Source organism: Streptomyces alanosinicus (assembly GCF_014650595.1).
GTDB classification, from domain to species: domain Bacteria; phylum Actinomycetota; class Actinomycetes; order Streptomycetales; family Streptomycetaceae; genus Streptomyces; species Streptomyces alanosinicus.
In genome coordinates this window covers 1-57,437 of sequence record NZ_BMVG01000021.1, presented here as the reverse complement: position 1 = coordinate 57,437, position 57,437 = coordinate 1, and the positions used below count along the sequence as shown (strand labels likewise).

The 57,437-nt window shown below is 70.1% G+C and carries 49 protein-coding genes and 1 pseudogene (1 of these 50 running past the window's edge); 24 read left to right on the top strand and 26 right to left on the bottom strand.

All coding sequences use genetic code 11. From position 1 onward, the window contains the following. The 3 genes from IE277_RS31265 to mce all read right to left on the bottom strand — a co-directional run. Positions 1 to 924, bottom strand: the 5' portion of a protein-coding gene (locus tag IE277_RS31265; RefSeq protein ID WP_189957068.1) for a coiled-coil domain-containing protein. The gene continues 12 nt to the left of window position 1, outside the view; 924 of the gene's 936 nt are visible here — the first part of the coding sequence; the start codon lies at positions 922 to 924; the stop codon falls past the left edge of the window. A 185-nt stretch (positions 925 to 1,109) separates the two neighbouring features. Further along, the gene (scy, locus tag IE277_RS31260) at positions 1,110 to 4,991 is read right to left on the bottom strand and encodes a polarized growth protein Scy (protein WP_189957067.1); all 3,882 of its coding nucleotides are present in this window, start codon (positions 4,989 to 4,991) and stop codon (positions 1,110 to 1,112) included. Between the two features lie 207 nt (positions 4,992 to 5,198). Continuing rightward, entirely contained in the window at positions 5,199 to 5,639 is a 441-nt protein-coding gene (mce, locus tag IE277_RS31255) for a methylmalonyl-CoA epimerase (RefSeq protein ID WP_189957066.1), read from the bottom strand. 148 nt (positions 5,640 to 5,787) lie between these two features. Between mce and IE277_RS31250 the strand changes: the two genes are divergently transcribed. The 3 genes from IE277_RS31250 to IE277_RS31240 all read left to right on the top strand — a co-directional run bounded on the left by IE277_RS31250 (position 5,788) and on the right by IE277_RS31240 (position 9,436). Beyond that, positions 5,788 to 6,987, top strand: coding sequence for an acetyl-CoA C-acetyltransferase (locus IE277_RS31250; RefSeq protein ID WP_189957065.1), 1,200 nt, complete (start codon positions 5,788 to 5,790; stop codon positions 6,985 to 6,987). 96 nt (positions 6,988 to 7,083) lie between these two features. Continuing rightward, entirely contained in the window at positions 7,084 to 8,040 is a 957-nt protein-coding gene (meaB, locus tag IE277_RS31245; RefSeq protein ID WP_189957064.1) for a methylmalonyl Co-A mutase-associated GTPase MeaB, read from the top strand. Positions 8,041 to 8,188: 148 nt separating this feature from the next. Next, the gene (locus tag IE277_RS31240; RefSeq protein WP_229882107.1) at positions 8,189 to 9,436 is read left to right on the top strand and encodes an MFS transporter; all 1,248 of its coding nucleotides are present in this window, start codon (positions 8,189 to 8,191) and stop codon (positions 9,434 to 9,436) included. A gap of 64 nt (positions 9,437 to 9,500) precedes the next feature. Here the strand turns inward: IE277_RS31240 and IE277_RS31235 are convergent, their stop codons facing one another. The 4 genes from IE277_RS31235 to IE277_RS31220 form a co-directional block, all read right to left on the bottom strand. Continuing rightward, a complete protein-coding gene (locus tag IE277_RS31235) occupies positions 9,501 to 9,977 on the bottom strand; it encodes a MarR family winged helix-turn-helix transcriptional regulator (RefSeq protein ID WP_189957063.1) in 477 nt (158 codons plus the stop codon). A gap of 92 nt (positions 9,978 to 10,069) precedes the next feature. Next, the gene (locus tag IE277_RS31230) at positions 10,070 to 10,885 is read right to left on the bottom strand and encodes an AIM24 family protein (protein WP_189957062.1); all 816 of its coding nucleotides are present in this window, start codon (positions 10,883 to 10,885) and stop codon (positions 10,070 to 10,072) included. Beyond that, the gene (locus IE277_RS31225; protein ID WP_189957061.1) at positions 10,882 to 11,532 is read right to left on the bottom strand and encodes an AIM24 family protein; all 651 of its coding nucleotides are present in this window, start codon (positions 11,530 to 11,532) and stop codon (positions 10,882 to 10,884) included. Before IE277_RS31225 ends, IE277_RS31230 begins: the two co-directional genes overlap by 4 nt. Positions 11,533 to 11,534: 2 nt before the next feature. Continuing rightward, entirely contained in the window at positions 11,535 to 12,167 is a 633-nt protein-coding gene (locus IE277_RS31220; protein WP_189957134.1) for an AIM24 family protein, read from the bottom strand. Between the two features lie 153 nt (positions 12,168 to 12,320). Between IE277_RS31220 and IE277_RS31215 the strand changes: the two genes are divergently transcribed. The 4 genes from IE277_RS31215 to IE277_RS31200 all read left to right on the top strand — a co-directional run bounded on the left by IE277_RS31215 (position 12,321) and on the right by IE277_RS31200 (position 14,215). Beyond that, on the top strand, positions 12,321 to 12,665 hold the full coding sequence (locus tag IE277_RS31215; protein WP_189957060.1) for a DUF3817 domain-containing protein: 345 nt from the start codon (positions 12,321 to 12,323) through the stop codon (positions 12,663 to 12,665). Next, a complete protein-coding gene (locus IE277_RS31210; RefSeq protein ID WP_189957059.1) occupies positions 12,662 to 12,955 on the top strand; it encodes an MTH1187 family thiamine-binding protein in 294 nt (97 codons plus the stop codon). The genes IE277_RS31215 and IE277_RS31210 overlap by 4 nt, the downstream gene beginning before the upstream one ends. 107 nt (positions 12,956 to 13,062) lie before the next feature. Next, positions 13,063 to 13,572: a MarR family winged helix-turn-helix transcriptional regulator gene (locus IE277_RS31205; protein WP_189957058.1), complete on the top strand. Its 510-nt coding sequence runs from the start codon at positions 13,063 to 13,065 to the stop codon at positions 13,570 to 13,572. Positions 13,573 to 13,738: 166 nt separating this feature from the next. After that, positions 13,739 to 14,215: a hypothetical protein gene (locus IE277_RS31200; protein WP_229882106.1), complete on the top strand. Its 477-nt coding sequence runs from the start codon at positions 13,739 to 13,741 to the stop codon at positions 14,213 to 14,215. A 33-nt stretch (positions 14,216 to 14,248) separates the two neighbouring features. Here the strand turns inward: IE277_RS31200 and IE277_RS31195 are convergent, their stop codons facing one another. After that, a complete protein-coding gene (locus tag IE277_RS31195; RefSeq protein ID WP_189957057.1) occupies positions 14,249 to 14,590 on the bottom strand; it encodes a DUF3817 domain-containing protein in 342 nt (113 codons plus the stop codon). A gap of 122 nt (positions 14,591 to 14,712) precedes the next feature. Here IE277_RS31195 and icmA point away from each other — a divergent pair, with 122 nt between their 5' ends. Next, positions 14,713 to 16,413 (top strand): coenzyme B12-dependent isobutyryl-CoA mutase large subunit, encoded by a 1,701-nt coding sequence (gene icmA, locus IE277_RS31190; RefSeq protein WP_189957056.1) that lies wholly within the window; start codon positions 14,713 to 14,715, stop codon positions 16,411 to 16,413. Positions 16,414 to 16,523: 110 nt separating this feature from the next. Here icmA and IE277_RS31185 read toward each other — a convergent pair whose 3' ends face one another. Continuing rightward, complete coding sequence (locus IE277_RS31185; protein WP_189957055.1) at positions 16,524 to 17,150, bottom strand: TetR/AcrR family transcriptional regulator; 627 nt, start codon at positions 17,148 to 17,150, stop codon at positions 16,524 to 16,526. Positions 17,151 to 17,370: 220 nt separating this feature from the next. Between IE277_RS31185 and IE277_RS31180 the strand changes: the two genes are divergently transcribed. The 4 genes from IE277_RS31180 to IE277_RS31165 all read left to right on the top strand — a co-directional run bounded on the left by IE277_RS31180 (position 17,371) and on the right by IE277_RS31165 (position 21,666). After that, the gene (locus IE277_RS31180; protein ID WP_189957054.1) at positions 17,371 to 18,339 is read left to right on the top strand and encodes a tetratricopeptide repeat protein; all 969 of its coding nucleotides are present in this window, start codon (positions 17,371 to 17,373) and stop codon (positions 18,337 to 18,339) included. Positions 18,340 to 18,963: 624 nt separating this feature from the next. Beyond that, entirely contained in the window at positions 18,964 to 19,599 is a 636-nt protein-coding gene (locus IE277_RS31175; protein WP_189957053.1) for a DUF6230 family protein, read from the top strand. A gap of 116 nt (positions 19,600 to 19,715) precedes the next feature. Continuing rightward, entirely contained in the window at positions 19,716 to 20,270 is a 555-nt protein-coding gene (locus IE277_RS31170) for a DUF6114 domain-containing protein (protein ID WP_189957052.1), read from the top strand. Continuing rightward, entirely contained in the window at positions 20,260 to 21,666 is a 1,407-nt protein-coding gene (locus IE277_RS31165) for a hypothetical protein (protein ID WP_189957051.1), read from the top strand. Before IE277_RS31170 ends, IE277_RS31165 begins: the two co-directional genes overlap by 11 nt. 97 nt (positions 21,667 to 21,763) lie before the next feature. On the opposite strand, the gene pyk is transcribed toward IE277_RS31165, so the two are convergent. From pyk to pta, 3 genes are all read right to left on the bottom strand, one after another. Next, the gene (gene pyk, locus IE277_RS31160) at positions 21,764 to 23,191 is read right to left on the bottom strand and encodes a pyruvate kinase (protein ID WP_189957050.1); all 1,428 of its coding nucleotides are present in this window, start codon (positions 23,189 to 23,191) and stop codon (positions 21,764 to 21,766) included. A gap of 84 nt (positions 23,192 to 23,275) precedes the next feature. Next, positions 23,276 to 24,496 carry an acetate kinase gene (locus tag IE277_RS31155; RefSeq protein WP_189957049.1) on the bottom strand — a complete coding sequence of 407 codons (1,221 nt, stop codon included), beginning with the start codon at positions 24,494 to 24,496 and terminating at the stop codon, positions 23,276 to 23,278. 26 nt (positions 24,497 to 24,522) lie between these two features. Then, positions 24,523 to 26,598: a phosphate acetyltransferase gene (gene pta, locus IE277_RS31150; RefSeq protein WP_189957048.1), complete on the bottom strand. Its 2,076-nt coding sequence runs from the start codon at positions 26,596 to 26,598 to the stop codon at positions 24,523 to 24,525. Between the two features lie 200 nt (positions 26,599 to 26,798). Between pta and IE277_RS31145 the strand changes: the two genes are divergently transcribed. Beyond that, entirely contained in the window at positions 26,799 to 27,824 is a 1,026-nt protein-coding gene (locus IE277_RS31145) for an ATP-dependent 6-phosphofructokinase (RefSeq protein ID WP_189957047.1), read from the top strand. A 31-nt stretch (positions 27,825 to 27,855) separates the two neighbouring features. Here IE277_RS31145 and IE277_RS31140 read toward each other — a convergent pair whose 3' ends face one another. The 6 genes and pseudogenes from IE277_RS31140 to IE277_RS31115 all read right to left on the bottom strand — a co-directional run bounded on the left by IE277_RS31140 (position 27,856) and on the right by IE277_RS31115 (position 34,651). Next, the gene (locus tag IE277_RS31140) at positions 27,856 to 28,554 is read right to left on the bottom strand and encodes a helix-turn-helix domain-containing protein (RefSeq protein WP_189957046.1); all 699 of its coding nucleotides are present in this window, start codon (positions 28,552 to 28,554) and stop codon (positions 27,856 to 27,858) included. 110 nt (positions 28,555 to 28,664) lie between these two features. Beyond that, positions 28,665 to 29,492, bottom strand: coding sequence for a carbohydrate ABC transporter permease (locus IE277_RS31135; protein WP_189957045.1), 828 nt, complete (start codon positions 29,490 to 29,492; stop codon positions 28,665 to 28,667). After that, positions 29,492 to 30,355, bottom strand: coding sequence for a carbohydrate ABC transporter permease (locus tag IE277_RS31130; RefSeq protein ID WP_189957044.1), 864 nt, complete (start codon positions 30,353 to 30,355; stop codon positions 29,492 to 29,494). The genes IE277_RS31135 and IE277_RS31130 overlap by 1 nt, the downstream gene beginning before the upstream one ends. Then, complete coding sequence (locus IE277_RS31125) at positions 30,352 to 31,725, bottom strand: extracellular solute-binding protein (protein ID WP_189957043.1); 1,374 nt, start codon at positions 31,723 to 31,725, stop codon at positions 30,352 to 30,354. Before IE277_RS31125 ends, IE277_RS31130 begins: the two co-directional genes overlap by 4 nt. A 67-nt stretch (positions 31,726 to 31,792) precedes the next feature. Further along, a pseudogene (locus tag IE277_RS31120) lies at positions 31,793 to 33,645 on the bottom strand (tetratricopeptide repeat protein). A gap of 163 nt (positions 33,646 to 33,808) precedes the next feature. After that, on the bottom strand, positions 33,809 to 34,651 hold the full coding sequence (locus IE277_RS31115) for a 5'-methylthioadenosine/S-adenosylhomocysteine nucleosidase family protein (protein WP_189957042.1): 843 nt from the start codon (positions 34,649 to 34,651) through the stop codon (positions 33,809 to 33,811). 33 nt (positions 34,652 to 34,684) lie between these two features. On the opposite strand from IE277_RS31115, the gene IE277_RS31110 reads away from it, so the two are divergent. Together IE277_RS31110 and IE277_RS31105 are read left to right on the top strand one after the other, a co-directional pair. Next, a complete protein-coding gene (locus tag IE277_RS31110) occupies positions 34,685 to 35,242 on the top strand; it encodes a hypothetical protein (protein ID WP_229882104.1) in 558 nt (185 codons plus the stop codon). Then, positions 35,239 to 37,356 (top strand): ATP-binding protein, encoded by a 2,118-nt coding sequence (locus IE277_RS31105; protein ID WP_229882103.1) that lies wholly within the window; start codon positions 35,239 to 35,241, stop codon positions 37,354 to 37,356. Before IE277_RS31110 ends, IE277_RS31105 begins: the two co-directional genes overlap by 4 nt. On the opposite strand, the gene IE277_RS31100 is transcribed toward IE277_RS31105, so the two are convergent. Beyond that, the gene (locus IE277_RS31100; RefSeq protein WP_189957041.1) at positions 37,353 to 38,042 is read right to left on the bottom strand and encodes a response regulator; all 690 of its coding nucleotides are present in this window, start codon (positions 38,040 to 38,042) and stop codon (positions 37,353 to 37,355) included. The two genes, IE277_RS31105 and IE277_RS31100, sit on opposite strands and share 4 nt — an antisense overlap. Further along, a complete protein-coding gene (locus IE277_RS31095) occupies positions 38,039 to 39,667 on the bottom strand; it encodes an ATP-binding protein (RefSeq protein ID WP_189957040.1) in 1,629 nt (542 codons plus the stop codon). The genes IE277_RS31100 and IE277_RS31095 overlap by 4 nt, the downstream gene beginning before the upstream one ends. Positions 39,668 to 39,800: 133 nt before the next feature. Here IE277_RS31095 and IE277_RS31090 point away from each other — a divergent pair, with 133 nt between their 5' ends. After that, entirely contained in the window at positions 39,801 to 41,210 is a 1,410-nt protein-coding gene (locus IE277_RS31090; protein ID WP_189957132.1) for a cation:dicarboxylate symporter family transporter, read from the top strand. 116 nt (positions 41,211 to 41,326) lie between these two features. On the opposite strand, the gene IE277_RS31085 is transcribed toward IE277_RS31090, so the two are convergent. Then, complete coding sequence (locus tag IE277_RS31085; RefSeq protein ID WP_189957039.1) at positions 41,327 to 41,989, bottom strand: TetR/AcrR family transcriptional regulator; 663 nt, start codon at positions 41,987 to 41,989, stop codon at positions 41,327 to 41,329. 118 nt (positions 41,990 to 42,107) lie between these two features. On the opposite strand from IE277_RS31085, the gene IE277_RS31080 reads away from it, so the two are divergent. Both IE277_RS31080 and IE277_RS31075 read left to right on the top strand, forming a co-directional pair. Continuing rightward, entirely contained in the window at positions 42,108 to 43,781 is a 1,674-nt protein-coding gene (locus IE277_RS31080) for an MFS transporter (protein WP_189957038.1), read from the top strand. Between the two features lie 108 nt (positions 43,782 to 43,889). Continuing rightward, positions 43,890 to 44,654 (top strand): DUF2127 domain-containing protein, encoded by a 765-nt coding sequence (locus IE277_RS31075; RefSeq protein WP_189957037.1) that lies wholly within the window; start codon positions 43,890 to 43,892, stop codon positions 44,652 to 44,654. A 75-nt stretch (positions 44,655 to 44,729) separates the two neighbouring features. Here IE277_RS31075 and IE277_RS31070 read toward each other — a convergent pair whose 3' ends face one another. Both IE277_RS31070 and IE277_RS31065 read right to left on the bottom strand, forming a co-directional pair. Next, complete coding sequence (locus IE277_RS31070) at positions 44,730 to 44,897, bottom strand: hypothetical protein (RefSeq protein ID WP_189957036.1); 168 nt, start codon at positions 44,895 to 44,897, stop codon at positions 44,730 to 44,732. A gap of 248 nt (positions 44,898 to 45,145) precedes the next feature. Further along, positions 45,146 to 46,486 carry an NsdA family TPR-like regulatory protein gene (locus IE277_RS31065; RefSeq protein WP_189957035.1) on the bottom strand — a complete coding sequence of 447 codons (1,341 nt, stop codon included), beginning with the start codon at positions 46,484 to 46,486 and terminating at the stop codon, positions 45,146 to 45,148. Positions 46,487 to 46,636: 150 nt separating this feature from the next. Here IE277_RS31065 and IE277_RS31060 point away from each other — a divergent pair, with 150 nt between their 5' ends. The 6 genes from IE277_RS31060 to IE277_RS31035 all read left to right on the top strand — a co-directional run bounded on the left by IE277_RS31060 (position 46,637) and on the right by IE277_RS31035 (position 53,361). Further along, a complete protein-coding gene (locus IE277_RS31060; RefSeq protein WP_229882102.1) occupies positions 46,637 to 46,861 on the top strand; it encodes a hypothetical protein in 225 nt (74 codons plus the stop codon). A 472-nt stretch (positions 46,862 to 47,333) separates the two neighbouring features. After that, positions 47,334 to 48,806 carry an asparagine synthase-related protein gene (locus IE277_RS31055; protein WP_189957034.1) on the top strand — a complete coding sequence of 491 codons (1,473 nt, stop codon included), beginning with the start codon at positions 47,334 to 47,336 and terminating at the stop codon, positions 48,804 to 48,806. After that, positions 48,803 to 49,594 carry a class I SAM-dependent methyltransferase gene (locus tag IE277_RS31050; RefSeq protein WP_189957033.1) on the top strand — a complete coding sequence of 264 codons (792 nt, stop codon included), beginning with the start codon at positions 48,803 to 48,805 and terminating at the stop codon, positions 49,592 to 49,594. The genes IE277_RS31055 and IE277_RS31050 overlap by 4 nt, the downstream gene beginning before the upstream one ends. 589 nt (positions 49,595 to 50,183) lie before the next feature. Further along, positions 50,184 to 50,609 (top strand): MerR family transcriptional regulator, encoded by a 426-nt coding sequence (locus IE277_RS31045; protein WP_189957032.1) that lies wholly within the window; start codon positions 50,184 to 50,186, stop codon positions 50,607 to 50,609. A gap of 26 nt (positions 50,610 to 50,635) precedes the next feature. Beyond that, on the top strand, positions 50,636 to 50,956 hold the full coding sequence (locus tag IE277_RS31040) for a thioredoxin family protein (protein WP_189957130.1): 321 nt from the start codon (positions 50,636 to 50,638) through the stop codon (positions 50,954 to 50,956). Between the two features lie 182 nt (positions 50,957 to 51,138). Then, the gene (locus IE277_RS31035; RefSeq protein ID WP_189957129.1) at positions 51,139 to 53,361 is read left to right on the top strand and encodes a HelD family protein; all 2,223 of its coding nucleotides are present in this window, start codon (positions 51,139 to 51,141) and stop codon (positions 53,359 to 53,361) included. Between the two features lie 31 nt (positions 53,362 to 53,392). Here the strand turns inward: IE277_RS31035 and glgB are convergent, their stop codons facing one another. The 3 genes from glgB to IE277_RS31020 all read right to left on the bottom strand — a co-directional run. After that, on the bottom strand, positions 53,393 to 55,615 hold the full coding sequence (gene glgB, locus IE277_RS31030) for a 1,4-alpha-glucan branching enzyme (protein ID WP_229882101.1): 2,223 nt from the start codon (positions 55,613 to 55,615) through the stop codon (positions 53,393 to 53,395). A gap of 19 nt (positions 55,616 to 55,634) precedes the next feature. Continuing rightward, a complete protein-coding gene (locus tag IE277_RS31025; protein WP_189957031.1) occupies positions 55,635 to 57,017 on the bottom strand; it encodes a maltokinase N-terminal cap-like domain-containing protein in 1,383 nt (460 codons plus the stop codon). Positions 57,018 to 57,103: 86 nt separating this feature from the next. Continuing rightward, the coding region (locus tag IE277_RS31020; RefSeq protein ID WP_189957030.1) for an alpha-glucosidase C-terminal domain-containing protein at positions 57,104 to 57,437 on the bottom strand (334 nt) is incomplete at its 5' end.

The window sequence follows — 57,437 nt, the reverse complement described above, 5'->3', positions numbered from 1 at the left end:
CTGCGCCGGGACACCCCGGGAGATGGGCTCGTCGTCGCCCGGCGTGCCCGCGGCGGCGACCGCCGCACCGGTCAGCGTCGCCAGCATCTCGCGGACGTTCGTCAGCTGGGCGTTGATCGAGTCGCGGCGGTTGGTCAGCGCGGCGAGTTCGCGCTCGGATTCCGAACGGATGCGGTCCGCCTTGGCGTTGGCGTCGGCCACGATGTCCTCGGCCTGGCGCTGGGCCGTCTCCACCGTCTGGCGGGCGCGGCGCTCGGCGTCCGTGCGCAGCTTCTCCGCCTCCAGGCGGAGCTGCTCGGCGCGGTGCTCGATCTCCGCGAGCCGCTTCTCGGCCTTCTGCTGACGCGAGGCCAGGTCGCGCTCGGACTGCTCGCGGCGCTTGGCCAGATTCGTCTCGAAATCGGCGGCGGCCTGCGCGGCCTTGGCGCGGGTCTCCTCGAAGAGGGCGTCCGCCTCCTCGCGCTTGGACTGCGCGTCCTTCTGCGCCTCGGAACGCAGCCCGGAGGCGTCGGCCTTCGCCTTCTCGACGATCCGGACGCCCTCGTCCTCGGCCTTGGCCTTGCGCTCCGCGGCGTACGACTCGGCGTCGTTGCGGACCTGCTGGGCCGCCGACTCGGCGAGGTCACGGTGCTGTTCGGCCGCCCGCCGGGCCTCCTCACGCAGCTCCTTGGCCTCTTCTTCGGCCAGGCGCAGGATCTTCTCGACCCGCGCGCCGAGACCCGCGTACGACGGCTCGGCGTCGGCGACCTGGGCCTGGGCGTTCTGCGTTTCGAGGTGCAGCTCCTCGATGCGCTTTTCCAGGGCGGTGATGCGGGCGAGAGCGCTGTCACGGTCGGAGACGAGCTTGGAGATACGTTCGTCCACCTGAGCGCGGTCGTACCCACGCCGCACAAGCTCGAAGCCGTAGGGGGAAGTGTCGCTCATGGGGTTCCTGTCGAATGAGACCGGTGAGGTGATAGGGGGAATCCTAGGGGCCGAAGCGGTGTGTCATCGAGCGGATACGTGTTTGATCTGGAGAATGAGACTTCTTTCGGGTGGCTGACTGTCAGAGAGCTTGCCAAAAGAACTGGGGCAAAGCCCCCAGAAGACACCGGAACGTGCCTCTTACGCTAGCTCTCTGACGACTTGCCACCCGAACGGGGGGCACCCACCGTCGCACCGGCCTTGACTCCGCCGTCCTTGCCGGACGCCGGGGCCTCGAAGGACTCCAACGCCTCCAGGACGTCCTGGACACGGGAGATCTCGGCATTGATGTCCTCGCGCCGGCGCACCAGGATCTCCAGCTCGCGCTTGCCCTCCTCGACCGTGCGCCGGGCCTCGCGGATCGCCTCGGCCTTCAGCTCCTCGGCCTCCTTGACCAGGCTGGCCTTCTTCTGCTCGGCCTCCTTGAGCAGCCCCTCCGCCTTCTTGACGGCGGCGATACGCACCTTGCCCGCCTCGGAGTTGGCGTCCGACACCAGCTCCTTGGCCTTCGCCTCCGCCTTCTCCAGCTGCTCCTCGGCGGCCGTGATGAGCGCGTCACAGCGGTCGCCGGTGGACTTCATGGTCTCGGCGGCCTCGCGACGGGCCCGCTCGTGCAGTTCCTCGATCTCGGCGGTGATGCGCTCGCGCAGCTCCTCCGCGCGCTCCCTGATCGCGGTCGCGTCCCGGCGGGCACCGACCAGCAGCTCGTCGGCGTCCGTACGCGCCTTCTCCACCAGGGAGTTGCCCTCGATCGTCGACTCGGACACGATCCGGTCGGCCTCGCTGCGGGCCGCGCCCACCATCGTGTCCGCCTGCGACTCGGCGTCCGCGGTGGTCTTCAGCGCCTGCTGCTGCGCCTCGCCGAGCAGCTTGTCCGCCTCGGCCGTGGTCTCGGTGATGAGCGTGTCGACCTGCTCGGCCGCCTCCGAACGCCGCTTGTTGGCGTCCTTGCGGGCCTCGTCCAGGGTCCGCTCGGACTCCTCGCGCGCGGAGCTGACGAGCCGTTCGGCCGCCGCCTCCGCGTCCGCCTTGAGCCGCTCGGCCTCCGCCCGCACCCGCTCGGCGTGCGCCTGCGCCGAGCCGACGGTCTCGGCGGCCTCCGCGCGCAGCCGCTCGGCCTCGCCGGTGGCCTCACCGACGAGCCGCTCGGCGGCCGCCAGCGCCTCCGCGCGCACACGCTCGGCCTCGGCGGCGGTCTCCGACTGCAGCCGCTCGGCCTCGGCGACCGTCTCGGTCTGCAGCCGCTCGGCTTCGTTACGGGCCTCGGTGATGAGGGTGTCGGCCTGGGTCGCCGCGTCCGAACGGATCCGGTTGGCGTCCTCGCGGGCGTCCGCCCGGGTACGGGCCGCCGCCTGGTCGGCCTCGGCGAGTGCGTCCGAGGCCTCCGTGCGCACCCGCTGGGCGTACTCGGAGGTGTCCGCGCGCAGCCGCTCGGCCTCCGTGATCGCCTCCGCGACCGTACGCTCGGCCAGCGCCTTGGCGGCCTCCGTCTCCTCGGTCACCTCGCGCCTGATCCGTGAGGCGTCCTCGCTCGCCCGCTCCCGCTCGGCGTAGGCGTCGGCGCGGACCCGGTCCGCCTCCTCCTCGGCCTCCCGCCGCGTACGGTCCGCCGCGTGCTCGGCGGCCGAGCGCAGCCCGGTGATCTCCTCCTGCGCCTGCTCGTGCAGCCCGGCGACGGAGTCCCGTACCTGCTGGGCGTGGAGCTCGGCGGCGGAGACCATCTCGGTGGCGCGCCGGTCGGCCTCCTCCACCAGCCGGACCGCCTCGGCCTGCGCCTCCTCGACCCGCTTGCGGGCGGAGGCCAGCAGCTCCTCGCTCTGCTCGCGGGCCCGCTCGCGCTCCTGGTCGGCCTCGGCGCGCGCGGCACCGAGCGTCTCCTCGGCCTCGCGGCGGCGCCGGGCGGCCTCCTCCTGGGCGGCGGCCAGCGTCTCGGAGGCCTCCGCGCCGAGCCGCTCGGCGGCGGCCTGGGCCTCCGCGCGCACCCGGTCGGCGGTCTCCTGCGCCTCCGCCTTCAGCCGCTCGGCCTCGGCGGCGGCCTCGGAGCGCAGTCGTACGGCGATGGTCTCGCCCTCGGCGCGGGAGGCGGACGCGTCGGCCGCGGCCTCGGTGCGCAGCCGTTCGGCCTCGGCCTCGGCCTGCTCCTGGAGCGTGCGGATCCGGTCCGCCGACTCCGTGCGCAGCCGCTCGCTCTCCTCGCCGGCCTCGCGGCGGATCCGGGCGGCGTCCTCGCGGCCTTCGGTCAGCGCCTGCTCGGCCGAGGCCAGCCGCTCCTGCGCCTCGGCGTGCAGCCGGGCCAGCTCCTCGGCGGCCTCGGTGCGGCGGGCCTCGACGGCGCGCTCGGTCTCCTCGCGCAGCTCACGGGCGGCACTCTCGGCGTCCGTACGGACCGTCTCGCCCTGCTCGTCGGCCTCGGCGCGCAGCCGCTCGGCCTCCTTGCGGGCGCGGTCCAGGGTCTCCTCGGCCTGCCTGCGCAGTGCCGTGGCCCGCTCGATGGCCTCGGTGCGGACCTTCTCGCTGTCGGTGGTCGCGCCCTGCCGCAGTTCGTCGGCGTCCGCCCTGGCCTTGGCCAGCAGCTCCTCGGCGGACCTGGCCGCCTCCTCGATCTGCCCGACCGCCTCCCGGCGGGCCTCCGCGCGGATCGACTCGCCCTCGGCGACCGCGTCGGCGCGCAGCTGCTCGGCCTCGCCGCGCAGCCGGCGGGCCTCCTCCTGCAGCTCGACCGTCTTGGCGCGGTACTCCTTGGTGTCGTCCTTCGCCGCGCCCTTGAGCTGCTCGGCGATGTCGTGCGCCTCGGCGCGCAGCCGGTCCGCCTCGGCCTCGGCCTCGGTGCGGATCCGCTCGGCCTCCTCGGTGGCGGCCTTGGTGGTCCGCTGGGCGTCCTCGGACGCCTTGTTGAGGACGTCCTCGGCGGTCTTCGCCGCCCTGCCCAGCTGGGACGCGGTCTCCTCGGCGGTGACCGTACGGGCCTTCTCGGCGGCCTCGGCGACGATCTTCTCGGCCTCGGCGCGGGCGTCCGCGACCAGCTGCTCGGCGTCGGACCGGGTGGTCTCGGCCTCCTTGGTGGCCTCCTCGACCAGCCGGGCGACCTGCTCCTTGGCCGTGCGTGTGCGGGCCTCGCCGGCGGCCTCGGCGCTCGCGAGCGTCTTGGCGGCGGCCTGCTCGGCTTCGGTGACCGCCTTCTCGGCCTCGGCCTGCGCCTTGCGCAGCGCCTCCTCGGCCGCGGCCATCCGCTCCTCGGCGGCCCGGCTCAGCTCGGTGGCCCGGCGGCGGGCGGTGTCCGACTCGCCGGCCGCGTCGGTGCGCAGCCGCTCGGCGTGGTCGGTGGCCTCCTGGGCCTGGGTGGACGCCGCGTTCAGCAGGCGCTCGGCGTCCGTGCGGGCGCGGCGCAGCAGCTGCTCGGCCTCCGCGCGGGCCGCCTCGGCGTCGCTCTGCAGCCGCTCGCGGGCCTCCCGGGCGATCCGCTCGGCCTCCGCGCGGGCGGTGGCCATCGCCTGGTCGGCCTCGGTGCGGGACTCGTCCAGGAGCCGGCGGGCCTGCTGCTCGGTGCGGGCACGCAGCTGCTCCGCCCAGGCCACGTTCTCGTTGACGTGCGACTCGACGGTGGCGCGGCGCTCGGCCAGCTCCTGGTCGAGCTGCTGGCGCCGGGTCACCGCCTCCTGGTGCAGTTCGGCCTGGAGCCGGGCGGCCTGCTCGGCGTGCTCCTGCAGGATCCGCTGCGTCTGCGCACGGGCCTCCGTCGCCATCCGCTCGGCGTCCTGGCGCAGCTGGTCGGCCTGCATCTGGGCATTGCGGAGCAACTGCTCGGCCTGATAGCCGATGTCACCGCCGTCGAAGGCGGGCCGGGTCATGAGGGTGCGGCGCGCCTCGTGCAGCTTGGCGCGCAGCACCTCGACCTGGTAGCCGAGGTCCTCGGCGTGCTGGATCGCCTTCTCCCGCTCGGTCCTCAGCCGCTTCATCTCGGCCTCGAACCGAGAGAGGTGGTCGACGTCAGCCGCCGGCTCTCGCTCCTGGCTCTCGTAGCCCCGCACTGCGCGGTCCCATCCGTCCCCTGGTCAGCTTCTCCAACGAGCTCCGTCCATCCGCCGAACGGGGCCCCCGGGGAAATGGTGTCAGATCAACGGCGGAGCACGGGCTGCTGCCCCGACGCTCGTCCCCCGAAACCCGGACCCCGGCATGCGGTCGCCCCGTGGTGAGGGACGACCGCCCCCAACCCTACCGGCCCTTATGTACGGGGGTCAGTGCTCGGGCGACTCAACCGGGGCCGAAGTGACCAGTTCTGTGAGGACGCCATGGCAGTCCTTGGGGTGCAGGAAGGTGATCCGCGACCCCATGGAGCCCCGGCGCGGCTCGTCGTAGAGCACGCGTACGCCCTTGCCCCGGATCGCCTCGGAGTCGGCGTCCACATCCGCCGTGCCGAAGGCGATGTGATGCACGCCCTCGCCGTTCTTGGCCAGCCACTTGCCGACCGCGGAGTCCTCGCGGGTCGGCTCCAGCAGCTGGAGGTAGGAGGCCCCGCCGTCCGAGGTCTCGTTGATCTTGAGCATGGCCTCGCGTACGCCCTGCTCCTCGTTGACCTCGGTGTGGAACACCTCGAAGCCGTACGTTTCCTTGTAGAACTCGACGGTCGCGTCGAGGTCGTGGCAGGCGATCCCGATGTGGTCGATTCGCGTCAGCATGGATTCAGTGCAGCGCGCCGAGGATGGTTACGCAACGTGCGCGCGATCACACCGACGGCCCGATGACGGCACGGAGTGCCATCAGTACATTCGAAGTAAACCCTCGTTCACTCCTCGGCTGTGCAGGCCGGTAAGGGGATCGCAGCTCATGCCTTCTGGAACGACCAGCTCGGTGATCGTCGCGGGTGCGCGTACGCCCATGGGACGACTTCTTGGCTCCCTCAAGTCCTTCTCCGGCGCCGACCTCGGCGGCTTCGCGATCAAGGCCGCCCTCGACCGTGCGGGGATCGGCGGCGACCAGGTGCAGTACGTGATCATGGGCCAGGTGCTCCAGGCCGGCGCCGGCCAGATCCCGGCCCGCCAGGCGGCGGTCAAGGCCGGCATCCCGATGAACGTCCCGGCGCTCACCGTCAACAAGGTGTGTCTCTCCGGCCTCGACGCCATCGCCCTGGCCGACCAGCTGATCCGCGCCGGTGAGTTCGACATCGTCGTGGCGGGCGGCCAGGAGTCCATGACCAACGCCCCGCACCTGCTGCCGAAGTCCCGCGAGGGCTTCAAGTACGGCGCGATCGAGATGCTCGACGCGATGGCCCACGACGGCCTGACCGACTCCTTCGAGGGCATCGCCATGGGCGAGTCGACGGAGAAGCACAACACCCGCCTCGGGATCCGGCGCCCCGAGCAGGACGAGATCGCCGCCCTGTCGCACCAGCGGGCCGCCGCCGCGCAGAAGAACGGCCTGTTCGAGGCCGAGATCACCCCGGTGGAGATCCCGCAGCGCAAGGGCGACCCGGTGCTGTTCAGCAAGGACGAGGGCATCCGCGGCGACACCACCGCCGAGTCTCTCGGCAAGCTGCGCCCGGCCTTCGCCAAGGACGGCACGATCACCGCCGGGTCGGCCTCGCAGATCTCCGACGGCGCCGCCGCCGTGGTCGTGATGAGCAAGGCCAAGGCCGAGGAGCTGGGCCTGACCTGGCTCGCCGAGATCGGCGCGCACGGCAATGTGGCCGGCCCGGACAACTCGCTGCAGTCCCAGCCGTCCAACGCCATACTGCACGCCCTGAAGAAGGACGGCCTGGAGGTCTCCGACCTCGACCTCATCGAGATCAACGAGGCCTTCGCCGCGGTCGCCGTGCAGTCAATGAAGGACCTCGGCGTGTCCACGGAAAAGGTGAACGTCAACGGCGGCGCCATCGCGCTGGGTCACCCGATCGGCATGTCCGGTGCGCGTCTCGTGCTCCACCTGGCGCTCGAACTCAAGCGCCGCGGCGGCGGGGTCGGCGCGGCCGCGCTGTGCGGTGGCGGCGGCCAGGGCGACGCGCTCATCGTGCGCGTGCCGAAGGCCTGAGTCCCCCCCCAAGGCCTGAGTTCCCGCTGTATCCAAGGCCTGAGTTCTCGCTGTATGTCGCTGAAGGTTCGTCGCTGAAGTGAACGGAGCTGTTTGATGCAGGACGTCTCCTCTCTGGTGGCCGGGGCCAGGGACGGCCGGCCGCGCGCCGTGGCCCGGCTGATCTCCCTGGTGGAGGGGGCGTCCCCGCAGCTCAGGGAGGTCATGGCGGCGCTGGCGCCACTGACCGGCAAGGCGTATGTGGTGGGCCTGACCGGGTCCCCGGGAGTCGGCAAGTCGACATCGACCTCGGCGCTGGTGAGTGCCTATCGCAAACAGGGAAAGCGGGTCGGCGTCCTGGCCGTCGACCCGTCCTCCCCGTTCTCCGGCGGCGCCCTGCTCGGCGACCGCGTCCGGATGTCCGAGCACGCCTCCGACCCCGGTGTCTACATCCGCTCCATGGCCACCCGCGGCCATCTCGGCGGCCTCGCCTGGTCGGCGCCCCAGGCGATCCGCGTCCTGGACGCGGCCGGCTGCGACGTGATCCTGGTCGAGACGGTCGGCGTCGGCCAGTCGGAGGTCGAGATCGCCTCGCAGGCGGACACCAGCGTGGTGCTGCTCGCCCCGGGCATGGGCGACGGCATCCAGGCGGCGAAGGCGGGCATCCTGGAGATCGGCGATGTGTACGTCGTCAACAAGGCCGACCGGGACGGTGCCGACGCCACGGCCCGCGAGCTGAACCACATGCTGGGCCTCGGCGAGTCCCGCGGTCCCGGCGACTGGCGTCCGCCGATCGTGAAGACGGTCGCGGCCCGTGCCGAGGGCATCGACGAGGTCGTGGAGGCCCTGGAGAAGCATCGCGCGTGGATGGAAGAGCACGGTGTGCTCGCCGAGCGCCGCAGGGCCCGCGCGGCCCGAGAGACGGAGGCCATCGCCGTGACCTCGCTGCGCGAGCGCATCGGCGACCTGCACGGCGACCGCCGCCTCGGCGCGCTCGCCGAACGCATCGTCGCGGGCGAACTGGACCCCTACCGCGCGGCGGACGAACTGGTGGCGGGCCTGACGCAGAGCTGAGTTCCCCCAACCGGCCTGCCCGGCTGCTAGATTGACACACATGTTCCTCACCTTGGCGTAGAGCGCACACCGGACCGCGGGGCCGCCGACCAGGCCCTCGCGGACCTTCGGTGTCCCTGTCTCCCGCCTCCCGCAGAGGAACATCAGCATGTCCACGCATGCCCCCGCGCGGCCCTCGTACGCCGCCGTGCTGCGCGTCCCGCACGCGCGCCGCGCCTTCGCCTCCGCCCTGACGGCCCGCCTGTCCTACGGCACGGTGTCGCTCTCGGCGCTGCTGTCCGTCACCCGGGCCACCGGGTCCTACGCCGTCTCCGGTGCGATCATGGCGCTGTTCGGCGCGGCGACGGTCTTCCTGATGCCGTTCCGGGCCGCCCTGATCGACCGCCACGGCCCGCGCCGCGCCCTGCTGCCCATGGCGGGCCTCTACGGCGCCCTGCTCTGCCTGCTGGCCGCCCTGACCTGGCGCCCCGGGGCGTCACCGGTGGCCATGGGTGCCGCGGCTGCCCTCGCGGGCGCCTGTGCGCCTCCACTGGGTCCGACGATGCGTGCCCTGTGGTCCGAACTCGTCGCCGACCGCGGTCTGCTGCAGCGTGCCTACAGCCTGGACGGTGTTGCCGAGGAACTGCTGTATGTCTCCGGCCCGGCCCTGGTCGGCGCGCTGATGGGCTTCGCCCCGCCGGCGTCCGGGATCCTGCTGAGCGCGCTGCTGGTCACCGGCGGTACGAGCGTCTTCGTCTCGTCCCCGGCGCTGCCCGGCCCGCGTCCCCCGCAGTCGCGGCAGAAGCCCGGCGGACTGTCCGGCCTGATGCCCGCCGTCGCCGTGGCCGTCGGCGTCGGACTGGCCCTCAGCGGGGTGGACCTGCTGGCGATGGCCTTCGTCACCCGGCACTCCTACGACCCCGGCCTCGTCCCCTGGGTCCTGGGCGCGCTCTCGGCGGGCAGCGCGGTGGGCGGACTGGTCAACGGGGCGGTGCGGTGGCGTGCGCCGGCCCGCGTACGGCTGTCCGGGTTCGCCGTGGGCTTGGGGCTGGTGATCGCGGTGGCCGGCCTGGCTCCCGGCATATGGACCCTCACGGCGGCGATGGCCTGCGCCGGAGCGTTCATCGCGCCCGCTCTGACGACGGCGTATCTGCTGGCCGCGGAGACGGCGGCCGAAGGCTCGGGCACGCAGGCCGGGGCCTGGGTGAACACGGGGGTCAACGCCGGGAGCTCGGCCGGCGTGATGGTGACCGGGGTGCTCATCGGGCGGATGCCGCTGGGGGTGTGCTTCCTGTTGGCGGGCGCGGCGGCCGCGCTGCCCGCGGTGGCGTCGTGCCGCCGCCGCGACAGGCGGACCGAACCGGCCGGTCGCACCCACACGGCGGAGCCTGCCGTGAGCACAGTCGCACACCGCTAGGGCATCGCGGCTGCCGTCGGTCGGGTGGCCCCCGACGGCAGCCGCAGCGCAGACCGCTGCGAGCCTAGGGGCGGCCCCGCTGTCCCCTGAGGTGCTCGGCGATCGGCTTGAGGGCCTTGTCCAGCTCCGTCAGCGCCTCCGGCGACAGCAGATCGATGAAGTGCCGTCGCACGGAGGCGACATGATGTGGCGCCACCTTCTTCATCGTGTCCATGCCGTGCTCGGTCAGTACGGCGAACAGCCCCCGCCGGTCGGACTCGCAGTTCTCGCGGCGCACCAGATTCGCGTTCTCCATCCGGGTGATCTGGTGCGACAGCCGGCTCTTGGACTGGAGGGTCGCGGAGGCGAGATCACTCATCCGCATGCGTACGTCGTCCGACTCGGACAAGTTAACGAGGATCTCGTAGTCGTTCATAGTCAGGCCGAACGGCTGCAGATCCTTCTCCAGCTGGTACGTCAACAGCCTGTTGACCTCCAGGTGGGTGCGCCAGGCGCACTGTTCCGCATCGGTCAGCCAGTGCGTGGCCGTCTCGGTCTCCATGAATGAAGTCTACCTAAGAAGTTGAATGACGAACTACTCTGGATGGTGTGACAGTGCGCACGCGTTCGACGTCACACTCCGCAGACTACCGCTCACAGCCCGAAGCGACGCTGGAGGTCTCCCAGCTGTCCGGGAAGGCGCGGTCCTGCCGGTGATTGCGGACCGTGTCCACCCGGTGCCGCTCCGCCACCTCCGGGCACCCCCGGTTCGGACGGCACGGCCCCCGTCGCCGTCTCGCCCATGAGGGTCTCCGAGGACTGCAGCAGGACCGTCCCGGCGCCCACGAACTCGAACTGGTGCTCCTCGCCGGAGGCCCCGCCGAGGCCCGTCATCGCACGTAGACCGCCCAGTACACCCGTCAGATAACCATGGTCGTAGTGATGGCACGGCGACGGGCAGTCGGCCCACCCGACGAGCGCCTGCGGGTCGACCCGGATCGGAGGTTCCATGAACACCACCGGACCGTTAGATGCGGCCACAAACTTTCCGGTTCCGATAAGGGTCAGAAAACCCGGCACGATCGACTGCTTGAGCGCGAGACTTGGCTGAAAAGCGAGCAGGTTGCCCGCGCGAATGGTCAAGTTCCCGTCGTCCAGGTCGTAGGAGTTGACGTCGAAGGCCCGGTCGGCGAGGAGCATCCGGCCCGAGCCCGTCGCCACGACCCAGTCGCTCGCGTGCAGTGGCGAATGGAATGCCGTGCGGACAATTCGGTCGAGTTGGCCGTGCCCGATGCCGTTGAACTCGATCGCCCCGTAGTAGGCGATCATCTTCCCCTTCTGCAGGAACCACTGCCCGCTCTTGAGCTCGACGCAGAACGTGTACTTGTTGACGTTGTCGTCGACGGGCAGGGTCATCGGGTCGTACACGACCGGTCCCGGTCCGCCGCCCGGAGTTCCGTAGGTGCTCACAGCTTCTCCTCCGATGCCTGGACGTACACCGTGCCGCTGCCGCTCAGCTCCAGCTGGAAGGCCTCGCCGGAGCCGCGTCCCACCATCTCGCGCCAGCCGAGCGCGGCGGAGAGTTTGTTGCGGACATCGCCGTGATGGGCGACGTACGCCTGGGGGTCGACGTGGACCGGGCGCTGGGGGGTGATCGGGATCTCGAAGACGCCGCCGTGCGCCATCACGGCGACCGAGCCCTGCCCCTGGAGGGTGGTGGTGAACAGGCCCTGGCCGGTGACCTGCCCGCGGACCATGCCCATCACCCCGCCCTGCGAGCCCATGAACATCGTGCCCTGGCGCAGCGTGCCCTCGAAGGCGAGCAGCCGGTCGGCCTCGACGTAGAGGGTGTCGCCGGTGAGGTTGATGACGTGGACGTGGTGGCCGCCGTGCCCGAAGAAGACCGTGCCGCTGCCCTCGACGGTCATCAGCGGCGTCGCCTCACCGGTCACCCGGCGCCCGAGCATGGACATCAGCCCGCCCTGGCCGCCCTGGATGTTCGGCGTGAAGGACACGTCCCCCTTGTACGCGAGCATCGCCCCGCGCTGGCTGTACAGCAGCTGGCCGGGGAACACCGTCGCCTCGACCATCTTGGAGTTGATCTCCCGGAACGCCATGTCTACAGATCCCCCGCGATCGTGTTCCGCTCGCTCGGCTGGACGTAGACCAGGCCGTCGCCCTCGAAGCGGATCTGGAAGGCCTCGCCGCCGCCCTCGCCGAAGAACGTGCGGTACGTCACTCCGGACTGGAAGGTCTGGCGGACACTGCCCTGGTGGGCGATGTAGGCGCCCGGGTCGACGATCAGCGGGTACTGCGGGCTGACCCGGAGCGCGACCGCCGGCCCGTCGGACATGATCGCCGCCTGTCCGTGTCCCTCGACGGTCGTCGTGAACAGTCCGTTGCCCTGCGAGGCGCCGCGCAGCCCGGTGAACGTGGTGCCCGTCCGCAGCCCCGCGTCGGTCGCGAGCAGATTGCTGGACTCCACGAAGAGCTTGTCGCCCTGGAGGCCGACCAGGTTGATCTCCGATGCCCGGTCGGCGAACCAGCATGTGCCGTGGCCCTTCACCTCCATCACTGTCATCTGCTCACCGGTGAGCCGCCGGGTCACCATCCCGCGCAGCCCTTCACCCCCACCGGTGAGCTTCTTGAAGCTCATCTGCCCGTCGTACGCGACCATCGAGCCGTTCTTCGCTTTCACGGCATCACCGGTCATGTCGACGGCGAGCACCTTGCTGCCTTGCAGTCGGAACATCGCCACGCAGCGAAAGTTAGCCGTGCCACGGGTGCACGGAACAGGCCCCCCGGGTGGATACCGACCCTGAGCGCACCCCTACGGGCGTCGTTTGCCACAATGGGTGAACGCTTGTGCGTTGGTTCACAAATAAGACTCCCCCTAAGGTGACCCGTGGACATCAAGACCGCCACCGCCCTCCGCCGCCTCCGCCTGGTCTCGGCCCCGGAGGCCGTGTCCTTCCTGATCCTGCTCGTCTGCTCGGTGCTGAAGCGGACCTCGGACTTCAACGCGGTCCCCGTCATGGGCGCGGTCCATGGCGTCCTGTTCGTCCTGTACGTGATCTTCTGGGCGGATGCCTGGAACCGCACCAAGTGGCCGCTGAAGACCGCCGCCCTCTACTTCGTCCTCTCGGTGCTGCCCACCGGCGGTTTCTTCGCGGAGCGCAAGCTGCGCCGTGAGGCCGAGAACGCGGTCATCGCGGCCCGCGCCCGCAAGGAAGGAGTCGTCAACGCATGATCGTCGCCTTCTCCGTGACGCCGCTCGGCGTCGGCGAGGACGTGGGGGAGTACGTCGCCGACGCCGTCCGCGTGGTGCGCGAGTCGGGCCTGCCCAACCGGACCGACGCGATGTTCACGTCCGTCGAGGGTGAGTGGGACGAGGTCATGGACGCCGTCAGGCGTGCCGTCGCCGCGGTGGAGGAGCGGGCGCCGCGGGTCTCCCTCGTCCTCAAGGCCGACATCCGCCCCAGCGTGACCGACGGGCTGACGTCGAAGGTCGAGACGGTGGAGCGGCATCTCGCGCAGTAGGCTCCGCCGGTCACGGCCGACGCGCCTGCCGCTTGTCAGGTCCGCGCTGGACCGAAAGCCGAGACGGGGGCTGCCCGGAATATGACCGGCCGGTAGGGTCTCATGACGTGCCGAAGCCACTCAGTCTCCCCTTCGACCCCATCGCCCGTGCCGACGAGCACTGGAAGCAGCGCTGGGGAAACGTGCCGTCCATGGCCGCGATCACCTCGATCATGCGGGCCCAGCAGATCCTGCTCGCCGAGGTGGACGCGGTGGTCAAGCCGTACGGACTGACGTTCGCACGCTACGAGGCACTGGTGCTGCTCACCTTCTCCAAGGCCGGCGAGCTGCCCATGTCCAAGATCGGTGAGCGGCTCATGGTGCATCCCACGTCCGTGACGAACACCGTGGACCGCCTGGTGACGTCGGGGCTGGTCGCCAAACGCCCCAACCCCAACGACGGGCGCGGCACGCTCGCCGTCATCACCGACAGGGGCCGCGAGGTGGTCGACGCCGCCACCCGCGACCTCATGGCCATGGATTTCGGACTCGGTGTGTACGACGCGGAGGAATGCGCCGAGATCTTCGCCATGCTCCGCCCCCTACGGGTCGCGGCACATGATTTCGACGAGGACTGACGAACGTCAGCCGTCGCGTGGCCTGTACTCCTCAACAGTGGATTTCACCTCGCTGAGCTGCAGAAACGCTCACCCTGGAGGATGACCTTGAGATCCTTTGGGGGACGAATCGGATGATCGGAAACCGGTTCGTCCTCGGGTCTCATCCTCAGGACAGGGAGCAGTAGTGGGCGTCGCAACAGTGGTTCGCAAGGCACTGACCGTCGCGAGCGTGCTGGCACTTGGTGCCGCTGGCTCGCTTGTGTCGTCGGGTCCGGCCTACGCGGGCGCGACGGGGACGGCGGTCATCGGGAGTTTCAGCTACGACCTGCACGGCGCGGGCGTGAAGGTGCCCGTGGGCTGCTTCCTCACGCACAGCATCGAAGGCTCGGGCAAACGCATCAGCTCCGAGCTTGCGGGTGTCGACTGCTTCGGGCTTGCCGTCACCTTTTCCAAGTTCTGCAACTGGAGGATCGACTTCGGCTACGCGGACACCGAGAACAGGATCTACAAGACCTCGCGCGGCGTGACCCACACGGAGTGCAAGGGTGACCCGCTGCGCAGGGCCGGTGCGCGGACGCTGCCCCACTACGGCAAGGCGTGTGCGAGGTTCTATGTGAATGGCAGGCTTCGCGCGACGCAGTGCCACTTCATCACGAAGTGAGTTCCCGTCGGCGCGGCTGTGGCCGCGCCGGTATCAGACCGCGGCCGGCTTGGGTGCGGGTTCCTCGGCGATGAGCGGCTGGACCTCGCGCGTCACCCGGCGCTCGACGAAGAAGGCGGCGGTGGGGATGGTGCCGGCGAGCAGCATCCACAGAAGGCGGCCCAGCGGCATCTTCGCCTTGTTGCCCAGGTCGAAGGCGAAGACCAGATAGATGACGTACAGCCAGCCGTGGGCGATACCGACACCTGTCACGAAACTGTCGAATCCATCCATGTGCAGCAGGCGCTTCCCGATCACGCCGATGGTCAGTGCGATCAGCAGCACGGCCGTGACATAGGCCATCACCCGGTAGCGGGTCAAGACGCTCTTCTTCATGGCGTCGAGCGTAACGGTTGCCTTCTGGCGCCTCGCGCCCGCACCCACCGCTGCCGGAGCACCGCTAGGACGTTCCGGTTCGCCATCGACATTTACTAGGACGTCCTAGTAAATTCGAAGGTATGGATGCTCACGCCATTGAGGAAGGCCGCCGGCGGTGGCAGGCACGGTTTGACGCGGCGCGTACGCGCGACGCCGACTTCAGCACGCTGTCCGGTGATCCCGTGGAGCCGGTGTACGGGCCCCGGCCCGGTGACATGTACGAGGGGTTCGAGCGGATCGGCTGGCCCGGGGAGTACCCCTTCACGCGCGGGCTCCATCCGACCGGCTACCGCGGGCGCACCTGGACGATCCGCCAGTTCGCCGGGTTCGGCAACGCCGAGCAGACCAACGAGCGCTACAAGATGATCCTGGCCGCGGGCGGCGGCGGGCTGTCCGTCGCCTTCGACATGCCGACGCTCATGGGGCGCGACTCCGACGACCCGCGCTCGCTCGGCGAGGTCGGGCACTGCGGCGTCGCCATCGACTCCGCCGCCGACATGGAGGTCCTGTTCAAGGGCATCCCGCTCGGGGACGTCACGACCTCCATGACGATCAGCGGGCCCGCCGTGCCCGTCTTCTGTATGTATCTGGTCGCCGCGGAGCGGCAGGGCGTGGATCCCTCGGTGCTCAACGGGACCCTCCAGACCGACATCTTCAAGGAGTACATCGCGCAGAAGGAGTGGCTCTTCCAGCCGGAGCCCCATCTGCGGCTCATCGGCGACCTGATGGAGTACTGCGCGGCCGGCATCCCCGCCTACAAGCCGCTGTCCGTCTCCGGCTACCACATCCGCGAGGCCGGGGCGACGGCCGCGCAGGAGCTGGCGTACACGCTGGCGGACGGCTTCGGGTACGTCGAGCTGGGGCTCAGCCGCGGCCTGGACGTCGACGTCTTCGCGCCCGGTCTCTCCTTCTTCTTCGACGCGCACGTCGACTTCTTCGAGGAGATCGCCAAGTTCCGCGCGGCGCGCAGGATCTGGGCGCGGTGGATGCGGGACGTGTACGGGGCGCGGTCCGAGAAGGCCCAGTGGCTGCGGTTCCACACGCAGACCGCCGGTGTCTCGCTGACCGCGCAGCAGCCGTACAACAACGTGGTGCGTACGGCCGTGGAGGCGCTGGCCGCCGTGCTCGGCGGGACCAACTCGCTGCACACCAACGCGCTCGACGAGACGCTGGCCCTGCCCAGCGAGCAGGCCGCCGAGATCGCGCTGCGCACACAGCAGGTGCTGATGGAGGAGACCGGGGTCGCCAACGTGGCGGATCCGCTGGGCGGTTCGTGGTTCGTCGAGCAGCTGACGGACCGGATCGAGGCCGACGCGGAGAAGATCTTCGAGCAGATCAAGGAGCGGGGGCTGCGGGCCCACCCGGACGGGCGGCACCCGATCGGGCCGATCACCTCCGGGATCCTGCGCGGGATCGAGGACGGCTGGTTCACCGGCGAGATCGCCGAGTCCGCGTTCCAGTACCAGCAGGCGCTGGAGAAGGGCGACAAGAAGGTCGTCGGCGTCAACGTCGCCACCGGGTCCGTCACCGGGGATCTGGAGATCCTGCGGGTGAGCCATGAGGTGGAGCGGGAGCAGGTGCGGGTGCTGGGCGCGCGGAAGCAGGCGCGGGACGAGGCGGCGGTGCGGTCGGCGCTGGACGCGATGCTGGGTGCGGCGCGGGACGGCTCCAACATGATCGAGCCGATGCTGGACGCGGTGCGGGCGGAGGCGACGCTGGGCGAGATCTGCGGGGTGCTGCGGGACGAGTGGGGGGTGTACACGGAGCCGGCCGGCTTCTAGGGCGTGTTGCGAAAGTCCCGCCTGCCGCCCGGTGCGGACGGGATGCCCCCGGGGGGCCGGGGGGCCAGGGGCCCCGGGGCCCAGGGGGCTTCGCCTCTGGACCCCTCGGGCTATGTCTGTTCGGATGACCCCGACAGGCCCAGCAGCAGTACCCGGGTGAAGCTGTGGACCCAGTCCTCGTCCGCCGGCTTGCCGCTCACCAGGGTGCGGTGGACGACCGCGCCCGCCACCACGTCGAAGATCAGGTCCACCGTGCGCGCGGATTCCGCCGGGTCGGGTTCCGCAGGGAGCTCGCCCCGGCTCTGGGCGCGTGCGCGGCCCTCCAGAACCAGCCGCATCTGACGCTCCACGATGGAGGCGCGGATGCGCTCGCGCAGGGCGTCGTCGCGGGTGGACTCGGCGACGACCGCCATCAGCCCGCTCTTCGCCTCCGGTCGGGCCAGGATCGCGGCGAACTGCAGGACCACGCCCTCGATGTCGGCCGCGAGACTGCCGCGGTCGGGCAGTTCCAGCTCGTCGAACAGCTCCGCCACCGCGTCGCACACCAGCTCCGGCTTGCCGGCCCAGCGACGGTACAGCGTCGTCTTCGCAACCCCGGCGCGCGTCGCCACGTCTCCCAGGGTGAGCTTGGACCAGCCGAGTTCCACCAGCGCGTCCCTGGTCGCGGCCAGGATCGCGGTGTCCGCCGCGGCGCTGCGCGGACGCCCCGTGCGGCTGGCGGGAGTGCGGCTCTGCATCCCTTGACCATAACCGGCGGGAACTGTGCGGTCGTGAGGGAGATCACCGGGGGGTGGTGTCGCGCGGGGTCCGGATGGCATTACGCTACGAGTCGTAGCGAAAGCTCGGGCAGCTCGTGAGGGACGTACACGGGCGACGACCACCGGGCGTGGGGTGGGGACCCGGCGCCCGCACAGACGACTTTTTCATTCCAGCGCGGTGACGGGGGAGGATAGACGCATGCAGCCACGGAACATGTCCATGAGCGGCGTCGTCGACCTCGCCGCGGTGAAGGCGGCCCAAGAGGCCAAGGCCAAGGCCGAGCAGACGCGCGCCGAGGCCGCCCGGCAGGGCGGTACGGGGGCGGTCGCCCCGGCCGATCTCGTCATCGACGTCGATGAGGCGGGGTTCGAGCGGGATGTCCTGCAGCGGTCCGCCGAAGTCCCCGTCGTCATCGACTTCTGGGCCGAGTGGTGTCAGCCCTGCAAGCAGCTGAGCCCGGTCCTGGAGCGGCTGGCCGTCGAGTACGCCGGGCGCATCCTCCTCGCCAAGATCGACGTCGACGCCAACCAGATGCTGATGCAGCAGTTCGGGGTCCAGGGGATCCCGGCCGTCTTCGCGGTCGTCGCGGGGCAGGCGCTGCCGCTCTTCCAGGGAGCCGCCGGCGAGCAGCAGATCCGGGAGACCCTGGACCAGCTGGTGCAGGTCGCCGAGCAGCGCTTCGGGATCACCGGACTGAGCGTCGACGCGGACGCCCAGCCGGGCGACACGGTCACCGAGGCCCCGGAGGGCCCGTACGACGCGGCGCTGAACGCGGCCGCCGACGCCCTGGACGCCGGTGACCTGGCCGGCGCCGTCCGGGCCTACAAGAATGTGCTGGCCGACGACCCGGCCCACCCCGAGGCCAAGCTGGGCCTGGCGCAGGCCGAGTTGCTGCAGCGGGTGCAGGGCTTCGATCCGCAGAAGGTCCGCCGGGAGGCCGCCGACCAGCCGCGGGACGCCGCCGCACAGATCGCCGCCGCTGATCTGGACCTGGTGGGCGGCCATGTCGAGGACGCCTTCGGGCGGCTGATCGAGGCCGTGCGCCACACCGCCGGTGACGACCGGGACACGGTACGACGCCGGCTGCTGGAGCTGTTCGAGGTCGTGGGCCCCGACGATCCGCGGGTGATCGGGGCGCGCAGGGCGCTCGCGCGGGCGTTGTTCTGACCAGTCACTAAACGCCACGGCTTGTGATGCCGGGGTGAAAGGTTCGCCGACGAGACGTCAGGGTGACCCCGCTTTACCAAATCTTGGTAATCGCGGAAGTTGTTACTCGGAGTAAGTCGAAGCCGTTGATCTGTCTGGTTTTATCCAGGGATCAACGGCTTTGCTCTGCCCATAGATGCAACATAGCGTCGCGCTCCGAGACCGGTCGGTCGTACTCCGGTTATCCAGCCGTTACTAGCCAGTAACGAACCCCCTTGTGCCCGCGCCGAGAATGCACCACGATCGGCGACGCTCGGTCCATTCCCGCACCCCGACAGCCGGTCGGGTCACGGGAGACTCTGGGTCCCCACCGGGCAGAGCCGGCGGCAGTGGCGCCGGCTCTCGGGCAGGGGGGTCTTCGCCCACCCGGCGAAGCCTGTCCAGCAAGGTTGTGCGTGATGCGTGTCAGGCGCGACCAGTGGTTGTCGCTCGGGGGTGATCGCCGGTGATTCGGGCGCGGTTCGCGAGCCCCGGGCGCGGGCGTTCTCCTTCCCGAGGACGTAGCACTTCTCCCATCCCTGCCTGGCTGAGCCCCTGACTGGGGCGATTCCGGGCCAGGAGATGTACGTCCGAGAAGGAGGAAAAATGGAGTCCCAGGTGCGTGGCGGGACCAGATGGAAGCGGTTCGCTGTGGTCATGGTGCCCAGCGTGGCCGCCACGGCGTGCATAGGTGTCGCCCTCGCGCAGGGCGCTCTCGCCGCGTCGTTCAGTGTGTCAGGTCAGTCGTTCAAGGTGACCGCCGACAAACTGGTCGGTAACGGCTTCGAGCAGTACGGCGCGATCGACGACGGCTACACCCTCAGCGGGCAGAAGACGGCTCACCCGGTCGCGGTCTCGGCCTTCAAGAGCGCCTCGATCAGCAACATGTGCCAGTCCGTCGTCACGCCGGACATCCCGGTGCTCGGCTCGGTCAGCCTGGTGCTGAAGGCGGGCGGCGGCGGCAAGCCGGTCGAGGCCGACAACCTCTACATCGACGTCGACGACCTCGGTGCCGACGCCACCTTCAACAACATCGACATCGGTGTTGCCGCCAAGGACGCCAACAAGGGTCCGGGCATGAAGGGCGGGAAGGAGCAGTCCAACCCGTACGGCTTCGCACAGCAGGCCGACTCGGCCACGCTGACCGGCGTGAAGCAGACGGCCTGGGCGACCACGGCCGGAACCTTCAAGCTCAGCGGTCTGCACATGTCGGTGCAGACGGGTACGCACGAGTGCTACTGAGCACTCGCTGACGGGCGGGGGAGCCGGTGGCACCCCCGCCCGCGCAGTCTCCGGCCGCGTTTCACACGCGGCACACATCACCACCACAGCAACGCCGCACCAGGGAGCTGTTTTCCATGAGCGCCGAGACTTCTGCCGCCGCGCCCGGCCAGTTCACCCGCCGGAGGCTGCAGTTCCGCGCCTGGCGGGGCACCCGTCCGTTCTGGGCCGGACTGTTGGTCATGCTCGGCGGCTTTCTCATCCTGTACATCCCGTACGCACACCTGCCGCTGGCCCACCTCACGATGACGATGGGGACGCCCGGTGGCTCCGGTTCCCTGATCATCGGTGTGCTGCTCATCGTCATCGGCATCAGCCTCTGGGTCCAGCAGCACATCCGCGTCTTCGGGGGTGTCGCGGCGATCCTGCTGGCGCTGGTGTCCATTCCGATGTCCAACATCGGCGGCTTCATCGTCGGCTTCCTGACCGCGATGATCGGCGGCGCGATGGCCGTGGCCTGGTCGCCGGGCGCGCCCGCGCAGCCGCAGCCGCCCGCCGAGGCGGCTCCGGGCGAGGGCGGTGCCCCGCAGGCCGCGGCGCTGCCGGACCAGCCCACGGACATGTTCGGGAACCACGACCTGTCAGGAACGAACCCGGCCAACGGGGCGAACGGGAGGCACAGTGCCGGCTGACGAGGTGACCCGCGGGACCGACGAGGACGGGTCCCGCGTGAGAACCGGGCCCCGCCACGCGGCCCCCAGAAGGCCGCTGTTCACCAGGTTCCACATGCCGGCCGGCAAGGCGATCGCCTCCGTGGCGATGCCGACGGCGGTGCTGATGGGCATGGGCTTCACGTCCACGCTCGCCCTGGCTGACGGTGGCGGCAGCCCGACCCCCTCGACGACGTCGAAGAGCCTGACGGCCGACGAGTACAAGGACTGCGTGAAGGCGCTGGGCGACTCCAAGGACGCCTCGTCCTCGCCGTCGCCGTCCGCCTCGCCGAGCAAGTCCGCCGACACGGCCACGCCGACGCCGTCGGCGAGCGGTGACGCCACGGACTCGAAGGGCTCGAAGGACACGACGTCCGGCGACTCGGGCAAGACCTCTTCGTCGGATTCAGGTGCCGACGGCCAGGCCTCGCCCAAGCCGACCGCGACGTCCGGCTCCGCCGGCTCGGGCTCGGGCTCCGGCTCGTCGGGTTCGTCCGGCGACTCGGCCACGCCCACGCCGTCGGCGTCCAAGTCCAGCGGTGGTCTGCTGGACACCCTCGGCGACACCCTCGGCGGCCTCCTCACCGGTGGCGGCAAGGACTCCGGCTCCTCGTCCGCGAGCCCGTCGCCGTCCGCGACTCCGTCGGCCACCGCGTCCCCGGACGCGTCGGGCACGTCGGACGCGTCGTCCTCGGCCGCCAAGCTGTCGGACACCGTGAAGGACACCGCCTCCACGGCGGGCAAGGCGGTCGACGGCACGGTCAAGAACACGACCGACACCGTCAAGAAGACCACCGACACGGTCAAGACGACCACTGACTCGGTCTCCAAGACGGCGAAGGACACGGCCCAGGCGGCCGGTTCGGCCACGCCGAGCCCGTCCGCGAGTTCCTCCGCCCCCTCGGACTGTCCGGTCGCCACGGACGACCAGGGCGGTGTCGACAACAAGGTGCCGGTGGCGGACGACCCCTGGCATCTGGACGCCAGCTCGCTGCTGCTCAAGGGCGCCGACTACAAGGGCATCGTCGAGGTGAAGACGGCGTCCGGCGCCACCAAGAAGGTGCTGAAGTACGTCATCTCCGACGGCACGGACATCGGTGACCTGCACCAGACGGTGCAGGACACGCTCTCGGGCAAGACCTATCACGTGCAGGCGTCCAAGGGCTCGACGTCCACCATCCGGGGCGGCGACACCGTGATGTACACGGAGAAGCTCTCGGGCAACCTGTTCGGTCTGATCCCGATGACGTTCAGCCCCGACAGTCCGCCCCCGCTGAACCTGCCGCTGATCTACTTCACCAACGTCAAGGTGACCCAGGCCGCACAGTTCGGCGGCAACCTGCATGTGCCCGGCATGCATGTGTACACGACCGACTGACCGGTCCCACAAGCCCGTTCGGGAGCCGCACACAGCTGAGGGCGCCCCCTGGTCCAGGGGGCGCCCTCAGCGCCGTACAACACCCTTGCCGGGCTTGTCAGTTGCCCTGTGTGCCCAGGTGGTGGACGCGGAGCATGTTGGTGGTGCCGGGGACGCCGGGGGGCGAGCCGGCGGTGATGATGACCGTGTCGCCCGTGTCGAAGCGGCCCAGCTTGGCGATCTCCTGGTCCACCAGGTCGACCATCTCGTCCGTGGTGTTCACGAACGGCACGATGTGCGACTCCACGCCCCAGCTCAGGGTGAGCTGGTTGCGGGTGCCCTCGTCCGTGGTGAAGGCGATGATCGGCTGGGTCGCGCGATAGCGGGAGAGCCGGCGCGCGGTGTCACCGGACTGGGTGAAGGCGATCAGGCCGCGGCCGCCGAGGAAGTCGGCGATCTCGCAGGCCGCACGGGCCACCGAACCACCCTGCGTGCGCGGCTTCTTGCCCGGCACCAGCGGCTGCAGGCCCTTGGAGAGCAGCTCCTCCTCGGCGGCCTTGACGATCTTCGACATCGTCCGGACGGTCTCGACCGGGTAGGCGCCCACCGACGACTCGGCGCTCAGCATGACCGCGTCGGCGCCGTCCAGGATCGCGTTGGCCACGTCGGAGGCCTCGGCGCGGGTCGGACGGGAGTTGGTGATCATCGACTCCATCATCTGGGTCGCCACGATCACCGGCTTGGCGTTGCGCCGGCACAGCTCGATCAGGCGCTTCTGCACCATGGGGACCTTCTCGAGCGGGTACTCGACGGCGAGGTCACCACGGGCCACCATCACGGCGTCGAAGGCCGCGACGACGTCCTCCATGTTCTGCACCGCCTGCGGCTTCTCCACCTTGGCGATCACCGGGACCCGGCGGCCCTCCTCGTCCATGACGCGGTGGACGTCCTGTACGTCCTTGGCGTCCCGGACGAAGGACAGCGCGACCATGTCGCAGCCCATGCGGAGGGCGAAGCGCAGGTCCTCGACGTCCTTCTCGCTGAGCGCGGGCACGTTGACGGCCGCGCCGGGCAGGTTGATGCCCTTGTGGTCGGAGACGACGCCGCCCTCGATGACGATCGTCTTGACCTGGGGGCCCTCGACGTCCAGGACCTTCAGCTCGACGTTGCCGTCGTTGATCAGGACCTGGTCGCCGCGCGAGACGTCGCCCGGCAGCCCCTTGTACGTCGTACCGCAGATGTGCTTGTCGCCCGGGACGTCCTCGGTCGTGATGACGAACTCGTCACCGCGCTCGAGCTCGACCGGGCCCTCGGCGAAGGTCTCCAGGCGGATCTTCGGGCCCTGGAGGTCGGCGAGGACACCGATGGCCCGGCCGGTCTCCTTGGCCGCGGCCCGGACGCGGTCGTACCGCGTCTGGTGCTCGGCGTGGGTGCCGTGGCTGAAGTTGAACCGGGCCACATTCATGCCCGCCTCGATCATGGCGACGAGCATCTCGTGGGAGTCGACCGCGGGGCCGAGAGTACAGACGATTTTCGAACGGCGCATGGGGCGATCCTATCGGTTTGTTTCGCTACGGAATATTCCGTCTGGCGGAAGATACAAATGAGTGACACACCGCTCAGGTGCTATTCAGTTGTTCTTTCCGACCAGTGCGTAGGTCTGCGTCGCGATCTCCAGTTCTTCATCCGTCGGCACCACGGCCACCGCCACCCGCGCACCCTTCGGCGAGACGATCCTGGCCCGGTCCGCTCGCACCGCGTTCAGCTCCGGGTCGACCGCCAGGCCCAGCCCCGCCAGGCCCGAGATCGCCGCCTCCCGCACGGGCGCCGCGTTCTCGCCGACCCCGGCCGTGAACGCGACCGCGTCCACCTGTCCGAGGACGGCGTAATAAGCGCCGATGTACTTCTTGAGCCGGTGAATGTAAATGTCGAACGCGAGAGCGGCCTCTTCGTCCCCCTCGTCGATCCGGCGGCGGATCTCCCGCATGTCGTTGTCCCCACACAGACCGAACAGGCCGCTCCTCTTGTTGAGAAGAGTGTCGATCTCGTCCATGGACATTCCGCCAACCCGTGCCAAATGGAAGATGACGGCGGGATCCAGATCACCGGAGCGCGTCCCCATCACGAGCCCCTCCAGCGGTGTCATCCCCATGGAGGTGTCCACGCACCGGCCCTTCTCCACGGCGGACGCCGAGGCGCCGTTGCCCAGGTGCAGCACGATCACATTGACCTCGGAGGGGTCCTTGCCCAGCAGCCGCGCGGTCTCCCGCGAGACATAGGCGTGCGAGGTGCCGTGGAAGCCGTAGCGGCGGATGCGGTGGCGGTCGGCGGTCTTCGGGTCGATCGCGTAGCGCGCCGCGGACTCCGGCATCGTCGTGTGGAACGCGGTGTCGAAGACGGCGACCTGGGGCAGGTCGGGGCGGAGCGCCTGCGCGGTGCGGATGCCGGTGAGGTTGGCCGGGTTGTGCAGCGGGGCGACCGGGATCAGCCGCTCGATCTCGGCGAGCACCTCGTCGTCGACGACGGTCGGCTCGGTGAAGAACATCCCGCCGTGCACCACCCGGTGCCCGATGGCGGCCAGCTCCGGGGAGTCGAGGCCGAGGCCGTCCCGGGTCAGCTCCTCAGCGACCGCCTTCAGCGCGGCGTCGTGGTCGGCGATGGGCCCGGTGTGCTCACGCGTCTCACCGGTGGCGAGACAGCTGTGCTTCAGCCGGGAGGTCTGCTCGCCGATGCGCTCCACCAGACCGGCGGCGAGCCTGCTCGCGTCGCGCATGTCGAGCAGTTGGTACTTCACCGACGAGGAGCCGGAGTTCAGGACGAGGACGCGGTGCGCCGCGCGGGTTGCTGACACGGGGTTCAAGTGCTCTCTGTTCGAGGTCAGTTGGCGGGCGTCTGGGCCTGGATCGCCGTGATGGCGACGGTGTTGACGATGTCCTGGACGAGGGCGCCTCGGGACAGGTCGTTGACCGGCTTGCGCAGCCCTTGCAGAACCGGCCCGACGGCGATCGCGCCGGCCGAGCGCTGCACGGCCTTGTACGTGTTGTTACCTGTATTGAGGTCCGGGAAGATCAGAACCGTTGCCTGCCCGGCGACATCGGACTCCGGCAGCTTGGTGGCCGCGACCGACGGCTCCACGGCCGCGTCGTACTGGATCGGTCCCTCGATCTTCAGGTCGGGCCGGCGCGAGCGCGCCAGCTCGGTGGCCTCGCGCACCTTGTCGACGTCGGCGCCCGAGCCGGAGGTGCCGGTGGAGTACGACAGCATCGCGATCCTGGGCTCCACGCCGAACCGCGCGGCCGTACCCGCCGACTGGACGGCGATGTCCGCGAGCGCCTGCGCGTCCGGGTCCGGGTTGACCGCGCAGTCGCCGTAGACCAGCACCTTGTCGGCCAGGCACATGAAGAAGACGGACGAGACGATGGAGGAGTCCGGCATGGTCTTGATGATCTCGAAGGCGGGCCGGATGGTGGCCGCCGTGGAGTGCACCGAACCGGACACCATGCCGTCGGCCAGGCCCTCCTGGACCATCAGGGTGCCGAAGTAGTTGACATCCGATACGACGTCGTAGGCCAGCTCGACCGTGACGCCCTTGTGGGCGCGCAGCGCCGCGTACTTCTCGGCGAAGGAGTCACGCAGTTCGGAGGCGGCGGGGTCGAGCAGCTGGGTGTCGCCGAGGTCGATGCCGAGGTCGGCGGCCTTCTTGCGGATCTGGTCCTCGGGCCCGAGCAGGGTCAGGTCGCAGACGCCCCGGCGCAGCAGCACCTCGGCCGCGTGCAGCACCCGTGACTCGGTGCCCTCCGGGAGGACGACCCGTCGCCTGTCGGAGCGGGCCTGTTCGAGGAGCTTGTGCTCGAACATCATCGGGGTGACCCGGTCGCTGCTCGGCGCCGAGACCCGGCGGGCCAGGTCGGCGGTGTCGGCGTACCGCTCGAACAGGCCGAGGGCGGTCTCCGCCTTGCGCGGGGTGGCCGCGGTCATCTTCCCCTCCAGCGAGAACAGCTGCTCGGCGGTGGGGAAGCTGTTGCCGGTCACGGACAGCACCGGGGTGCCGGGGGCGAGCCGGGCCGCGAGGGTGAGGATCTCCTGGGTCGGCACCTCGTTCAGGGTCAGCAGGACGCCGGCTATCGGCGGGGTGCCGGCGCTGTGCGCGGCCAGTGAGCCGACGACCAGGTCGGCGCGGTCGCCCGGGGTGACGACGAGACAGCCCGGGGTCAGGGCGGTGAGCAGGTTCGGCAGCATCGCGCCGCCGAACACGAAGTCCAGCGCGTCCCGGGCGAGGCCCGAGTCGTCGCCGAGCAGGATTCTGGCGTCGAGGGCGTGGGCGATCTGGGAGACGGTCGGCGCGGACAGCGCGGGCTCGTCGGGCAGCACATAGCAGGGCACCGGCATCCGGGCGTCGAGCCACTCGGCGATCAGGTCGCGGTCCTCGCGGGCCACCCGGTTGACGGCCACGGCGAGCACATCGCAGCCGAGGCCGTCGTAGGCGCGGTAGGCGTTGCGGGTCTCGGCCAGCACGGACTCGGCGGACTGCCTGCGGCCGCCGACCACCGGGATCACCGAGGCGCCGAACTCGTTGGCGAGGCGTGCGTTCAGGGACAGCTCGTCCGGCATCTGGGTGTCGGCGAAGTCGGTACCGAGGACGAGGACGACGTCGTAGTCGCGTGCCACCAGGTGGAAGCGGTCGACCAGGGCCGAGACCAGTTCGTCGGTGCCCCGCTCGGCCTGGAGCGCGGTCGCCTCGTGGTAGTCCATGCCGTAGACCGTCGCGGGATCCTGTGCGAGGCGGTAGCGCGCCCGCAGCAACTCGAACAGGCGATCGGGGCCGTCATGCACCAGCGGACGGAAGACGCCCACCCGGTCGATCTGCCGGGTCAGCAGCTCCATGACTCCCAGTTCCACGACCTGGCGGCCGTCACCCCGATCGATCCCGGTCACGTACACGCTGCGCGTCACGCGTCCACTCCGTTCCTCATGTCATATGTCTTTTATGTCGCGCCTTTGGCATAAAAATCGCTCACCCAGGTGAGCTCAACCCTCTTGACAATACCCTTGATGCCGGATAAGGCGCCCGTCAAGGGATTCATCGTCCCGGCGAACGTGGAACAATCGGCACTGGCTCACCGGCACCGACAGCGAGCAGGAGACACAGCAGCATGCGCATCGGAGTTCTCACCGCAGGCGGCGACTGCCCCGGCCTGAACGCCGTGATCCGGTCGGTCGTGCACCGGGCGGTGGCGCAGTACGGCGACGAGGTCATCGGCTTCGAGGACGGCTACCGGGGTCTGCTCGACCGGCACTTCCGCGGCCTCGACCTGGACGCCGTCAGCGGCATCCTGGCTCGCGGCGGCACCATCCTCGGCTCCTCCCGGCTGGAGCGCGACCGGCTGCGCGAGGCCTGCGAGGGCGCCGCCGACATGGTCGAGGAGTTCGGCATCGACGCGCTGATCCCGATCGGTGGCGAGGGCACCCTGACCGCGGCCCGCATGCTCTCCGACGCGGGCCTGCCCGTCGTCGGCGTGCCCAAGACCATCGACAACGACATCTCCTCCACCGACCGCACCTTCGGCTTCGACACCGCCGTCGGCGTCGCGACCGAGGCGATGGACCGGCTGAAGACCACCGCCGAGTCCCACCAGCGCGTGATGGTCGTCGAGGTCATGGGCCGGCACGCCGGCTGGATCGCCCTGGAGTCCGGCATGGCCGCCGGCGCCCACGGCATCTGTCTGCCCGAGCGGCCCTTCGACCCCGCCCACCTGGTCAAGATGGTCGAGGAGCGCTTCGCTCGCGGCAAGAAGTTCGCCGTCATCTGCGTCGCCGAGGGCGCCCACCCCGCCGAGGGCACCATGGACTACGGCAAGGGCGAGATCGACCAGTACGGCCACGAGCGCTTCCAGGGCATCGGCACCGCCCTGGCGTACGAGCTGGAGCGCCGCCTCGGCAAGGAGGCCAAGCCGGTCATTCTCGGCCACGTCCAGCGCGGCGGCGTCCCGACGGCCTACGACCGCGTCCTCGCCACCCGCTTCGGCTGGCACGCCGTCGAGGCCGCGCACCGCGGCGAGTTCGGCCGGATGACCGCGCTGCGCGGCACCGACATCGTGATGGTGCCGCTCGCGGAGGCGGTCACCGAGCTGAAGACGGTGCCGAAGGACCGGATGGACGAGGCCGAGTCGGTCTTCTAGGAGCCTTCGGGCAGGAGCCGGGCAGGCGCTTTCAGGCGGTCCTGTTCTCGACGGCCGCCCAGAAGGTGTCCACGATCCCGTCCAGGAACTCCTTGCCGGGCGTGCTGGACTCCCTGCTGCCGCCGCCCCAGCTGAGGGTGGCGGCCATGTGGCCCTGGTAGTCCTGGTGCAGTTCCTGCAGGATCTCCTCCAGGACGCCTCGGCCCACCGGTGCCAGCTTCGCCACCGGCCGCACATAGGCCTGCCAGCGGGTGGTCACCGCGCTGTGCAGCAGCTCGGCGAGCTTCTCCTCGCGGCCCGTGACGGCCACGAAGTCCGGCAGGGCCAGCTGCAGCAGCTCCGCCAGCGCGGCCGACTGGCGCTCGTTGCCGCGCCAGGTCCCGCTCTCCTCCATCCGCACGTACGCGCGCAGGTCGACGCCGATGGCGCGGGCCACGTCCTCGGGCGCGATCCCGCGGGCGATCCGGTGTTCGCGCAGGGTGCGGGGGCGGCTGATGAGTTCCCCCGGAGAGCACCACAGCACGCCCGCGAGCGCGGTGAGTTCCGGGCCGCTCGGCGCGGCGGCGCCGCGCTCCCAGGCCATCACGAGGTCGGGGGTGACGTACGGCATCCCGTACGAGGCCCGCAGGCCGTAGGCGACGTGCTCGGGACCCATGCCGAGCGCGGCGCGCAGCCGGCGGGCCGCCAGGGCGTTGAACGGAGGGGCTGAGGGTTGGCGCACCTCGCACAAGCTAAGGGCGCCGTGGCCGGATGGCTACGGTCTGTTCCGACAGGATCACCGATTGTCGGAACGTACAGTTCCGGCCGTTCGGTATGTAACGGACGGAACACCTCTTCCCGTCACCCCTTGACCGCCCCGCCCAGCGCGAAACCGCCGCCCAGCCTGCGGGCCACCAGGACGTAGAGCAGGATCACCGGCGTCGAATAGATGACGGAGAACGCGGCGAGCTGCCCGTACGCCACCATGCCCCGGTTGCCGAAGAAGTCGTTGATGCTGACCGAGGCCGGCATCTGGTCCGGGGTGAGCAGCAGCATGAACGGGACGAAGAAGTTCCCCCACATCATCACGAACGAGAACACGGTGACGACGGCGAGCCCCGGTCCCATCAGCGGCAGCACGATCCGCACCAGGGACTGCAGTGAGTTCGCCCCGTCCGTCCAGGCCGCCTCCTCCAGCTCCCTCGGCACCCCGTCCATGAAGTTCTTCATCAGCCAGACGGCGAAGGGGAGTTGGGAGGCGGCGAAGAAGAAGATCGTGCCCTGCAGGGTGTCGATCAGGTTCACCCGCACGAACAGCGCGTACACCGGCACCATGATCGCGGTGATCGGCAGGCTCGTCGCGAACAGGATCGTCAGCAGGAACGGCCGGTTGAGCCGGGAACGGAACCGGGAGAGCGGATACGCGGCGAGCGCGGCGCACGCGACGGTCAGCGCGGTGCCGCCGCCGCACAGGATCAGACTGTTGAGCAGCGGCGTGTAGGTGATGTCCGGGGTCAGGATCGCGTGGAAGTTGTCCAGGGTGAGCCCGCCCGGGACCCTGACCCGCAGACCGGCGTGCGGATCCACGCAGGACAGCACCACCCAGGCGAGGGGCAGCGCGAAGGCGACGGCCACGGCCAGCAGACAGATGTCGGCGACGAGCCGGCGGGAGGCACGGGTGCGGGCCATCAGACCTCCGTCCGCAGCAGCCGCAGATACACGACCGAGAACAGGGACCCGACGAGCAGCAGAAGCAGGGCGACCGCGGTGCCGTACCCGATCATGCTGTTCTGGAAGGCCTGTTCGTACATGAACAGCGGCAGGGTCTGGCTCTTGTTCCCGGGCCCGCCCCGGGTCATCACCCAGATCAGCCCGAAGACGGACAGCGTCTGCAGGGTGTTGAGCATGAGGTTCGTGCCGATGGACCGCCGGATCATCGGCAGGGTGATGTGCCACATCCGCCGCCAGCCGCCGGCCCCGTCCACCTCCGCCGCCTCGGTGATCTCGCTCGGGATCTCGTCGAGGGCGGCGGAGTAGACGAGCATCGAGAACGCCGTGCCGCGCCAGACGTTGGCGAAGGACACGGCGAGGATGGGCAGCGTGAACAGCCAGTTCTGACGCGGCAGATGGAGCCCGTCCAGGATGGCGTTGAGCGTTCCCTCGCGCCGGAAGAACGCGTACAGCAGAAACCCGGCGACGACCTCCGGCAGCACCCACGCGGTGATGACGACCCCGCCGGTGAGCGTGCGCACCGGCTTGGAGGCCCGCTTCATCAGCGCGGCCAGGGCGAGCCCCAGGGTGTTCTGCCCGACGAGCGAGGACAGCACGGTGAACACCAGCGTCAGCCAGACGGCGTTGCGGAACTCCGGGTCGCCGAAGGCGTGCCGGAAGTTGGCGAACCCGGTGAACGAGGAGTGGGCCTGACCGGTCAACTGCAGGTCGGTGAAGGCGATGTAGACGCAGTAGGCGATCGGTCCGGCCAGGAAGAGCAGCAGCAGGACGACGGTGGGGGCGAGGGGAAGAGACCGGACGAGCCGGCGCTGCGGCTTCACCTGCCGGTCACTTGGCCGCCGGTGACGTCCTTGAGCGTGTCGTCGTAGGTACTCGCCGCCTTCTGCGCGGACCGGTCACCGGTCGTCACGCTCTCCATCGCCTCCTGGATGGCGGTCGACACCTTCGGGTACGCCGGATAGGCCGGCCGGTAGTGCGTGGCAGCGACCAGGTCGGTGAAGAACTTGATGCCGGGCTGGGCGGTCGCGTACGAGGGGTCCTGCGCGACGTCCTTGCGCACCGAGATGCCGGAGTTGGCGATGTACCACTTCTTGGCGTTCGCCTCGGTCTGCATCGTCCTGATGAAGTCGAAGGCGAGGTCCGAGTGGCCCGCCTTGGCCGGGATCGCCCAGGTCCAGCCGCCGGACATGCTCACCTTGCCCGGCGCCTGCCCGGACTGTGTCGGCATGTACGCGAGCCCCAGCCGCCTGGACCAGTCGGGCCACTCGTGGCCGCTGCCGGGGAGCCAGGCCTGCGGCAGCCAGGAGCCGTCGAGGTCGATGCCGAGCTTGCCCTGGGGGAGCAGCTCGCCGTTGACGGCGGTGGCGAAGTTGGGATCGAGGGCGTCGGAGACATCGGGCCCGAGTTTCTCCTTGTACACGGTCTCGATGAACTGGAGCGAGTCGGTGAAACCCTGGCTCCCGGCGATCCACTTCTTGCTGCCGCTGTCGTACAGGGGATCGGCGGTGCCGTTGCCCGTGCCGTACAGGAGCATCTCGAAGCCCTGCATGGTGGAGCGTTCACCGGCCGGCTTTCCGGTGTAGACGTTGAGCGGGGTGACACCGGGCACCTTCCGCTTGATGGTGCGGGCCGCGGCGAGGACGTCGTCCCAGGTCTTCGGCTGCCAGTTCGCGGGCAGCCCGGCCTTCGCGAACACCCGCTTGTCGAACCACAGGCCGCGGGTGTCGGTCCCGTCCGGCACGCCGTACGTCTTGCCGTCCTGCCCCCTGGCGGCCGCCTTCGCGGAGTCGATGAACCGGCCCCAGTCCGGCCACTTCGCCAGATACGGGTCGAGCGGTTTCAAGTACCCGCTGGTGATGTCGGAGTTGATGAGGAAGGTGTCCTCGTAGACCAGATCCGGCGCGGTCCGCGGCGAGCGCAGCATCTGCTGCACCTTGGTGTAGTACTCCGAGTCCGGAGCCTTGATCGGCACGAACTCGACCTTCTTGCCGGGATACCTCTTCTCGAACTCCTTCTTGATCCCGGCGAGATAGGTGTCCATCACCTTCACCGAGTTGTCGGTCGACTCCTTGTACGACACCTTGAGCGTGTTCGGGCTGCTGCCGGAGCCGTTGCCGCAGGCGGTGAGCGCGGTGGCGGCGAGGGCGGCGGTGAGGAGGGCGGAGAGAGCGGCGGTGGGGCGCACGGGCATGACCTCCTGCGGGCGCACTTCTACGTGGCCAGGTGGTTGCCGTGTGAAGGTATGAGCCGTGGTCTCGTCAGGTCAATGCGTGTGCGTGCAATTGGGTTACGCCGGGCTTACGGTACGGCGTCGTCGGAAGTGCATCGTGCGAGCCTGCCCGCACTCTCGTGCCCTGGGGAGGGGCGGGAAGGAGTCGTCCGTGTCCACACCCGTCACCGTATCGGCCTGCCCCACCTCCCTCGATGCACCGCAGACGCCACCGCCCTCCCCCGAGACACTCGCCTACAGCTTCTGCGGGGGCGTTGGCGCGAGTGAATGCATCGGCGGACTGGAGGTAGAAGGTGCGGGCTTCGGCAGGGTGGCAAGCGGCCTCATGGGCGATGGCCAGGTTGTAAAGGGTCATCCCTTCGCTGTACCAGGCCTCCAACTCCTGGAAGATCGCCAGTGACGTGCCGTGCGCCTCGATAGCCTCCTGCGCCCGGCCCGCTTTCCGCAGGGCGTTGCCGAGGTTGGTCCAGGTCATGGCCTCGTAGTAGCGGTCTCCGGCGGCCTGCAGCAGGTCGCGGGCGCAGGTGTGGGCGTCGATCGCCTCCTCCGCCCGCCCTGTCTGCCGCAGGGCTATACCGAGGCTGTCCGACGCCGTCGCCTCGCCCAGGCGGTCTGCGGCGCGGTGGGTGGCCTCCCGTGTGGCCTCCATGACTGCGATCCAGTCATCGAAATACCGACGCCAAGAGAGGTACTCCCGCAAAGACCAAGCCAGTCGCACCGCCGCGCCCGCGAACCGCCGCTCCTGCGCCCACGCCACTGCCGTCACCAGGCCCGCCCGCTCCCCGTCCAGCCACGCCAACGCCTGCGCGCGATCCCCGAACCGCTCCGGCTCCGCCATTCCCGGCAGCCACCGCAAGCGGTGATCAGCCACGGCTGCCCACTGGCAGTAGAACTCCAGTACCCGCTCCCGCGCAGCCTCCCCCTCCTCCCACAGCGCCGTATCTTCCGCCACCACGCCCGCTCCGAACCCCCGCACCAGGTCATGCACCCGCCACCGCACGGCCGACCCCGGTTCGCCGGTGAGGCGTACCGGGGTCACGAGGTGCGCTGCAGCCAAGTCCTCAAGCGGCGACAGCACGGCCTCCGCGTCAACATCGGCCAGGGCCGCGACTGTCTCCGTCGCCGTCTCCGCACTCCCCGCCAGACACCGCAGGCGCAGCAATAGGGCCTGGTCATGCGGCAGTCGGCGATACGACGTCTCCAGCACAGGGCGCAGGACCAGTGACCGCCCGTACAGGTCCGTGCCCGGGCTGCCCTGGTCCAGGACAGCGATCGGGTCACCGGTGCCGCGGATCTCGGCCACCAGCGAGGCGATGTCCCGATGCCGACGCCGCCGCAGCATACCCGCCGTAATCTGGAGCGCCAGCGGCAAGTGACCGCACAGGTCGACAAGTTCGCACAGTGCGTCCGGCTCGCACCGTGCGCGTTCGTCGCGCTCGTCAGTGTTCTGCAACGCACGCGTCACCAGAGCGACCGAGTCGTCAGGATCAAGCGTCTCAAGGTCGATGAGCCGTACCGGAAGCGCATCAGGACGGTCCCGCGAGGTGATGAGCACGCGATGGCGATCTGTACCGGGCATCAGCGGCAGGTACTGGGACGGATCCGACGCGTTGTCCAGGATCAGCAGCATCCGGTCCCGGCGTGCGGCGTGCGGCGAGCAGCGTGCGGTACGCGTCGTACTGCCGCTCCGCCGCCGGCGGCAGATCCTCACCCCGCACCCCGAGCGCGTCGAGCAGCGCCGGCACCGCCTGATCGGCCGTGACCGGATCATCGTCGTACCCCCGCAGGTCCACGAACAGCGTCCCGCCCGGGAACCAGCCCTCCGCATGCGCCCGGATGTGCCGCCTCCACCGCCAGCGCGGTCTTGCCGATGCCACCCATGCCGGTGACGGCGAAGATGAGGAGCGGGAGCACTCTCGGATCGGCCCCACCCGGCGCGAGGTGCGGGAGCAATCGGTCCAGCTCCTCCGAGCGGCCGGTGAAGCCCAGCGGACGGGGCGGCAGCGTGGCACTCGCGCGTGGGACCGGGCCGTGGATGGTGGCTCTACCGGTTTCCGGTCTGCTTGCCGATGACGGTCCCGTAGAAGGTGCCGTCCCGGAAGTCGAGGTGGTCACCCCCGTGGTGTTCTTGGGGCCCCTCCTCGGAGTCGGCGGAACCCCTGCCGCGAGGGAGGTGCTTGCGCAGCACCGCCACCGTCACCGAGGCCGCCTGTGCCGCCGCCAGTTTCTGTGAGCCGCCGGCGTCGGCCAGCGACTTGCCCGCGTTCGCGTGGTCGCTGACACCCCGGATGACGAGTGCGTCCGACTGACCGCTGAATCGCGCCGCGTTGGCCGCTCCCGACCCCTCCATCTCGATCGCCCCGGCGTCGTTGTAGTGCGACTCGATGAAGCGCGCGATGTCGGACCCGGAGTCGGCCAGCACCACGTCACCCGTGGCGATCGGTGCGAAGTGCACCTCCACGTCATCCAGGTCCCGTGCCGCTGAACGGGCCGCCTGCTCCAGCGCGTGCGAGCTGGGCAGGGCCTTGGGCCGGACCTTGAAGCCCTCGCTCGTCTGCTTCCCGCCGTGGATCTCGTAGACCTGGGTGCCGACCACCACGTCACCGATGCCGATGTCGTTCTTCAGGCTGCCGGCGACGCCCACGAAGAACACGGCTTGTGGCCGCAACCACTCGATGAGCTGCGTGGCCAGTGCCGCGGCCCGCTCGGCGCCCACCCCCAGCTCGCTGATCGCGACCTGCCAGGGACTGTCGGGCAGTCTGCCGATTTCGACACGCGTCCCGTTGTGATGGACACGTTCCTCGCGGTCCTCGATGTGCGGGCGCACGGCCGCGTACTCCAACGCGAGCGCGGTCAGGACCAGAACAGTGGGCTTTGTCTCCGGCACACTCCTAAAATACTGCCGGGGGAAGGGGTCGGAGTGCCGGAACGAGACGTCACCGTAGGGCAGTTGCTGCTCACCGAGTACCAGACACTCAAGGACGAGCAGAAGACACGGATCGGGTTCCGGGACAATCTGCTGTACGTCACCCTCACCGTGGTGGCCGCCGTGATCGCCGCCGCCGCCCAGGCCAAGCAGCCGGCGATGCTGCTGGCGTTGCCGCCGGTGTGCGTCGTGCTCGGGTGGACCTATCTGGTCAACGACCACAAGATCTCGGCGATCGGTGCTTATGTGCGGGCGGAGTTGGGGCCCCGGCTCGCCGTGCTGGCTCAGGCCGAGGGGGATGAGGTCTTCGCCTGGGAGGTCGCACACCGCACGGACGAGCGGCGCCTCTCCCGGAAGGCCGTGCAGTGTGTGGTGGACCTCCTCGCCTTCTGCGTCGTGCCGTCGGGCGCGCTCGTCGTGTACTGGGCGGGCGGTGCCGTCTCGGCCGGGCTGATCGTCCTGTCCGTGATGGAGGCGGTCGCGGTCGTGGGGCTGGGGGCGTGCATCGTCCGGTACGCCGTGCCGTTCGGAGCGGGGAGTGCGGTCGGGTGAGCGATCACATCGACTTCCGGGGCGGGCAGTTCCACGGGCCGGTCATCGGGAAGGTGGAGTACCGGCATCGAGCACCCGCGCCGACCGCGTTGGACGCGTTACCCCTCGCGGAGGCCGGATTCGTGGGCCGGGACGAGGAACTGGCCAAGCTGCTCGCCGCCCTGGACCCCTCCGGATCCGAGGCCCGGCGGGCCGTACTCGTCGCCGCCGTGTCCGGGCTGGGCGGCATCGGCAAGACCGCGCTGGCCGTGAAGGCGGCGCACCTGGCCCGTAGGGCGGGGTGGTTCCCGGGCGGCGCGCTCTTCGTGGACCTGCACGGGTACGACGACGCTCCGGTCACCCCCGAGCAGGCGCTCCAGTCGCTGCTGCGGGCGCTCGGTGCGGATCCGGAGCACATCCCCGGCCCGGCGGACGCCAGGGCCGCGCTGTTCCGGTCGTTGCTGGCCGAACGGGACGGTCTGCTGATCCTCGCCGACAACGCCTCCTCCGCGGAGCAGGTACGGCCCCTGCTGCCGGGCGACACCCCCCGACACCGGATCCTCGTCACCTCGCGGCACAGGATCACCCAACTCGGCGCGAGACTGGTTCCGTTGGGAGAACTCACACCCGAGGAGTCGTACCGGCTCCTGGACCGGGCGCTGAGCAACGCGGACCCGGACGACCGCCGTGTCACCGGGGAGGCCGAGGCGGTGGCGCGTCTCGCCCGGCTCTGCGGACACCTGCCGCTGGCCCTGCAGATCACCGCGGCGCTGCTCGCCGGGGATCCCGGCAGGCCGGTCGCCGACCTCGCCGACGAGCTGGCCGGCGCACATGACCGGCTCGCCCCGCTCGACGACGGCGAGCGCAGCGTCCGCGCCGCCTTCGAGCTGTCCTACCGCCGGCTGCCCGCCGACCCCGCGCGTCTGCTGAGGCTGCTCTCCGTCGCGCCGGCGTTCGAGCTGAGCGAGGAGGCGGCCGCCGCGCTGGCCGGAACCGAGGGGACCACGCCGCCGGAGGTGCACGTCCTCGCCCGTGCGCATCTTCTGGAGCGCGCCGGCCGGCCCGGCCGGTGGCGGATGCACGACCTGACGCGGGCCTTCGGCATGGGCGTGGTCGCGGCGGACGCGGACCTGCGGGAGGAGGCGGCAGCCGCCCGGGAGCAGCTGCTGGGGTTCTACTGCCGCCGGGCGGGCGCGGCCGACGACTGGATCCGACGGCTGCCGGGGGACAGCGAGCCGGAGAGCTTCGCCGACCATGCCGAGGCGCTGGACTGGCTGGAGGCGGAGAGACCGGCGTTGGTGGCCGCGGTGCAGTGGGCCGGGGAGGACCGGTTCGCCGACCTGGCGGGGGTGTTGGCCCAGTCCCTGTCCGTGTACCTGTACGAACGTCGTTCCTACGATGACGGGATCACGGTGATCGGCGCGGCGCGGGAGGCCGCGTTTCGCACCGGAAACCCCTTGGGCGCGGCCGTCGCAAGCGAACACCTCGGCAACTTCCTGACGGCGGTCGGCCGGCCGGACGACGCGATCGAGGTGCTCACCGCCGCACGCGACCTGTATCAGCTGCTCGGAGGTGACGACCGCGAGCCGGGCGTGTGGGTCGAGCTGGGCTTCGCCCTCGTGGCGGCGGGCCGGCCGGAGGAGGGAATCCTTGCGCTGCGCCGCGCTCTCGGCATGTTCCAGGCCGCGGGGAAGCGCAACGGGGAGGCGCAGGTCTGGAATCGCATGGGCACCGCCCTCTTCGCGCTCGGGAGGAAGGAGGAGTCCGTCGACGCGCACCGTCGCGCCTTCGAGCTGTTCGAGGCGACCGGTGACCGGGAGAACAGCGGGGTGGCGTTGCACCTCCTCGGTATGGCGCTGCTGGAGCTGGAGCGCGTCGAGGAGGCGATCGAGGCGTTGGTCACGGCCGCGGAGGTCTTCGACGAACGAAAGAGCCGGTACCGGCTCGGCAAGGTACTCACCCTCCTGGGGCGCGTCTTTGAGGTTGCAAACGCCCTGGAAGAGGCCCACGTCTGTTACGCGGAGGCGTGCGACGCCTTCAACCTCGCCGGCGCCTACGACGAGGGGCACGAGGCCATCACCAAGGCCTACGAGGTCCTCGCCCTGGCCGACGAACTCGACGAGAAGCCCGGCTAACGGCCTCGGACCCATCGATACACCAGCTCCGGCCGGCCCACCTGCCCATACAGCGGGTTCCGGTCGGCGCGGCCTGCTTCCACCAGGTGTTCCAGGTAACGGCGTGCGGTGATCCGCGAGATGCCTACCGCCTCCGCCAGCCCCGCCGCCGTGAGCCCCGCCTCCGCCTCTCGCAGAGCCGACGTCACCCGCTCCAGGGTTGGCCCGCTCAGCCCTTTCGGCAGGGCCGCGGGCGTCGGTGCCCGCAGGGTGGCCAGCGCGCGGTCGACCTCGTCCTGGCCGCTCGCCTCGCCTGCCGCCGCGTGGAACTCGGCGTAGCGGATGAGGCGGTCGCGGAGCGTGGCGAACGTGAAGGGCTTCAGCACGTACTGGACGACGCCCAGCGAGACGCCCTCGCGCACCATCGTCAGATCGCGGGCCGAGGTGACCGCTATGACGTCCGCGTGATGGCCGGCCGCACGCAGCGAGCGGGCGAACTGCAGACCGTGCACGTCGGGCAGATGCAGATCCAGCAGCAGCAGATCCACGGCCGTACGGTCCAGGACGCGGCGCGCCTGGGCGCCCGTGTGCGCCTTGCCGACCGCGACGAAGCCGGGCACCCGGTCGACGTACATCACATGGGCGTCGGCGGCCACCGGGTCGTCCTCGACCACGAGGACCCGGATCGGCTGCTGGTCCCGAGTCATCTGCCGTCACCCACCGCCGGGCGCAGCGGCAACCGCACCTCGAACATCGCTCCGCCCTCGCCGTCCTCGTCGGACTCCGCCACCGTCAATGTGCCCTCGTGGCGGGTCACCGCCTGCCGGACCAGGGCCAGCCCGAGGCCCCGGCCGCCGGGCCCGGCCGGCTTCGTCGAGAACCCCCGCTGGAATACCAGGTCCGCATGGGCCGCGTCGACCCCGGGTCCGGTGTCGGACACCCGCAGCACCAGCTCGGTCGCCGAGGCGTACGCCGTCACCGTCACCCGCGCCCCCGTGCTGCCCTGCGCCGCGTCCACCGCGTTGTCGATCAGGTTGCCGAGGATGGTGACGAGGTCCCGTGCGGCCAGGTCCGCGGGGAGCACACCGTCGTCGAGGCGGCTGTCCGGGGAGACCACCAGTTCCACGCCCCGCTCGTTGGCCTGGGCCGTCTTGCCGAGCAGCAGGGCCGCGAGCACCGGCTCGCCGACCGCCGCGACCACCCGGTCGGTCAGGGCCTGGGCCAGCTCCAGCTCGGCCGTGGCGAAGGCCACCGCCTCCTCGGCCCGGCCCAGCTCGATCAGCGACACCACCGTGTGGAGCCGGTTCGCCGCCTCGTGCGCCTGTGAGCGCAGGGCCTGGGTGAAGCCGCGCTCGGAGTCCAACTCACCCATCAGGGACTGCAGTTCGGTCACGTCGCGCAGGGTCGCCACCGTGCCCCGCTGCTCTCCTCCCGACACCGGCGAGGTGTTCACCACCAGTACCCGGGACGCCGTCAGATGGACCTCGTCCACCCGGGGCTGCGAGGACAGCAGCGCGCCGGTCAGCGGGGCCGGCAGACCGAGCCCGGCGACCGAGCGGCCGATGACGTCGTCCTCGGCGCCGACGCCCAGCAGCTCCCGGCCGCCGTCGTTGATCAGCGCCACCCTGTACTGCCCGTCCAGCATCAGCAGGCCCTCGCGGACCGCGTGCAGCGCCGCCTGGTGGTAGTCGTGCATCCGGCTCAGCTCGGCGGCGTTCATACCGTGGGTGTGGCGGCGCAGCCGGGCGTTGACGACGTACGTGCCGACCGCGCCCAGCAGCAGGGTCCCGCCGGCCACCCCGAGCAGCGCGGTGACCTGGTCCTGGACCCGGGCGCTGATCTCCTGCACCTTGATGCCGGCGCTGACCAGGCCGATGACCCGGCCGTTCTCCTCGACCGGGGTGACCGCGCGGACGGAGGGGCCGAGGGTCCCGGTGTAGGTCTCGGTGAAGGTGTGGCCGTGCAGGGCGGGGCCGATGCGGCCGAGGAAGCGTTTGCCGATCTGACGGGGGTCGGGGTGGGTCCAGCGGATCCCGTCCGTGTTCATGATCGTGACGAAGTCGACGTCCGCGTCCCGTGCGACCTGCAGGGCGTACGGCTCCAGCGCGGCCGAGGGGTCGGAGGTGTGGATCGCCGAGCGGACCGAGGGGGCGTCCGCGATCGAGCGGGCCACCGCGGTGACCTGGCGGACCGCGGCGTCCTCGGCCTGGTGCTGGTCGCTGACGTAGGTGAACAGCGCGTACCCGGCCACGACCAGCGCGATCAGCACGGCCTGCATGGCGAACAGCTGGCCGGCCAGGCTGCGGGGCCGGGGGAGACGGGGGACGCGCATGGCAGCAGTGTGCCTCCTCGTATGTCCCGTCGGTTAAGCGTGAACTAAATGAACGGAAGGGTGACCGCCCTCACAGGGCGGGAGATAGTCACCGCATCCCCCACAACGCCCGGACGTGAGCCGCACGCCGGTGATGCCGACGAAGACGTCAAGGAGGGCAGCCGTGGCCGCCAGCACCCCCGATACGGCACCTGCCGCACCCCGTGTGAAACGGGACCGGACCCACTATCTGTACATCGCCGTCATCGTGGCGGTCGCGCTCGGCATCGCCGTGGGACTCATCTGGCCCGACGCCGCGGTCCAGCTGAAACCGCTCGGTGCCGGCTTTGTAAGCCTGATCAAGATGATGATCTCGCCGATCATCTTCTGCACGATCGTGATCGGCATCGGGTCGGTACGGAAGGCCACGAAGGTCGGGACCGTCGGCGGAATCGCCCTTGGCTACTTCCTCGTCATGTCGCTCGTCGCGCTCGCCATCGGGCTCCTCGTGGGCAATGTGCTGCACCCCGGTGACGGGCTGCATGTGACCGACGCGCTCCGGCAGACCGGTCACGCCCAGGTGGACAAGAAGGCGCTGGGGCCCGTCGCCTTCGTGCTGTCGATCATCCCGACCACCTTCGTCTCCGCCTTCACCGGGGAGTCGGTCCTCCAGACGCTGCTGGTGGCCCTGCTCGCCGGGTTCGCGCTGCAGGCCATGGGCCCGGCCGGACAGCCGGTGCTGCGCGGCGTCGAGCACATCCAGCGGCTCGTCTTCCGCATCCTGTCCATGGTCATGTGGGCCGCGCCGGTCGGCGCGTTCGGCGCGATCGCGGCCGTGACCGGCTCGGCCGGCCTGAACGCGCTGAAGAGCCTCGTCGTGCTCATGCTCGGCTTCTACGTCACCTGCGTCCTGTTCGTCTTCGTCGTGCTCGGCGCGGTGCTGCGGATCGTCGCGGGCCTGAACATCTTCGCCCTGTGCAAGTACCTGGCACGCGAGTTCCTGCTGATCCTGTCCACCTCGTCCTCCGAGTCCGCGCTGCCGCGGCTGATCGCGAAGATGGAGCACCTGGGCGTCAGCAAGCCGGTCGTCGGCATCACCGTGCCGACCGGTTACTCCTTCAACCTCGACGGCACCATGATCTACATGACCATGGCCTCGCTGTACATCGCGGACGCGCTCGGTACGCCGATGTCGCTGGGCGAGCAGATCCCGCTGCTGCTGTTCCTGCTGCTGGCGTCCAAGGGCGCGGCGGGCGTCAGCGGCGCGGGCCTCGCCACCCTGGCCGGCGGACTGCAGTCGCACAAGCCGGCGCTGGTGGACGGCGTGGGTCTGATCGTCGGCATCGACCGCTTCATGAGCGAGGCGCGCGCGCTGACGAACTTCGCGGGCAACGCCGTCGCCACGGTGCTGGTCGGCACCTGGACGAAGGAGATCGACAAGGACCGGGTGCGCCGGGTGCTCGCCGGTGAGCTGCCCTTCGACGAGACCACGCTGCTGGACGAGAACCAGGCGGGCGTCACCGAGGCCCCCGAACCCAGGGAGAAGGAGCTGGCCAAGGCCTGACCCGCGCAAGACACCGGATGTCCGGCCCCGCCTGAACCGGGGCCGGACATCCGGCATGTTCGGCATCCAGCGTCTTCTGCGCCGCTCTACTTCTACGCCCCCTTCTGCGCCTCCTTCTACGCGCCTTCTACGCGCCCTTCCGTGCGCCCCTCTGTGCCCCTCTCCTCACTCACCCTGGCGACCAGGGCCGTGGCCGGCCCGGCGGGCATGCCCGCAGCGGTCAGGACCGTGACCGTGGCCGAGCGGCCCGCCTCCTCGGCCGCGAGAAGGCCGTCGTTCACCGCCTCCATCACCGCGAACAGCAGCTGCTCGTGCACATATGCCAGCGCCGCCGGGGGCAGCGGTGAGTGGAACACGCCCTGTGTCAGACCCTGCCGGAGCAGCTCGGCCTTGTTGGCGCGCAGCGGGGCGAGGCGTTCGCGGATGCCCTGGACGGTGACCGTGCGCTGGGCCAGGGCCACCAGCAGCCGATAGCGGTCGGCGATCTCCCAGAGCGCCAGCACCGAGCGCGCCACCGACTCCGCGGGATCCGTCACGCCCTCCCGCGCCCGCGCGTCGGCGTCCGCCAGCGCCTCCACCGCGCCGTCGACGAGGGTGCTGATCAGCGCCTCACGGCTGGGGAAATGGCCGTACACCGTCCGTCGTACGACGCCCGCGGCGCGCGCGATCTGGTCCATGGAGGCGTCGGGATCGCGCAGCAGCTCGGCGAGGGCGACGTCGAGGATGCGGCGCCGGTTGGTGCCGGCGCGGCTGATGTTACCCGTGGTCATGGCGCCCATTCTGCACGTCCTCTCGCAAGTTGCACATGCTTGTGCAACGGCGTACATTGCACATGGTTGTGCAATTGCACGCCACTGTGCAAGTTCTGTCGCGCACCCGAGGAAGGCGACCCCTGCCATGCGACTCGTCATGACCGAACCGGTCGAGAAGATGGAGCGCCCCTACGCCCGGCGCTGGTGGGCACTGCTCGTGCTCTGCCTGAGCCTGCTGATCATCGTGATGGCCAACACCGCCCTCACCGTGGCCGCGCCCGACATGACGAAGGACCTCGGGCTCTCCAGCGCCGACCTGCAGTGGGTGATCGACGGCTACACCGTCCCCTACGCGGCGCTGATGCTGCTGCTCGGCGCGATAGGCGACAAGTACAGCCGGCGCGGCGCCCTCGTCCTCGGCCTCGTCGTCTTCGGCGGCGGCGCCGTCTTCGGCTACCTCGCCGACAGCGCGGCCACCGTCATCGCGGCCCGCGCCGTCATGGGTGTCGGCGCGGCCCTGATCATGCCCGCCACGCTCTCCCTGCTCGCCGCGACCTTCCCGCGTGCCGAGCGGGCGAAGGCGATCGTGCTGTGGACCGCCACCGCCGGACTCGCCATCGCCGCCGGGCCGGTCGTCGCCGGCGCGCTGCTGCGCGACCACGGCTGGTCCTCGACCTTCCTGATCAACGTGCCCATCGCGGCCGTGGCGATCGTCGCCGCCCTCGCCCTCATCCCGCCGTCCAAGGCCGGTCACCACGACCGCATCGACTATGTCGGCGGACTGCTCTCGGTGATCTGGACCGGCTCGCTGATCTACATGATCATCGAGGGGCCGCACTTCGGCTGGAACGCGAAGGCGATCACGGCGGCGATCGTCGCCGGCGCGGGCCTCGTCGCCTTCGTCCTCTGGGAGCTGCGCCACCCCCGCCCGATCCTGGACGTCCGCCGCTTCGCCGACCGCCGCTTCGCGGGCTCCAACCTCGCCGTCGCCCTGTTCTTCCTCGCCGTCTTCGGCGCCTTCTACTACCTCACCCAGCACCTGCAGTTCGTCCTCGGCTACGACGCCCTGGAGACCGGCGTCCGCATGCTGCCGCTGGCCGGCGCGGTCTTCGTCGGCTCGGCCCTGACCGGCTTCCTGACCCCGCGCGTCGGCATGAAGTGGACCGTCACCGCGGGCATGGTCGGCGGCACCACCGCCCTCGCCCTGCTCACCCGGGTCGACGCCGGCTCGACGTACGGCGACTTCCTCGCCCCCCTGATCATCCTGGGCCTCGCCATCGGCCTCGCCCTCTCGCCCTGCACCGACGCGATCATGGGCGCCTTCCCCGAGTCCGAACTGGGCGTCGGCGGCGCGGTCAACGACACCTCGCTGGAACTGGGCGGATCGCTCGGCATCGCCATCCTCGGCTCGCTGCTCGCCACCTCGTACGGCAACCACCTGACCGACGCGACGGCCGGCAGCAAGCTCCCGGCCAGCGCCCTCGACACGGCACAGGACTCGGTCGGCGCCGGATACGCCGTCGCGCAGGGCATCGGAGAGAAGGCGCACCAGCTGGCCGCGCAGGCGGCACACGCCACGAACCCCCAGCAGGCCGCCCAGCTCAAGCAGCAGGCCGCCGAACTCGCCGCCGGCGCCCGCCAGATGGCCCACGCGGTCGGCTCCTCCTTCTCCGACGCCGTCGCCCACACCAGCCTGGTCGGCGCGGTGATCCTCGGAACCGGCACGATCCTCGTGGCCGTTCTGCTGCCACGCCGTGAAAAGGCCGCAGCCGAGGTGAAGACCGAGGAGAAGGAACTGGCGGACAGCACCGCCGGCTGAGCACTTCGCGCATCCATCCACTAACGTGCCGGTCCGGATCATTCGGAACGGCACGTTCGTGCGTGGCGTCAGTACCTGTGAGTCAGTACGTGTATGGAGGCGCGGGGGATGAAGATCGACTGGGACCGGCGGACGTGCGCGAAGAAGGGGCATGTGACCTACGCGCCCGATGACCCCCGCCTGCGGCTGCGGCTGCATGCCGAGACCGCGCTCGGGGACGTGTGGCGTTGTCTGCGCTGTGGTGACTTCGTGCTCGGGGAGCCGCACGGCTCGGGGCCGGCGGACGACGCGCCGCTGGTGCCGCGCGGAAAGGTGCTGCGGGATCTGTTCATCCTGCGCTTCCTGGCGATCGAGCGGGCGGTGCGCGGCGTGTTCATCGTCCTCGTCGCTGTGGCGGTGTGGAAGTTCAGCAACAGCCAGGACTCGGTACGCCGGTTGTTCAACGAGAACCTGGACGTCTTCCGGCCGGTGTTCCGGCATTTCCACTACGACCTCGACCACTCACCGGTCGTCGGCTCCATCCAGAAGGCGTTCGGCTACAAGCACTCCACGCTGTTGCTGGTGGCCGCGCTGCTGCTCGCCTACGCGCTGATAGAGCTGGTCGAGGCGGGCGGTCTCTGGTACGCCAAGCGCTGGGCCGAATATCTGACGGTGGTCGCGACGGCCGCGTTCCTTCCGCTGGAGATCTACGAACTCACCGAGAAGGTCAGCTATCTGAAGATCGTCACCCTGGTCCTGAACATCCTCGCGGTGCTCTATATCGCCCTCGCGAAGCGTCTGTTCGGGCTGCGGGGCGGACGGAGGAAATTCGAGGAGGAGCGGCACAGCGCCTCGCTCATGGAGGTCGAGGAGTCGGCCGGGGTGGCCGTCTAGGAATAGACCGGAGTAGTGGGAAGCGCCCCCGCGTGGCCGTAGGCCTGCGGGGGCGCAGTGTGTGTTCGGGGAGTTTCAGGCGGCGGGTCCGAGCGTGGTCAGGTCGATGGCGCCGGTGATGGCTCGGTAGGCGTCGGCGGTGAGGTTGATGTGGTCGCCGGGGTCGTCGTCGTTGGGGGCGGCGCCGGTGTTGAGGATCAGGGGAGCGGGGTCGGCGTTGCTGGTGGGATCGGGGACGGCCACGGCTGATTCGGCGTCCAGGTAGGTGACGGTCGGGTCACTTCAGACCAGCAGGGCACCCGAGAGGCCGACGGGCCGGCTCGCGCCGTCCCGGACGCCCATGATTGCTGCCTGGCTGAGGGTCGTGACGATGGAGATAACTGGGCTGAAGTCGGTACGGGGTTGAGTGAGACACACGTGGCGGGTGATCGGTCGGCATGCCCGCCGTCGTGGCTGACTTTCTGTGGCTGAGCTTGAAGTCGGGGCGAAGATCAGGCGACCAGCGACGGTGGTGCGATTGTCCGTGCTCGCTCATACAGGTCGCGGGCCGCCGCGTTCTTCAGGTGAGGGCGCAAGAGGCCGAACATCGACTTCACGCGGTCGTCGGCGCGGCCGGACTGCACCTTGGGGTAGTCGTCGAGAGCCTGGTGCCAGGTGGTGCAGGCCGCTTCCAGGTGGCCGAGTTCCAGCTGCCGCTCCGCCAGCAGACCACGACGGTGTACTCGCGTGCGTTGGTAAACGCTGGGGCGGAGCCGGTCGGCCTGTTGCATGGCTTCGACGGCTCCGGACCTGTCGCCGAGTTCGTAACGTACCTGGCTGACGTGATAATTGAGCGAAGAGGGGTCGTACGAGCCGAACGCCTTGCCACGCGACTCAGCACGGTCCATGGCCGCCTCGGCCTCCCGGATGTAGCGCAGCGCGCCAGTACGGTCGCCGGTCTGCGCGGCGGCATGAGCCTGCTGACCGGAGAGGAAGGCCAGCATGCGGGGGCCGGCCATCGGGGAGGCGGCGGCAGCGGCATCGGCCAACTCCATGGCCTTCGCCCCGTGGCGGAGGTCGACCGCCTGGACGCTCATCCCCCGCAGGGTGGTGCAGTACGTCAGGTGATCCTCAGCCGCGCCCGCCAGTTCCAAAGCCTTGACGTAGTAGCGCTGCGCGAGACCGTGCAGCCCTTCGTCCACGGCCATGTAGCCGGTCAGATAGAGCAGATCCGAGGCGGCGGACAGCATCGACTTGCGCACGTCCTCGGGTGCGTCGGCACGCAGGTAGGAGGCCACAGTGTTGACCATGAACGAGGCAGCCATGGGGCGTGCGTGACGGCCGCCGGACTCGTCGTCCAGTTCTGAGACACGCTCGGTCATGGCGATGACCATGTCCACTTCGTTCATGCCGATGCGTGTGGCGCGGCCCGACTGGACGGCATCGGCACGCCCGACCACATCAGGCCAGCCGGGAACGGTGACGGCCACGGAGAACAGGCCAGCACCCAGGACACTGCGGCGGGACGGGTCCATATCCAGCCTCCCCAGGTCGATCACCCCTTCCACCGTATCCGCAGCCGCGGAGGAGCGGTCGCGTGGAACCGGCAGACCGGCTTCGCCATGGGTGACCGGTCGGCCGAGGCGGCGGGCGAGGGCTTCGAGGATGCATGCACGCACCGCACCGCGGGGGACCGTGCCGCTGAGCCAGTGGCTCACTGCCGACTCGTCGTAGCGTAGGGGAGTGCCGGTCTCGGTGCCGACGCGGTTCACCGCCCGCGCGAACTGGCGGTGGGTCCAGCGGCTTTCGGCGAGCAGGCGCCCAAGTGCCACGTTCGGTTCACGCTTGGCCATGCCCTCAACTCCCCGCGCCTTTGCCAACTTTCAAGGCTTTCAAGTCCTGCTGCTGCGCAAAAGGTACCGCTGTGCGTGGTCACACGGTTGCGTAGAGACAGCAGGGAAACGGCGAGACCTCGCCGCAGCCGTCGTCTGAGGGACTGATGGATGAGAAGCGAAGCACGGGCCCGCCTGGCCCGAATGACCGAGGAGCTGGGCACGGACGGGGTGTTGAGGATCGACACATACGAGGGCGTGGATCTGCCGCCAGGTTCGAATCGGTTCCCGCCATGCCGCTGCCCGCAGCACCGCCGCACCACGCCCGAGGACGGGGAGAAGTTGAGCGCCGCAGTACGCGAGGTCAACGAGCGCAGCCGTGGAGAGCGACTGTGAAGGGGCTGGCCGCAGTCGTAGGCCGCTACGCCGGACCGCTCCTGATCCTGACCATCTCGGGATCGGTCGGCTTCGTCTCGGGCATGGCCGCCGCATCCACACCCACCTGACTCCTCCCCGTCACGCGTCCAGGCTCCCCGCCTATGACGAGGGAGGGCCCACCGCTCGAAGCGGCGGGCACCCCGTCCGGCTGCCTTCTTCGCAAGGGTTCGGCAGCCGGACGGGTCCAACTCCGCAGCATCAGCCGCGGAGTCCACTGAAAACCGTAAGGGAGAAAGCGATGAACGTGGACGAACTGTTCACCGGCGACCTGATCGCCGGCGTCCCGACCGTCGAGGCCGCGCTGTTCGACAAGATGCCGGGCGGCGGCGACAACAACGGCGACCACTGCAGCAAGTGATCCAGGGCTGACACCAGGCGGGGCGGGCCGTTCGCGGCCCCGCCCCGCCGCAGGACATCGGAAAGGGACGACATGCTGACGATGCGTTTGCGTCTGACCGATCTCCAGGATCCCAAATGGAGGTCGCAGGGCGGCCGTTGGATCAACGGCGAGAGTTGGATCGAACCCGCCAACGTGTCCACGCTGGTCATGGAGGTCAACGACGACCAGGCACCGCGCGTACGAGTCCGAGTGAAGGAGTGCAAGCGGGACGAGGCCGACTTCGTCGAACTCACCATGGAGCCCGGACAAGCCCGCCTGGCGGCAGGCGCCTTCGGCACAGCTCCGCTCTACCTGACAGAGAAGGCCGGCGAGCTGCACGCGTCATGGGACCTTACGACGCTGCGACCGCATCTACGGGCCGACCGCCTGGTGCCGCGCGTCGTCACCCGAACGCTGACGAGGCAGCACCGCTACACGTCCGAGACGCTGTTCGAAGGCGTCCATCGCCTCACCGAGCGGGCATCGGCCACGTTCACCACCTCGGGACTCAGCATCCACCATCCGAAGTCCGCCGAACACGTACTTGAGCCGCGTGCGCTGCGGCCCGGTGTTGATCCACTCGCTGCTCTGGACGAGCTGCTGACCGACGTGATCCGCCAGGCGCCGACAGCAACTGGATGCGTGGGCGTCGAACTGTCCGGCGGCGCGGACTCCGGGAATGTTGCCCTGGCTGTGAAGGCCGCCCGCTTCCCCGAGGCGCACAGCTTCGGCCTACTGGTGGGAGGAGGCACCGGCAGGCAACAGAACGAGCGACGCCGGGCCTTCGCGGAGCACTGCGACTTCCGGGACACGGCCACCCCCGCCATGCAGCACCCGCCCTTCTGCCCCGGAGGCGTACGCGCCCTACGCAAGCCGCACGATCCGGCGGGAGCCTTCTACCAGGAGGCGTTCGACGTCGTACGCGAGCAGGCAGCCGCCTGGCGGTGCGAGGTCATGTTCACGGGCAGCGGCGGGGACGAGATCAATGCCCACCACTCCAGGACGCAAGCCGAACTGCCGACGCCGGAACCCGTGCCGTGGCTCGGCAGCAAGGCTGTCCGAGCGCTCGCCGAGGTGAACGACCACCTGGCCCCTATTCCGGTGCTGCCCGTGCCGACGCTGATGGCGTTCGGGATGCACAACCCCGGATTCCTCCGGGCGGGAGTCTGGCCGGTGAGCCCGCTCGTGCACCCGCGGATCGTGCGGTTCATGGAGCAACTACCGCACGAGCACAAACGCGGCAAGGCGCTGTTCCGCGAGCGGATCCGGCGGGCCGGGCTGCCCGAGTGGGTGGCCGCGCCGGCCGAGCCGGAAAACTTCCTGGCCGTCCTGGAGAAGGGACTGCGGTACTACGGTTTGCCCGTACTGGACGACATGCTGAAGGAGTCCATCCTGGTGGACCTCGGCTACGTTGACGGGAAGGCTCTCGCCGAGGCGCGGAGGGACGCCGACGCTGTCCCGGTCGTTCCCGATCTGTTGTGCGATGTGCTCGCCCTGGAGGTCGGGCTGCGAAGCCTCATGTGACCAGCCCCAACACGGAAGCCGAGCACGTGGAAGCCACAAACCTCCTGTACCGCGATCCGGCACTTTACGATGTGGTCCAGTCCGACAGCACGAGCGCTGAGATGTGCCAGACCCTGACCGAGTTGCACAGGCCGGACGCCCAAACCCTGGTCGACTTCGGATGCGGTACCGGCCGGGACCTGGAGATCCTGGCTAAGCGCTTCGAGTGCATCGGCGTGGACCTTCAGCCCGGCATGGTCGACTACGCCCACAAGGCCCGGCCGGGAGTGGACATCCGCACCGGAGACATGCGCACCGTACGACTCGGCAAGCGCATGGACGTAGTGACCTGCATGGGCAACAGCCTCGCCTACGTGCACGACAACGAGGCGATCAGCCAGGTCTTCGCCACCTTCGCGGCACATGCCCAGCCAGGAGCGCTGCTCGTGCTGTGTTCCCCCGTCGCCCCAATCACCCGGAGCGAGCCGACCACTGCCACGGTGGCCACGCCGAGAGGCCCCGCCACCGTCACCATCCGCCACACGTGGGACCTGCGGACCCAGATCAACACCATGCACCGGCACTGGATGCTCCCCTCGGGCGACGAGGCCCGAGACGAGATCCGCAGGCGTGTCCTGTTCCCCCAGGAGCTCGAACGCTACGCAGAGGGCGCCGGCTTCGAGGTCCTGGACATGAACGACGGCACAGAGACAGGGCTTACCGGACCCACCGCGTACACGGTGGCCCGACAACGCCGCGGTGACCAGCGGGATGAGCAACGGCACCAGCGCCAGCCGCCCGGCCCCTGACGGCAGTAGCGACGGCAACGCCCACGGATTTCCCCGCACAACCACGGACGCCAGCGGAACCCCGATGGCGTTCGAGATCTGCACCAAGGACGGGTAGCTAATAGCCCTGTGGTTGCATTCCTGGCAAAAGTCGAGCACGGATGCTTGATCTTGCGAGATGCCGGAAGTGACGACGACGTCAGCGACTGGGATCCGGCGTCGAGCAGCTGGTATCGAGACGGCAGTTCACTCATCTTCGGTGTTCAGGCTGCTGTTGACGGTCCTGTCGAATGCGAGGTATGGAAGTCGGCTCCTCCTGCGATGCTTCCTGTGAACTTCTTCGAGGTGCCACTCCCCTGTCCGTCTGGGTGGCTCGTACTGCACGACCCGAACGACTATGCCCGAATGCAGTTTATGGGGTTCCGTGGCTCTGTGGTCTGCTCCGTAATGGTGGATGATCCGCAATTTCCGTCAAAGGTGCAGATCTTGTTGCGGGAAGAAGGAGAAGTGGCTTCTTGGCGCTTGAAGGAACGCTTGAGACGCCCGGCTCCACCCGCCGCTGCCCCCCCGTCTTGCCTTGACCCTGACGTCAACGCCTACCGTCGTAGGCATGCGAATCGGTGAGTTGGCCGCGCGGGCCGGGACCACGACGCGTGCGCTGCGGTATTACGAGGCGCGTGGGCTGTTGCCGGCGCGGCGGGACGAGAACGGGTACCGGACGTACGACGAGGGGGACCTGCGGCTGCTGGAGCAGATCCGGACGTTGCAGGACTTCGGGTTCGAGCTGGAGGAGACGCGGCCCTTTGTGGAGTGTCTGCGGGCCGGGCACCCGGAGGGGGACTCCTGTCCGGCCTCGCTCCTGGTCTACCGGCGCAAGCTCGGGGAGTTGGACGCGCTCATCGGGCAGTTGTCGGCGGTGCGGGAGACGGTCGCCGGGCAGCTGCGCCGGGCCGAGCTGGCCCGGGACGCGCTGGCCGCCGAGGCGCTGGTTCCGGGGGGCCCGGAGCCCGTATGCGAGCTGGGAGGGCTTTCGTGATGGGTGTGACGAGCGGGACGAGTGGATTGGCGCAGGTCACCGATGCCGATTTCGAGGCGGAGGTGAAGGGTTCGGAGCTGCCCGTGCTGGTGCAGTTCACGGCCGACTGGTGCGGGCCGTGTCGGCAGCTCGTGCCCGTGCTGAAGGACATCGCCTTCGAGGAGGGTGACCGGCTGAAGGTCGTGCAGATCGACGTCGACCGCAATCCGGGGACGACGGTCGCCTACGGCGTGCTGTCCACCCCGACCCTGATGGTCTTCCGGGACGGTGAGCCGGTGCGGTCGATGGTGGGGGCGCGGCCCAAGCGGCGGCTGCTGGAGGAGCTGGCAGACGCCGAGGTGCTGTAGCGACCTGGGGTGATGTGCTCCGCCCATGAAAAAATCCCCTGAGCAATTGCGCTCGGGGGATTTCTCTGCGTATATTCAGTGGTTCGCGACTTCGTTTTGAAACAGGTCGCGAGGAAGTGCACTGAGCAGAGTATATCCGGGCGGGAGCGGAATTGTCAAACACCGATTTTCCGGACGATGAATTGCGGCATGAGCAGGAATTCATCGACGGACTGTACGCACGCGTGGACGTACTGCGCGGCGAGACCGAGACCTCGGTCACGGACGCGCTCGCCCAGGGCGACAAGCCCATGCAGGCCCGGCTGGAGCGGGACATCCTGGTCGCCGAGCGCTCGGGGCTGCTCGCCGCGCTGAACGCCGTCGACGGCTCGCTGTGCTTCGGCCGGATCGACCTCGCCGACGGCGCCACCCACCACATCGGCCGGATCGGGCTGCGCGAGGACGACACCGAGCACACCCCGGTCCTCATCGACTGGCGGGCCGATGTCGCCCGCCCCTTCTACCTGGCCACCGGGCACACCCCGATGGGCCTGCGCCGGCGTCGGCACATCGCCACCGACGGCCGGACCGTGACCTCGCTGCACGACGAGATCCTCGACCTCGGCGACGCGACCCGCACCGGGTACGAGGACCACAACGGGGACGCCGTACTGCTGGCCGCACTGAACTCGGCCCGCACCGGCCGGATGAGCGACATCGTGCAGACCATCCAGGCCGAGCAGGACGAGATCATCCGGGCGCCGTACCGCGGGGTGCTGGTGGTCGAGGGCGGCCCGGGCACGGGGAAGACGGCGGTCGCGCTGCACCGTGCCGCCTATCTGCTCTACGAGTACCGCGAACTGCTGGCCCGCCGGGCCGTCCTGATCGTCGGACCCAACCCGGCCTTCCTCGGCTACATCGGCGAGGTGCTGCCCTCGCTCGGTGAGACCGGTGTGCTGCTGGCCACGGTCGGCGAGCTGTTCCCCGGGGTGAAGGCGACCGCCACCGACACCCCCGAGGCGGCCGCCGTGAAGGGCCGCGCCGACATGGCCGAGGTGCTCGCCGCCGTCGTCCGCGACCGGCAGGCGCTGCCCGACCCGGTGATCGCGATCGAGCACGACCGCGAGGTGCTGATGCTCGACGACGGACTCGTCGACGTCGCCCGTGAGCGCACCCGCGCGGCCAAGCTGCCGCACAACGCGGCCCGCGAGTACTTCGAGGGCCATATCCTCAACACCCTCACCGAGCTGTACGCCGAACGCGTCGGCACCGACCCGTACGACGGCAGCAGCCTGCTCGACGCCTCCGACGTCACGCAGATCCGCGACGAACTCGCCGAGAACCCCGAAGTCTGGTCCGCCGTCGACCGGTTGTGGCCCCGGATCACCCCGCAGCGGCTCGTCGCCGACTTCCTGGCGGCGCCGCAGGGGTATCTCGGCGACGCGGACGCCGCCGCCGTACGGCGCCCGGTGACCCGTGCCTGGACCGTCGCCGACGTGCCCCTGCTGGACGAGGCGGCCGAACTCCTCGGCGAGGACGACCGGGTGGCGCGGGTGCGTGCCGAGCGCGAGCGGGAGACGCAGATCGCCTACGCGCAGGGCGTGCTCGATGTGTCGTACGCCTCCCGGACCTATGAGTTCGAGGACAAGGAGGACGGTGACCCGGACGCGTCGGAGGTGCTGTCGGCGCACGACATCATCGACGCCGAGCGGTTCGCCGAGCGGCAGGAGGAGGCGGACCACCGCAGCGCCGCCGAGCGGGCGGCGGCCGACCGCACCTGGGCGTTCGGGCACATCATCGTGGACGAGGCGCAGGAGCTGTCGCCGATGGCGTGGCGGCTGCTGATGCGGCGCAGCCCGACCCGTTCGATGACCCTCGTGGGCGACCCCGCGCAGACCGCCGAGGCGGCCGGCGTCGGCTCCTGGGCGGACATCCTCGCGCCCTATGTCGAGGACCGCTGGGAGCACACCCGGCTCGGCGTCAACTACCGCACCCCGGCCGAGATCATGGAGCTGGCCGCGGCCGTGGTCCGCGCCGAGCACCCGGACTTCGAGCCGCCCAGCTCGGTCCGCTCCACCGGGGTGGGGCCATGGGTGCGGCGGGCCGACGGCGCACTGCCCGAGGCCGTGGCCAAGGCGGTCGCCGAGCTCACCCCGGACGAGGGCCGGCTCGCGGTCATCGCCCCGCGCGCGCTGCACCGCTCGCTGGCCGCCCGGCTGGACGGGGTCACGGCGGGCGCCGAGCCCGATCTGACCCGCACGGTCGTGCTGCTCGACCCCCGCCAGGCCAAGGGCCTCGAATTCGACTCCGTCCTGGTGGTGGAGCCGGCCCGGTACGGCACCAGTGATCTCTACGTCGCCCTGACCCGGGCCACGCAGCGGCTGGGCGTGCTGTACAGCGAGGAGCTGCCGAAGGCGCTGGCCTGACCCCGCCGCCGCGGGCCCAGGCCCTGTCGGCCTACGCGGGCCGCAGCCAGACCGTCGCCAGCGGCGGCAGTGTGAGCCGGATGCTCGCAGGGCGGCCGTGCGCCCCCTGCGGCTCCGGCTTGACCGGGTCGGGATGGGTGATGCCGCTGCCGCCGTAGCGTCCGGCGTCCGTGTTGAGGACCTCCAGCCAGGCCGGTACGTCCTCCGGGACGCCGAGCCGGTAGTCCGGGCGGACCACCGGGGACAGATGGGAGATCGCGAGGAGCGGGGTGCCGTCGGCGTCGAGGCGCAGGAAGGCGAAGACGTTGTCGTCCGCGGCGTCCCCGGCGATCCACTGGAAGCCCGCCGGGTCGGTGTCCCGCTGCCACAGGGCCGGGGTGTCCCGGTACCGCGTGTTCAGGTCCCGTACGAGATCCAGGACACCGCGGTGGTCGGCCGCGGCGCCGTAGGACGGGTCGAGCAACCACCAGTCGGGGCCGTGCGCCTCCGACCACTCGGCGCCCTGGGCGAACTCCTGCCCCATGAACAACAGTTGTTTGCCCGGATGGGCCCACATGAAGCCGAGGTAGGCGCGGTGGTTGGCGCGCCGTTGCCACCAGTCGCCGGGCATCTTGGACACCAGGGCCCGCTTGCCGTGGACGACCTCGTCGTGGGAGATGGGCAGGACGTAGTTCTCGCTGTAGGCGTACACCATCGAGAAGGTCATCTCGTGGTGGTGGTATGTGCGGTGCACGGGCTCGTGCTGGATGTACTGCAGGGAGTCGTGCATCCAGCCCATGTTCCACTTCAGGCCGAAACCGAGCCCGCCGAAGCCGCTCGGGCCCCTGTGGTGGGTGGGGCGGGTGACCCCGTCCCAGGCGGTGGACTCCTCGGCGATGGTGACCACGCCGGGGCAGCGCCGGTAGACGGTGGCGTTCATCTCCTGCAGGAAGGCCACCGCGTCCAGGTTCTCCCGGCCGCCGTGCTCGTTCGGTGTCCAACGGCCCGGCTCGCGCGAGTAGTCGAGGTAGAGCATCGAGGCGACGGCGTCCACGCGCAGTCCGTCGATATGGAACTCCTCGCACCAGTACACGGCGTTGGCGACCAGGAAGTTGCGCACCTCGCGGCGGCCGAAGTCGAACTCCAGGGTTCCCCAGTCGGGGTGTGCGGCCCGCAGCGGATCATGGTGTTCGTACAGCGGGCGCCCGTCGAACTCGGCCAGCGCCCAGTCGTCCCGCGGGAAGTGGGCCGGGACCCAGTCCATCAGCACCCCGATCCCGGCCTGGTGCAGCCGGTCCACCAGGTACTTGAAGTCGTCCGGTGTGCCGAGCCGGGCCGTCGGCGCGTAGAAGCCGGTGACCTGGTAGCCCCAGGAGCCGCCGAAGGGATGCTCGGCGACCGGCATCAGCTCCACATGGGTGAAGCCCAACTCCGCGACATACGCCGGGAGTTGTTCCGCGAGATCGCGGTAGGTCAGGCCGGGCCGCCAGGAGGGCAGATGCAGCTCGTACACGGAGAGCGGGGCCTCGTGCACCGGAATGTCGGCGCGGTGCGCCATCCACTGTGCGTCCTGCCATGTGTGATGAGAGGCGTGCACGATCGACGCGGTCGCGGGCGGCACCTCCGTACGGCGGGCCAGCGGATCGGCGCGCAGCGTGGACGAGCCGTCCGGGCGGGTGATCTCGAACTTGTACACCTCGCCCTCGCCGATCCCCGGCACGAACAGCTCCCACACCCCCGTGGAGCCCAGCGAGCGCATCGGGAAACCGCTGCCGTCCCACAGACTGAAGCCGCCCGTGACCCGTACGCCCCGCGCATCCGGCGCCCACACCGCGAACCGGGTGCCCGGTACGCCCTGATGGGTGGTGACATGCGCGCCGAGCGCCTGCCACAGCTGCTCGTGCCGGCCCTCACCGATCAGATGCAGGTCCAGCTCACCGAGGGTGGGCAGAAAGCGGTAGGGGTCGTCGGTGTCCAGGACCGTCCCCTCGTACGCCACCCGCAGCCGGTACTCCGGCACCTCCCGCAGCGGCAGCAGCCCCGAGAAGAACCCGTCGCCGTCGTCGTGCAGCACGGTCCGCAGCCCGCCGGCGACGACCGTCACGGATCGCGCGTACGGCCGCGACACCCGGACGACGACGCCTTCTTCCCCCGGGTGGGCGCCCAGCACGGCGTGCGGATCGTGATGGGTGCCGTGCAGCAGCCGCTCGCGGTCGGCGGGCGGCAGGGCGGCCCCCGGGAGCTGTCGCGAGGTGGCCGGCTTCTTGGTCGTCACGGATCGAGCCTCCTGGTCTTCACGCGGCGAGGCGACGGATCGCCGAGAGCGGTACGGGCAGCCAGTCGGGCCGGTGCCGGGCTTCGTAGACGACCTCGTAGACCGCCTTGTCGGTCTCGTAGGCCCGCAGCAGCACCGGATCGGTGCGCGGGTCGCGGCCGGACACCTCCGCGTACCCGTCGCAGTAGGCGGCCCGGCAGGCGCGCGCCCAGTCCGGCGCGGGCGCGCCCGCCGAGTGGGCCGCGTAGTCGAAGGAGCGCAGCATGCCCGCGATGTCCCGCACCGCGGGCTGCGGCAGCCGGCGTTCGGCCGGTGGCCGGGCCGGCTCGCCCTCGAAGTCGATCAGCGACCAGGTGCCGGACGGGGCACGCAGACACTGGCCGAGGTGCAGGTCGCCGTGTATCCGCTGGGCGGTCCAGGTGCGGCCCTCGCCGGCGAGGGCGGCCAGCGCCCGGTAGGCCGCGCGCAGTCCGCTCTCGTACGGCCCGAGCACCGGCACCGCCTGGACGGCCGCCGTCAGCCGCTCGGTCATCCCCTCGGCCAGCGTGCGCAGCTGGGCGGGGCCGAGGGTGGCCGTCGGCAGGGCGCGGGCGAGCGCGGTGTGCACCTCGGCGGTGGCCCGGCCCAGCGCTCGCGCCTCGGCGGCGAAGTCCTCGCCCTTGGCCAGCTCGCGCAGCGCCAGCTCCCAGCCGTCGCTCGCCCCGCTGACGAAGGGCTGCAGCACGGCCAGGACATACGGCTCCGTGTCGATGTCGGCCTGCAGCCAGGCCGTCGGCGCGGGCACCCGGGGGCAGCCCTCGCGGGACAGCGCCAGCGGGAGTTCCAGGTCGGGGTTGACGCCGGGGACGACCCGGCGCAGCAGCTTGAGGATGAACGTATCGCCGTAGACGACGGACGAGTTGGACTGCTCGGCGGTCAGCAGCCGGGCCACCAGGCCCTCGCGGATCTCCTGGCGGCGGTCCCGCTCGAAGCGCAGCCCGCCGACGCGGGCCTGGGTGCGCAGGGCCTCCAGGAGCACTTCGGCGGGCCGGGGGTCGTACAGGGCCTCGTACACCGTGCGGCCGGCGAGCGGGCCGTGGTGCACATGTCCGATCAGCGCGGGCGCCAGCCGGGGTGGCAGCGCCTCGCGCACGCCTATGAGGAGCTGGTAGCAGTCTCCGGGGTGCGGCTCGGCGCCCAGCGCGGACGGCTGGTGGACGCGCAGCAGCAGATGGTAGAGGCCCAGCCGGCCGTCGGGTGGGAGCAGTTCGGTGACGGCCACGGGGGTGAAGCCGGTGACCGGGCGCCCCTTGCCGGCGAACCAGCGCTGCCGGGGCAGCCATGCGTGCAGCAGGGGATCGAGCGAAGCGAGGAGGTGACCGCTGGTTCGGGTGGTGCCGGAAGGGGTGACCGCGTCCGCCATGGGTGGCACGTCCTTTCCCCGGATCGTCGGGGTGTTACTGATGCGTGCCCCGGGTGGGGCGGTGAAAACCGCCCCACGAGGGCCCTCTAGACGCCTTCGCGCCGCAGCCGGAACCAGTAGAAGCCGTGCCCCGCGAGGGTGAGCAGGTACGGCAGTTCGCCGATCGCTGGGAAGCGGACCCCGCCGAACAGCTCCACCGGGTGCCGCCCGCTGAACCGGCTCAGATCCAGCTCGGTCGGCTGGGCGAAGCGCGAGAAGTTGTGGACGCACAGCACCAGGTCGTCCCCTGCCTCCGCGGTCAGCGGGGCCTCCCGGAGGAAGGCGAGCACCGCCGGGTTGGAGGACGGCAGCTCGTCGTAGGAGCCGAGTCCGAAGGCGGGGTTCTGTTTGCGGATCTCGATCATGCGGCGGGTCCAGTGC

Coding starts and splice junctions, on each gene's coding strand:
- IE277_RS31175 (WP_189957053.1), top strand. CDS start 18,964: ATGGAGTCCCAGGTGCGTGGCGGGACCAGATGGAAGCGGTTCGCTGTG.
- pyk (WP_189957050.1), bottom strand. CDS start 23,191: ATGCGCCGTTCGAAAATCGTCTGTACTCTCGGCCCCGCGGTCGACTCC.
- mce (WP_189957066.1), bottom strand. CDS start 5,639: ATGCTGACGCGAATCGACCACATCGGGATCGCCTGCCACGACCTCGAC.
- IE277_RS31220 (WP_189957134.1), bottom strand. CDS start 12,167: ATGTTCCGACTGCAAGGCAGCAAGGTGCTCGCCGTCGACATGACCGGT.
- IE277_RS31080 (WP_189957038.1), top strand. CDS start 42,108: ATGCGACTCGTCATGACCGAACCGGTCGAGAAGATGGAGCGCCCCTAC.
- IE277_RS31135 (WP_189957045.1), bottom strand. CDS start 29,492: ATGGCCCGCACCCGTGCCTCCCGCCGGCTCGTCGCCGACATCTGTCTG.
- IE277_RS31180 (WP_189957054.1), top strand. CDS start 17,371: ATGCAGCCACGGAACATGTCCATGAGCGGCGTCGTCGACCTCGCCGCG.
- IE277_RS31095 (WP_189957040.1), bottom strand. CDS start 39,667: ATGCGCGTCCCCCGTCTCCCCCGGCCCCGCAGCCTGGCCGGCCAGCTG.
- IE277_RS31090 (WP_189957132.1), top strand. CDS start 39,801: ATGCCGACGAAGACGTCAAGGAGGGCAGCCGTGGCCGCCAGCACCCCC.
- IE277_RS31055 (WP_189957034.1), top strand. CDS start 47,334: ATGCTGACGATGCGTTTGCGTCTGACCGATCTCCAGGATCCCAAATGG.
- IE277_RS31195 (WP_189957057.1), bottom strand. CDS start 14,590: ATGAAGAAGAGCGTCTTGACCCGCTACCGGGTGATGGCCTATGTCACG.
- IE277_RS31060 (WP_229882102.1), top strand. CDS start 46,637: ATGAGAAGCGAAGCACGGGCCCGCCTGGCCCGAATGACCGAGGAGCTG.
- IE277_RS31145 (WP_189957047.1), top strand. CDS start 26,799: ATGCGCATCGGAGTTCTCACCGCAGGCGGCGACTGCCCCGGCCTGAAC.
- IE277_RS31085 (WP_189957039.1), bottom strand. CDS start 41,989: ATGGGCGCCATGACCACGGGTAACATCAGCCGCGCCGGCACCAACCGG.
- IE277_RS31250 (WP_189957065.1), top strand. CDS start 5,788: ATGCCTTCTGGAACGACCAGCTCGGTGATCGTCGCGGGTGCGCGTACG.
- IE277_RS31100 (WP_189957041.1), bottom strand. CDS start 38,042: ATGACTCGGGACCAGCAGCCGATCCGGGTCCTCGTGGTCGAGGACGAC.
- IE277_RS31045 (WP_189957032.1), top strand. CDS start 50,184: ATGCGAATCGGTGAGTTGGCCGCGCGGGCCGGGACCACGACGCGTGCG.
- IE277_RS31125 (WP_189957043.1), bottom strand. CDS start 31,725: ATGCCCGTGCGCCCCACCGCCGCTCTCTCCGCCCTCCTCACCGCCGCC.
- IE277_RS31210 (WP_189957059.1), top strand. CDS start 12,662: ATGATCGTCGCCTTCTCCGTGACGCCGCTCGGCGTCGGCGAGGACGTG.
- IE277_RS31235 (WP_189957063.1), bottom strand. CDS start 9,977: ATGGAGACCGAGACGGCCACGCACTGGCTGACCGATGCGGAACAGTGC.
- IE277_RS31065 (WP_189957035.1), bottom strand. CDS start 46,486: ATGGCCAAGCGTGAACCGAACGTGGCACTTGGGCGCCTGCTCGCCGAA.
- IE277_RS31170 (WP_189957052.1), top strand. CDS start 19,716: ATGAGCGCCGAGACTTCTGCCGCCGCGCCCGGCCAGTTCACCCGCCGG.
- meaB (WP_189957064.1), top strand. CDS start 7,084: ATGCAGGACGTCTCCTCTCTGGTGGCCGGGGCCAGGGACGGCCGGCCG.
- IE277_RS31225 (WP_189957061.1), bottom strand. CDS start 11,532: ATGGCGTTCCGGGAGATCAACTCCAAGATGGTCGAGGCGACGGTGTTC.
- IE277_RS31075 (WP_189957037.1), top strand. CDS start 43,890: ATGAAGATCGACTGGGACCGGCGGACGTGCGCGAAGAAGGGGCATGTG.
- IE277_RS31240 (WP_229882107.1), top strand. CDS start 8,189: ATGTCCACGCATGCCCCCGCGCGGCCCTCGTACGCCGCCGTGCTGCGC.
- icmA (WP_189957056.1), top strand. CDS start 14,713: ATGGATGCTCACGCCATTGAGGAAGGCCGCCGGCGGTGGCAGGCACGG.
- IE277_RS31025 (WP_189957031.1), bottom strand. CDS start 57,017: ATGGCGGACGCGGTCACCCCTTCCGGCACCACCCGAACCAGCGGTCAC.
- IE277_RS31185 (WP_189957055.1), bottom strand. CDS start 17,150: ATGCAGAGCCGCACTCCCGCCAGCCGCACGGGGCGTCCGCGCAGCGCC.